The organism is Gramella sp. MT6, assembly GCF_019357415.1.
In the GTDB taxonomy this organism is placed as follows: Bacteria; Bacteroidota; Bacteroidia; order Flavobacteriales; family Flavobacteriaceae; genus Christiangramia.
This window is the reverse complement of the sequence record NZ_CP048410.1, coordinates 3,326,886-3,384,556: the sequence shown is the minus strand read 5'-3', so window position 1 is coordinate 3,384,556 and position 57,671 is coordinate 3,326,886. Positions and strand designations below refer to the sequence as shown.

59 protein-coding genes and 1 riboswitch (2 of these 60 cut by a window edge) are annotated in these 57,671 nt (G+C 37.1%); of the genes, 29 read left to right on the top strand and 30 right to left on the bottom strand.

Features of this window, described 5'->3' with window-relative positions; genetic code table 11:
• The 8 genes from G3I01_RS15305 to G3I01_RS15270 all read right to left on the bottom strand — a co-directional run.
• Positions 1-283, bottom strand: partial view of a bile acid:sodium symporter family protein gene (locus G3I01_RS15305; protein WP_219549271.1) — the 5' portion only. Its footprint begins 668 nt before the window's first position; the window shows 283 of its 951 coding nt (coding positions 1-283); the start codon lies at positions 281-283; its stop codon lies beyond the left edge, outside the window.
• Entirely contained in the window at positions 280-831 is a 552-nt protein-coding gene (locus G3I01_RS15300; RefSeq protein WP_219549269.1) for an acyl-CoA thioesterase, read from the bottom strand. The genes G3I01_RS15305 and G3I01_RS15300 overlap by 4 nt, the downstream gene beginning before the upstream one ends.
• Positions 832-833: 2 nt before the next feature.
• Positions 834-1,199: a 6-phosphogluconate dehydrogenase gene (locus G3I01_RS15295; protein WP_219549268.1), complete on the bottom strand. Its 366-nt coding sequence runs from the start codon at positions 1,197-1,199 to the stop codon at positions 834-836.
• A 1-nt stretch (position 1,200) separates the two neighbouring features.
• Complete coding sequence (locus G3I01_RS15290; protein ID WP_219549266.1) at positions 1,201-2,343, bottom strand: serine hydrolase; 1,143 nt, start codon at positions 2,341-2,343, stop codon at positions 1,201-1,203.
• Positions 2,340-3,767 (bottom strand): DNA recombination protein RmuC, encoded by a 1,428-nt coding sequence (gene rmuC / locus G3I01_RS15285; protein WP_219549264.1) that lies wholly within the window; start codon positions 3,765-3,767, stop codon positions 2,340-2,342. The genes G3I01_RS15290 and rmuC overlap by 4 nt, the downstream gene beginning before the upstream one ends.
• Positions 3,768-3,843: 76 nt before the next feature.
• Entirely contained in the window at positions 3,844-4,635 is a 792-nt protein-coding gene (locus G3I01_RS15280) for an ABC transporter ATP-binding protein (RefSeq protein WP_219549262.1), read from the bottom strand.
• Positions 4,636-5,667 carry an iron ABC transporter permease gene (locus G3I01_RS15275; RefSeq protein ID WP_219549260.1) on the bottom strand — a complete coding sequence of 344 codons (1,032 nt, stop codon included), beginning with the start codon at positions 5,665-5,667 and terminating at the stop codon, positions 4,636-4,638.
• Positions 5,667-6,800: an ABC transporter substrate-binding protein gene (locus G3I01_RS15270; RefSeq protein WP_219549258.1), complete on the bottom strand. Its 1,134-nt coding sequence runs from the start codon at positions 6,798-6,800 to the stop codon at positions 5,667-5,669. Before G3I01_RS15270 ends, G3I01_RS15275 begins: the two co-directional genes overlap by 1 nt.
• A gap of 70 nt (positions 6,801-6,870) precedes the next feature.
• A riboswitch (cobalamin riboswitch) is annotated at positions 6,871-7,096 on the top strand.
• A gap of 31 nt (positions 7,097-7,127) precedes the next feature.
• On the opposite strand from G3I01_RS15270, the gene G3I01_RS15265 reads away from it, so the two are divergent.
• Together G3I01_RS15265 and G3I01_RS15260 are read left to right on the top strand one after the other, a co-directional pair.
• The gene (locus G3I01_RS15265) at positions 7,128-8,957 is read left to right on the top strand and encodes a TonB-dependent receptor (protein WP_219549256.1); all 1,830 of its coding nucleotides are present in this window, start codon (positions 7,128-7,130) and stop codon (positions 8,955-8,957) included.
• 2 nt (positions 8,958-8,959) lie between these two features.
• On the top strand, positions 8,960-10,030 hold the full coding sequence (locus G3I01_RS15260; RefSeq protein WP_219549254.1) for a DUF5074 domain-containing protein: 1,071 nt from the start codon (positions 8,960-8,962) through the stop codon (positions 10,028-10,030).
• Positions 10,031-10,099: 69 nt separating this feature from the next.
• On the opposite strand, the gene G3I01_RS15255 is transcribed toward G3I01_RS15260, so the two are convergent.
• Positions 10,100-11,632, bottom strand: coding sequence for a S41 family peptidase (locus G3I01_RS15255; RefSeq protein WP_219549252.1), 1,533 nt, complete (start codon positions 11,630-11,632; stop codon positions 10,100-10,102).
• A gap of 139 nt (positions 11,633-11,771) precedes the next feature.
• On the opposite strand from G3I01_RS15255, the gene G3I01_RS15250 reads away from it, so the two are divergent.
• The 4 genes from G3I01_RS15250 to G3I01_RS15235 are packed head-to-tail and all read left to right on the top strand — an operon-like array spanning position 11,772 to position 13,889.
• Entirely contained in the window at positions 11,772-12,281 is a 510-nt protein-coding gene (locus G3I01_RS15250; RefSeq protein WP_219549250.1) for an RNA polymerase sigma factor, read from the top strand.
• Positions 12,268-12,720, top strand: a complete 453-nt coding sequence (locus G3I01_RS15245; RefSeq protein WP_219549248.1) for a hypothetical protein — start codon at positions 12,268-12,270, stop codon at positions 12,718-12,720. Before G3I01_RS15250 ends, G3I01_RS15245 begins: the two co-directional genes overlap by 14 nt.
• 11 nt (positions 12,721-12,731) lie before the next feature.
• Positions 12,732-13,259, top strand: a complete 528-nt coding sequence (locus G3I01_RS15240; RefSeq protein ID WP_219549246.1) for a DUF4252 domain-containing protein — start codon at positions 12,732-12,734, stop codon at positions 13,257-13,259.
• A gap of 3 nt (positions 13,260-13,262) precedes the next feature.
• On the top strand, positions 13,263-13,889 hold the full coding sequence (locus tag G3I01_RS15235) for a DUF4252 domain-containing protein (protein ID WP_219549244.1): 627 nt from the start codon (positions 13,263-13,265) through the stop codon (positions 13,887-13,889).
• 67 nt (positions 13,890-13,956) lie between these two features.
• Here G3I01_RS15235 and purB read toward each other — a convergent pair whose 3' ends face one another.
• Genes purB through G3I01_RS15220 form a run of 3 tightly spaced genes read right to left on the bottom strand, consistent with a single transcriptional unit; the run spans position 13,957 to position 16,579 of the window.
• On the bottom strand, positions 13,957-15,294 hold the full coding sequence (gene purB / locus G3I01_RS15230) for an adenylosuccinate lyase (RefSeq protein WP_219549242.1): 1,338 nt from the start codon (positions 15,292-15,294) through the stop codon (positions 13,957-13,959).
• 59 nt (positions 15,295-15,353) lie between these two features.
• A complete protein-coding gene (locus G3I01_RS15225) occupies positions 15,354-15,896 on the bottom strand; it encodes a hypothetical protein (RefSeq protein WP_219549240.1) in 543 nt (180 codons plus the stop codon).
• Complete coding sequence (locus G3I01_RS15220; RefSeq protein ID WP_219549238.1) at positions 15,893-16,579, bottom strand: NAD-dependent deacylase; 687 nt, start codon at positions 16,577-16,579, stop codon at positions 15,893-15,895. The genes G3I01_RS15225 and G3I01_RS15220 overlap by 4 nt, the downstream gene beginning before the upstream one ends.
• 133 nt (positions 16,580-16,712) lie before the next feature.
• Here G3I01_RS15220 and G3I01_RS15215 point away from each other — a divergent pair, with 133 nt between their 5' ends.
• The 3 genes from G3I01_RS15215 to G3I01_RS15205 all read left to right on the top strand — a co-directional run bounded on the left by G3I01_RS15215 (position 16,713) and on the right by G3I01_RS15205 (position 19,945).
• Positions 16,713-18,665 (top strand): superoxide dismutase family protein, encoded by a 1,953-nt coding sequence (locus tag G3I01_RS15215; RefSeq protein ID WP_219549236.1) that lies wholly within the window; start codon positions 16,713-16,715, stop codon positions 18,663-18,665.
• 61 nt (positions 18,666-18,726) lie between these two features.
• The gene (locus G3I01_RS15210) at positions 18,727-19,380 is read left to right on the top strand and encodes an RNA methyltransferase (RefSeq protein WP_219549234.1); all 654 of its coding nucleotides are present in this window, start codon (positions 18,727-18,729) and stop codon (positions 19,378-19,380) included.
• Between the two features lie 34 nt (positions 19,381-19,414).
• Entirely contained in the window at positions 19,415-19,945 is a 531-nt protein-coding gene (locus tag G3I01_RS15205; protein ID WP_219549232.1) for an SRPBCC family protein, read from the top strand.
• Here the strand turns inward: G3I01_RS15205 and G3I01_RS15200 are convergent.
• The 4 genes from G3I01_RS15200 to rlmH form a co-directional block, all read right to left on the bottom strand.
• Positions 19,942-20,694: a carboxypeptidase-like regulatory domain-containing protein gene (locus tag G3I01_RS15200; protein ID WP_219549230.1), complete on the bottom strand. Its 753-nt coding sequence runs from the start codon at positions 20,692-20,694 to the stop codon at positions 19,942-19,944. The two genes, G3I01_RS15205 and G3I01_RS15200, sit on opposite strands and share 4 nt — an antisense overlap.
• 81 nt (positions 20,695-20,775) lie before the next feature.
• Entirely contained in the window at positions 20,776-22,572 is a 1,797-nt protein-coding gene (locus tag G3I01_RS15195) for a DEAD/DEAH box helicase (protein ID WP_219549228.1), read from the bottom strand.
• 215 nt (positions 22,573-22,787) lie between these two features.
• Positions 22,788-23,360 (bottom strand): non-canonical purine NTP diphosphatase, encoded by a 573-nt coding sequence (locus G3I01_RS15190; protein WP_219549226.1) that lies wholly within the window; start codon positions 23,358-23,360, stop codon positions 22,788-22,790.
• A 7-nt stretch (positions 23,361-23,367) separates the two neighbouring features.
• Positions 23,368-23,841 (bottom strand): 23S rRNA (pseudouridine(1915)-N(3))-methyltransferase RlmH, encoded by a 474-nt coding sequence (gene rlmH, locus G3I01_RS15185; protein WP_219549224.1) that lies wholly within the window; start codon positions 23,839-23,841, stop codon positions 23,368-23,370.
• A 51-nt stretch (positions 23,842-23,892) separates the two neighbouring features.
• Between rlmH and nadC the strand changes: the two genes are divergently transcribed.
• The 5 genes from nadC to priA all read left to right on the top strand — a co-directional run bounded on the left by nadC (position 23,893) and on the right by priA (position 29,289).
• Positions 23,893-24,750, top strand: coding sequence for a carboxylating nicotinate-nucleotide diphosphorylase (nadC, locus tag G3I01_RS15180; protein WP_219549222.1), 858 nt, complete (start codon positions 23,893-23,895; stop codon positions 24,748-24,750).
• Position 24,751: 1 nt separating this feature from the next.
• Positions 24,752-25,675, top strand: coding sequence for a YihY/virulence factor BrkB family protein (locus G3I01_RS15175; RefSeq protein ID WP_219549220.1), 924 nt, complete (start codon positions 24,752-24,754; stop codon positions 25,673-25,675).
• A gap of 26 nt (positions 25,676-25,701) precedes the next feature.
• A complete protein-coding gene (locus tag G3I01_RS15170; protein ID WP_219549218.1) occupies positions 25,702-26,262 on the top strand; it encodes a chalcone isomerase family protein in 561 nt (186 codons plus the stop codon).
• Between the two features lies 1 nt (position 26,263).
• A complete protein-coding gene (locus G3I01_RS15165; RefSeq protein ID WP_219549216.1) occupies positions 26,264-26,689 on the top strand; it encodes a DUF2147 domain-containing protein in 426 nt (141 codons plus the stop codon).
• Between the two features lie 146 nt (positions 26,690-26,835).
• Complete coding sequence (priA, locus tag G3I01_RS15160) at positions 26,836-29,289, top strand: primosomal protein N' (protein WP_219549214.1); 2,454 nt, start codon at positions 26,836-26,838, stop codon at positions 29,287-29,289.
• Positions 29,290-29,336: 47 nt separating this feature from the next.
• Here priA and G3I01_RS15155 read toward each other — a convergent pair whose 3' ends face one another.
• Positions 29,337-30,047: a LytTR family DNA-binding domain-containing protein gene (locus tag G3I01_RS15155; protein ID WP_219549212.1), complete on the bottom strand. Its 711-nt coding sequence runs from the start codon at positions 30,045-30,047 to the stop codon at positions 29,337-29,339.
• A 163-nt stretch (positions 30,048-30,210) separates the two neighbouring features.
• On the opposite strand from G3I01_RS15155, the gene rpsF reads away from it, so the two are divergent.
• From rpsF to G3I01_RS15135, 4 genes are all read left to right on the top strand, one after another.
• Positions 30,211-30,549 carry a 30S ribosomal protein S6 gene (gene rpsF, locus G3I01_RS15150; RefSeq protein WP_108171712.1) on the top strand — a complete coding sequence of 113 codons (339 nt, stop codon included), beginning with the start codon at positions 30,211-30,213 and terminating at the stop codon, positions 30,547-30,549.
• Between the two features lie 2 nt (positions 30,550-30,551).
• Positions 30,552-30,851: a 30S ribosomal protein S18 gene (rpsR, locus tag G3I01_RS15145; protein ID WP_026916063.1), complete on the top strand. Its 300-nt coding sequence runs from the start codon at positions 30,552-30,554 to the stop codon at positions 30,849-30,851.
• 12 nt (positions 30,852-30,863) lie between these two features.
• Positions 30,864-31,313, top strand: a complete 450-nt coding sequence (rplI, locus tag G3I01_RS15140; protein WP_108171711.1) for a 50S ribosomal protein L9 — start codon at positions 30,864-30,866, stop codon at positions 31,311-31,313.
• A 64-nt stretch (positions 31,314-31,377) separates the two neighbouring features.
• On the top strand, positions 31,378-31,851 hold the full coding sequence (locus tag G3I01_RS15135) for a DUF6495 family protein (protein WP_219549210.1): 474 nt from the start codon (positions 31,378-31,380) through the stop codon (positions 31,849-31,851).
• Here G3I01_RS15135 and G3I01_RS15130 read toward each other — a convergent pair whose 3' ends face one another.
• The gene (locus G3I01_RS15130) at positions 31,852-33,090 is read right to left on the bottom strand and encodes an ABC transporter permease (protein ID WP_219549208.1); all 1,239 of its coding nucleotides are present in this window, start codon (positions 33,088-33,090) and stop codon (positions 31,852-31,854) included. It abuts the gene before it with no gap.
• A gap of 134 nt (positions 33,091-33,224) precedes the next feature.
• Between G3I01_RS15130 and hisS the strand changes: the two genes are divergently transcribed.
• From hisS to G3I01_RS15105, 5 genes are all read left to right on the top strand, one after another.
• Entirely contained in the window at positions 33,225-34,595 is a 1,371-nt protein-coding gene (gene hisS, locus G3I01_RS15125) for a histidine--tRNA ligase (protein WP_219549206.1), read from the top strand.
• A 137-nt stretch (positions 34,596-34,732) separates the two neighbouring features.
• Positions 34,733-35,329, top strand: a complete 597-nt coding sequence (locus G3I01_RS15120; RefSeq protein WP_219549204.1) for a hypothetical protein — start codon at positions 34,733-34,735, stop codon at positions 35,327-35,329.
• A 105-nt stretch (positions 35,330-35,434) separates the two neighbouring features.
• Entirely contained in the window at positions 35,435-36,088 is a 654-nt protein-coding gene (locus tag G3I01_RS15115; RefSeq protein WP_219549202.1) for a hypothetical protein, read from the top strand.
• 31 nt (positions 36,089-36,119) lie between these two features.
• The gene (locus G3I01_RS15110; protein WP_219549200.1) at positions 36,120-36,848 is read left to right on the top strand and encodes a DUF2092 domain-containing protein; all 729 of its coding nucleotides are present in this window, start codon (positions 36,120-36,122) and stop codon (positions 36,846-36,848) included.
• Positions 36,849-36,874: 26 nt separating this feature from the next.
• Entirely contained in the window at positions 36,875-37,918 is a 1,044-nt protein-coding gene (locus tag G3I01_RS15105; protein WP_257710648.1) for a DUF6515 family protein, read from the top strand.
• Positions 37,919-37,943: 25 nt separating this feature from the next.
• On the opposite strand, the gene G3I01_RS15100 is transcribed toward G3I01_RS15105, so the two are convergent.
• Entirely contained in the window at positions 37,944-38,894 is a 951-nt protein-coding gene (locus G3I01_RS15100) for an aldo/keto reductase (RefSeq protein ID WP_219549198.1), read from the bottom strand.
• Between the two features lie 153 nt (positions 38,895-39,047).
• Here G3I01_RS15100 and G3I01_RS15095 point away from each other — a divergent pair, with 153 nt between their 5' ends.
• Entirely contained in the window at positions 39,048-39,593 is a 546-nt protein-coding gene (locus G3I01_RS15095) for a hypothetical protein (RefSeq protein ID WP_219549196.1), read from the top strand.
• Between the two features lie 422 nt (positions 39,594-40,015).
• Here G3I01_RS15095 and G3I01_RS15090 read toward each other — a convergent pair whose 3' ends face one another.
• Both G3I01_RS15090 and G3I01_RS15085 read right to left on the bottom strand, forming a co-directional pair.
• Positions 40,016-40,687 (bottom strand): peroxiredoxin, encoded by a 672-nt coding sequence (locus G3I01_RS15090; protein ID WP_219549194.1) that lies wholly within the window; start codon positions 40,685-40,687, stop codon positions 40,016-40,018.
• Between the two features lie 67 nt (positions 40,688-40,754).
• Positions 40,755-41,516, bottom strand: coding sequence for an SDR family oxidoreductase (locus G3I01_RS15085; protein WP_219549192.1), 762 nt, complete (start codon positions 41,514-41,516; stop codon positions 40,755-40,757).
• A 321-nt stretch (positions 41,517-41,837) separates the two neighbouring features.
• On the opposite strand from G3I01_RS15085, the gene G3I01_RS15080 reads away from it, so the two are divergent.
• Together G3I01_RS15080 and G3I01_RS15075 are read left to right on the top strand one after the other, a co-directional pair.
• On the top strand, positions 41,838-42,686 hold the full coding sequence (locus G3I01_RS15080) for a universal stress protein (RefSeq protein WP_219549190.1): 849 nt from the start codon (positions 41,838-41,840) through the stop codon (positions 42,684-42,686).
• Positions 42,687-42,817: 131 nt separating this feature from the next.
• Positions 42,818-45,466, top strand: a complete 2,649-nt coding sequence (locus G3I01_RS15075; RefSeq protein WP_219549181.1) for a cation-transporting P-type ATPase — start codon at positions 42,818-42,820, stop codon at positions 45,464-45,466.
• A 28-nt stretch (positions 45,467-45,494) separates the two neighbouring features.
• On the opposite strand, the gene G3I01_RS15070 is transcribed toward G3I01_RS15075, so the two are convergent.
• Complete coding sequence (locus G3I01_RS15070) at positions 45,495-46,718, bottom strand: radical SAM protein (protein WP_219549179.1); 1,224 nt, start codon at positions 46,716-46,718, stop codon at positions 45,495-45,497.
• Positions 46,708-48,420 (bottom strand): hypothetical protein, encoded by a 1,713-nt coding sequence (locus G3I01_RS15065; RefSeq protein WP_219549177.1) that lies wholly within the window; start codon positions 48,418-48,420, stop codon positions 46,708-46,710. The genes G3I01_RS15070 and G3I01_RS15065 overlap by 11 nt, the downstream gene beginning before the upstream one ends.
• A gap of 545 nt (positions 48,421-48,965) precedes the next feature.
• Here G3I01_RS15065 and G3I01_RS15060 point away from each other — a divergent pair.
• Positions 48,966-50,171: a site-specific integrase gene (locus G3I01_RS15060; protein ID WP_219549175.1), complete on the top strand. Its 1,206-nt coding sequence runs from the start codon at positions 48,966-48,968 to the stop codon at positions 50,169-50,171.
• A 51-nt stretch (positions 50,172-50,222) separates the two neighbouring features.
• On the opposite strand, the gene G3I01_RS15055 is transcribed toward G3I01_RS15060, so the two are convergent.
• The gene (locus G3I01_RS15055; RefSeq protein ID WP_219549173.1) at positions 50,223-51,491 is read right to left on the bottom strand and encodes a Y-family DNA polymerase; all 1,269 of its coding nucleotides are present in this window, start codon (positions 51,489-51,491) and stop codon (positions 50,223-50,225) included.
• A complete protein-coding gene (locus G3I01_RS15050; RefSeq protein ID WP_219549171.1) occupies positions 51,491-51,907 on the bottom strand; it encodes a LexA family transcriptional regulator in 417 nt (138 codons plus the stop codon). Before G3I01_RS15050 ends, G3I01_RS15055 begins: the two co-directional genes overlap by 1 nt.
• A 1,403-nt stretch (positions 51,908-53,310) precedes the next feature.
• On the opposite strand from G3I01_RS15050, the gene ric reads away from it, so the two are divergent.
• Complete coding sequence (gene ric, locus G3I01_RS15045; protein ID WP_219549169.1) at positions 53,311-54,033, top strand: iron-sulfur cluster repair di-iron protein; 723 nt, start codon at positions 53,311-53,313, stop codon at positions 54,031-54,033.
• A gap of 67 nt (positions 54,034-54,100) precedes the next feature.
• Here the strand turns inward: ric and G3I01_RS15040 are convergent, their stop codons facing one another.
• Positions 54,101-54,532 (bottom strand): Rrf2 family transcriptional regulator, encoded by a 432-nt coding sequence (locus G3I01_RS15040; protein ID WP_219549167.1) that lies wholly within the window; start codon positions 54,530-54,532, stop codon positions 54,101-54,103.
• 118 nt (positions 54,533-54,650) lie between these two features.
• On the opposite strand from G3I01_RS15040, the gene G3I01_RS15035 reads away from it, so the two are divergent.
• Positions 54,651-55,859 (top strand): hypothetical protein, encoded by a 1,209-nt coding sequence (locus G3I01_RS15035; RefSeq protein WP_219549165.1) that lies wholly within the window; start codon positions 54,651-54,653, stop codon positions 55,857-55,859.
• Here the strand turns inward: G3I01_RS15035 and G3I01_RS17175 are convergent.
• The 4 genes from G3I01_RS17175 to G3I01_RS15020 form a co-directional block, all read right to left on the bottom strand.
• Positions 55,856-56,005, bottom strand: a complete 150-nt coding sequence (locus G3I01_RS17175; RefSeq protein WP_257710647.1) for a hypothetical protein — start codon at positions 56,003-56,005, stop codon at positions 55,856-55,858. The two genes, G3I01_RS15035 and G3I01_RS17175, sit on opposite strands and share 4 nt — an antisense overlap.
• Positions 55,989-56,468: a thioredoxin family protein gene (locus tag G3I01_RS15030; RefSeq protein ID WP_257710646.1), complete on the bottom strand. Its 480-nt coding sequence runs from the start codon at positions 56,466-56,468 to the stop codon at positions 55,989-55,991. Before G3I01_RS15030 ends, G3I01_RS17175 begins: the two co-directional genes overlap by 17 nt.
• Before the next feature lie 81 nt (positions 56,469-56,549).
• The gene (locus G3I01_RS15025) at positions 56,550-57,332 is read right to left on the bottom strand and encodes an ABC transporter permease (protein ID WP_219549163.1); all 783 of its coding nucleotides are present in this window, start codon (positions 57,330-57,332) and stop codon (positions 56,550-56,552) included.
• Positions 57,325-57,671, bottom strand: the 3' end of a protein-coding gene (locus G3I01_RS15020; protein WP_219549161.1) for an ABC transporter ATP-binding protein. 364 nt of this gene lie beyond the right edge of the window; only the last 347 of its 711 coding nucleotides appear in the window; its start codon lies off the right edge, out of view; it ends in the stop codon at positions 57,325-57,327. The genes G3I01_RS15025 and G3I01_RS15020 overlap by 8 nt, the downstream gene beginning before the upstream one ends.

Genomic DNA, 57,671 nt, shown 5'->3' with positions numbered 1-57,671 from the left:
TCCAGAGGTCCGATTTTAGCCCATCTTCAAAAAGTGGAAGACAGAGCAGGCATAGTAAGGGAAAAACAATGAACGTGGTAACGTGTATGACGATGTGAACCTTGTAATTTATCACACCGGCACGGAATTCAGCTGGTGAAAGCTTTAGGCCATAGAAGAAGAATATCAGTCCGATCCCGATATCTGTAATCGTTTTTAAAGGCAGCAGATCTATTCCCTGTGGGAAAAAATAGGCGATCCCTATGGCTAAAAAAATAGCTACTATGAATCCGTGAGACTTCAAGAATCCAGTTCTATTTTAGCTTTATGATCTTCAAGAATATGCAAGTATTTATCTGAAGAAAAATCGGTCTCATGGAATTCCTGGATTCTTCTTTTCTTCATATTTTTTCTTTTAATGCTCTTAGCAAAACGTCTTATCTGATTGTCGGTTCTTAATATCAACCCGGGAACGTCTACAGAATCTCCTTTATCGTCTTTTGCAACCATTGTGAAATATGAGGAATTGCAATGCTTTATTTCTCCTGTTTGTATATTTTCTGCTTCAACACGAATTCCTATCACCATTGAGCTTCTCCCAACATAATTTACAGAAGCTTTCATGGTTACTAGTTCCCCGATCTCAATTGGTTTCAGGAAATCTACTGTGTCAACGCTAGCGGTAACACAATACGCTCTTGAGTGTTTTGAGGCGCAGGCGAAAGCGATCTGGTCCAGTAATGATAGAATATAACCGCCGTGGATCTTCCCATTAAAATTGGAATGGGAGGGAAGCATTAATTCTGAAATTACTACCTGGCTGTCTTGTATGTCTTTAAAAGATTTCTGCATAGTTATTTTCTAAAATGTGGACTTTCAGATTTTTCAACTTCGGAAATGAAATACTTGGTATCTCCCCAGAAGAAAAAGGTAGTATATCGCTCTTCATAGGTAAGTTTCACATAATTGCCTTCATATTCCTGAAGTTTCTGGATCACGTCATCGTGCTTGTCCAGAACCGAAAACTGGAATATCTGAGCTCCACTTATTCCCTGGCTTATTTCGCCTTCCCAGGTCTTTACAATTACACCTTTATGACTGAATTTGATCAATTCTCCACTTCTGGTACCCTCGCTATATGGTACAAAATAGACGAAGGCGTAATATAGTAGCCAAAGAATCAGGATGCCTCCAAGTATGTAGAATAAGGTCTTTTTCATTTTAAATTTCTTTATAAATAAGATTCATAAACTCTTCAAATTTTGAGGGCTCCAGCCAACGAGTAACGATTACTAAGTTCCTCTTCTGATCTATGACGATAAAATTACCACCAAAACCTGCGGCATAAAAGATTTCATTATCAATTTCCGGCATATTTCGATCGCCTTTCGAGTTAAGCCACCACATATATCCGTAATTCGGATTTGGTTTAGAAGGTTGGATTGCCTCTTTTATCAAATTGGGCGAGATCAATTGTATATCTTCCCATTTCCCGTTGTTCATAAATAAGAGTCCGAACCTTGCCATATCTTCTGTATTGATGAACATTCCGCCGCCAGAATGGCCGCCGCCGCTTACAGATTGCATTTTAAGACCGTCTATAACAGTCCAGGAATTATCATAACCAAACCATCTCCAGGATTGAGATGCGTTGATAGGATCCATGATATTTTCTTTTAGCACTTTTGGTAAGGGCTTTCTGAATACATTTAATAGAGAATATGCCAGGACGTTTACCCGAACATCGTTGTACTTGAAATTAGTGCCAGGTTCGTGTAGTTCTCTGGATCTCCATTCGTCTATAGTTTTATCTTGAGGTGGCCTGTCTGCCCAGTCGAAACCGCCCCATAGTTCTCCACTCCAATCTGAATTTTGTTGTAACAGGTTTTTCCAGGTGATCTGGGAATTATGTTTTCCTTCAAAAGTATCGTACCATACGTAATCTATTACCACATCATTAAAATCTGTGATCAAATTTTTATCCATTGCAATAAGAGCAGTGGTAGAAAGAAAGCTTTTCGTTACGCTAAAGGTCATGTCTACCCTTTTGGTATCACCCCACTTTGCAACTATATAGCCATCTTTCAATATGATTCCTGCCGGTCCGCCTCTTCTTTTAACTGGGCCTAACAATTCGTGATAAGGTTCCTGTTGAAAACCTTTTAATATGGCTTGTCGCAGATCCCTAGATTCTGAATATTCATTTGCTTTTGCGAATTCTACGGCTTCAGATAAATTTAAATTGAAATCTGAAGCAGATCGCTCTTCCCATTCTCCGGCATCTGGAAAATAGATCTCTTGTGCCTTTAATTCAGGGAAAAAGAAAAGGAAGCTGAATAAGATTAAGGTGTAAATGGTTTTCATTGTAGATTAAATGTAGGATTTTCTGATTCTTCTTCACTTTCAGAATCTTCATTGGCTTTGTCCAGCCAGACTTTTCCGATCTTTTGTTTTGGTGCTATACCAAGTTCTTCCAGCTTATCGATATCTTTAATGAGGTTTTGCTGGCCGGTTAATTTTTTCATCGCCCCGGAATATGCATTCTTAGTAGAATCTATTCTATCTCCCACGGTATTAAGATCGTCAAGAAGAATTTTGAACTTGTGATATAAACTGGAAGCGTGTTTAGCAATGGCCAAAGCATTCTGTTGCTGTTTTTCATTGCTCCAGATAGTGTCTATAGTTCTTAGAGTGGATAAAAGGGTAGTAGGGCTAACCAGGAGTATATTCTTCTGAAAAGCTGTATAGAAAAATGTGTTATCTGCATTTTGCGCCAAATATAAGGCGGGCTCAATAGGAATAAACATTAAAACAAAATCTGGAGATTTCATCTCATGCAGATCTTCATATTTTTTACTGCTTAGTTGCAGGATATGATTGTTCAGTGATCGGATGTGCTCCTTTAAATAGCGTTCCTGGGTATCCTTATTCTCTTCGCTTACATATTTCTCATAAGCAACCAGGGAGACCTTAGAATCGATAACCATGCGTTTGTCGTTCGGTAAATGTATAACGACATCTGGATAGAGCCTGTTACCATCTTCATCTTTATGGGATTCTTGAATAAAGTATTCGCGATCCTTTACTAATCCCGACTTTTCGAGCACTTTCTCAAGGATCAACTCACCCCAGTTACCCTGGGTTTTGTTTTCGCCTTTTAAAGCTTTAGTTAGGTTATTCGCCTCTTCGCTTATCCTTATATTTTGCTCGTTCAGGTTTCTAAGCTGCTCGCCAAGTTCACTGTGTCTCTTAATGAAATTCTCATTGTTAAGGTTCACCTTGTCCTCGAAGGTCTTTATTTTTTCCTTCAATGGATCGAGAATACTTTCGATGTTTTGTTTGTTGAGAGTGGTGAATTTTTCAGATTTCTGGTCCAGGATCCTGTTCGCAAGGTTTTCAAATTCTTTAGAAAATTTCTCCTGAAGCTTTTCAACCTCGGCTTTCTGTTCTTCATTTCTTTCCTGAAGATTATTGAATTCTGAAATTTTCCGGGTGAGTTGTAAACTTAAATATTCCTTTTTTTGCCTGATCTCTTCACGCTCTAATTCGATCTTTTCAATATCTGCCTGCGCTTCGTTTTTCAGTTGCTGAATATCAGACTTATAATTATCTAAGTTGTTGTTTAATTGAGTTTTAAGTTCTTCTATGTGAAGTGATAGTTGATTATTCTTTTCTTCCAGTCTGCTGGCTTCAGAGCCGGACTTTAAACTGGAAATTAACTTCCCCAGATAGCCTCCTATTCCTAATGCGATCAAAAATATTAAGGTAACAAGAAGGTATTCGTTCATATGGTAGGCGATTTTCTCAAAGATACTTATTTAAGAATTTTAATGAAGGGCGAGGAAAGAAATTTGAATTGCAGGCCTATTTAATTTTAAAACTTGAAGATTCCTGGTCGAAATGAATAAGGTTCCCGGGGAAAAGATCATTGATAGCTCTGGTCTTTACTAGTTCCTCCGGATTTCCGAATAATGCTTTCTTATCTTTAAGAATAATAAGTTTATCGCAAAGCTGTAGAGCAAGGTTGATTTCGTGTGAAGCAAAAAGTATTGCTTTATTGGTTTCTTTACTAAGCTTTTGAAGCAGTTTTAATACATATGCTTTGTGATACAGGTCCAGGTGAGTGGTAGGTTCGTCCAGGATAATTAGTGGAGTGTCCTGTGCCAGTGCCCGGGCTATTAAAACCTTTTGAAACTGACCGTCACTTAATTCGTGACATTTCTTGTTTTTGATGTCTTCGATATTTACCAATTTAATGGCGTGCATGATCTTTTTCAGGTCATTTTTGGTTAGACGGCCTATCCAGTTAGTATAGGGTTGCCTGCCCAGGGCTACCAATTCGATAACACTCAGATTTTTTGATAACAATTGCTCGGTTAAGACCATGCTAATATTTTTAGCAAGGTCAGAAGGGTCTGTTTTAGATAATTTACTGTTAGATATAAAAACCTCTCCATCAACACTTTGTAGTATTCCACTTAAAGTTTTAAGTAAGGTAGATTTTCCAGCTCCATTCACTCCGATAACGGCAACAAGCTCACCGGGATTAATTTCTATATTGATGTCTGATGCTATCAAATTCACCTTATTTTTCTTCCTGTAACCTATGTTTAGGCTTTCAGTTTTAAGGACGCTATTTGAATTTGATGCTGTCATTTAAAAATTGAACTTTCTTTTTCTTACCAGTAACCAGATGACCACCGGTGCTCCAATTAGCGAAGTTATGGCATTAATAGGTAAGCTGTATTCGCTTCCCGGGATTTGCGCAATAATATCGCATAGCAACATTAAAATTGCACCGCCAAATATTACTGCGGGAACAAGGGTTATATGATTGGCGGAAGGAATGATCTGTCTAATTAAATGAGGCACTGCGAGACCAACAAAGGCGATAGGGCCTGCAAAAGCAGTAATGCTACCTGCGAGCAAGCTGGTAGCTATGATTATCGCAAACCTGTTCTTTTTTATGTTAGTACCCAGGCTTCTCGCATACTGCTCCCCAAGCAGCAGTGAATTAAGGTTCTTTATACTTCCTATACTAATTAAGATACCAAGGATCCAGAAAAGGCTAAGAATGCCTACTTCGTCCCAGCTTAGGTCTCCCAGACTACCATAAGACCAGAATACATATTGCTGAAGTTGTGAAGCCGGACTAAAATAGGCTAGAACGCTAACTATAGCTGCGGTAAGGCTGGCAAACATCAACCCAATGATAAGTATAGCCATAGTATCTCTTAATCGAATAGAAGCCAGTATAACGGCAAATAGTACTAATAAACTTCCCAGGCTGGATGCGATAACCAGGCTCCATTTAGAAAGCAGGATCACGGCAAAAGAAGCCCCGAAAACCGAAGCGCCCATAAACACGATCGCAACTCCAAGGCTGGCACCGCTGCTAAGTCCTAGAACATAAGGACCTGCCAAAGGATTTCTAAACAGGGTCTGCATTAAAAGTCCGCTTACAGCCAGACCAGATCCGGTAATGATAGCTGTGATCGCTTTAGGTAGACGGTAATTAACGATGATATATCTCCAGGTGTCTTTTTCTACCTCAAGACCCAGCAGTGAAGAGGTTACTTCAGAAATAGGAATATTTACCGAACCGAGGCTAATATTGAATAATCCTGTAAGGATCACCGCCAGGAATAGCAGGATTATGGAGAAAGTATATTTTCTCTGGTTCAGCATTAATTAAGAGGTTTGTAAAATACCAGTTCGTAATTCTCTAATAATTCAGGGTGAAAGATGGCGATGTGATCTTTTAAAATAAGATCAGGTCTTTGCGGTCCCAATTCATAATATAGAATTCCTCCGGTTTCGCCCTGTGATAAGCTTACACTATATACATTTTTATTCATTACAGCTGTGAATCTTTGGTAGTGTTCAGATTCATTGAATAGTTGTTCATAGGAAGTGAATTGCCCGGAACTCATCCAGAACTCTGCATCTTCCGCTTTTTCCAAAACACTTTCAAATGCGAGGGACAGGCTGCCATCACCTTTTGTATCAGAATACAGGTAATTTGCATTGGCATCCTTAATGAATTGGGCTTGCCAGGAATTGCCATAGGGCATATACCATTTATCATTGTACATAGACCCACTAATGATTGTAGGTTTTGAATTAGCTGTTTTCGCGAGTTCTTTGGCTGCAAGATATTCAGACTTTATTTCCTTGAAGATTTCCTGTGCCTTTTTTTCCTTTCCGTAAAGAGCTCCGAAGAATTTGATCCATTCGGCTTTTCCAAGCGGACTTTGTTCTGTCCAGTCGCCATTATAAATCACCGGGATACCGGTTTTTTGAATGGTTTCAAAACTTTTGTTCGAAGCATCAATGGCAAAGCCTATGACTACATCTGGTGAAAGTTCGATAAGAACTTCAGTATTTATATTTTCATTCTGGCCTAATTCGGAGATCTCTCCATTATCTATTAGTTTCCTTGTTTTTTCTGAAGAAATGTAATTCAGCCCGGGAAAACCTTTTAAGGTATTTTCCTCATTCAATGCTTCTAAGGCAGGGATATGAGTGGTAGAGGTAACTACAATATTTTCTACTGGAACTTCAACGAGCTGGTCAAAATTTAAATTTTTAGGGATCTCGGCATCTTTTTCTTTCAAAAGATATATAAAAGGATCCTGTGCGCCGGGCCAGGGAGTATTTACCTCTATGATACTGTAATTTTTGAATTTGGTGATGCTAAATCCTGTTGCATTTTCTATTTCAACAGTCTTACCTTTTTGATTATCAGGATCATTCTGTTGAGGTCTTTCTTTACAGGAAAGGATGCCAAGGATTAGAAATATGAAAATAATTTTTTTCAAGATCGGTCGATTTGAGTTCAAAAGTAAGATTATTTAAAATTTTGAACCCTTAACCTAACTTAATTGTTTAATTTTGCCACGAAATTTTGGTTCAACGCTGATTTATTTCCGCGTGGATTAAAAGGGAATCAGGGGGAAGTGTAAACTTCATAAACCTGAGCTGTTCCCGCAACTGTAAGCTTAGTTCCGCTATTAAAGGAATGGCTGCAATAATTCTTCAAACCACTGTCTTAAAAGATGGGAAGGTGAATTGCAGTACGTGAGCCAGGAGACCTGCCTGAATTTCAACTAGTATCGAGTGACTTTCGGGATAAAGGTCGGCAGATTATGAACAGAAACTTATATCTTTTATTTACATTATTGCTGTGTTGTTGCTTAAAAGCTACATCGCAAAATGATTCCATTAACTGGCTCGATGAGGTCCTGCTCAGTGATGTGAAGCTGAAAAATAATTCTGAAGGGCAGTTTGTTAAAGAGATCAGTTCCACTGTAATTCAGCGTTCAGAACCATTATTAACTTCCTTACTTAAATTCAATACCCCATTCTTTTTTCGTGAAAATGGATACGGAATGGTCTCTTCAGCCTCTGTGCGTGGAACAGGAGCTTCTCAAACCGCGGTTATATGGAACGGAATTAATATCAATTCCCAATTTACAGGTCAGACAGATTTCAATACCGTAAACACCAAAGTATTTGATAATATCAGTCTCCGGCCGGGTGGAGGAAGCGTTGTATATGGCAGTGGTGCTATTGGAGGAACGATTCATTTAAGCAACGAATTTAGTTTTGACGGAAATTCAGAAAATGAAATTAGGCTGGGTTATGGTAGTTTTGATACTTACCAGACATCCTATAATGGCAATTTCTCTACTGAAAAGACCAGCGTAAATATTGGTTTAGCAGGAGTGAGCTCTGAAAATGATTATAAATACCTGGAGACTCAGGAATACAATGAAAATGGGGATTTTTATAATGTTTCTTTAAATGCCTCTATAGCTCAATGGCTAGGAGATACCAATATTTTAAAGTTCTATTCCAACTATTATGAGGGTGATCGCGGTTTTTCTGGAACCTTGAATTTACCTTCCAACAGCAAATATGAGGATCGGAATTCTAGAAATCTCCTTGAATGGAAGTCTTTTGCTGGAAAATTCACCAGTAGCCTCAAACTAGCCTGGATCGATGAAAGTTTCAAATATTATGAGAACAGGGATTCAGATAATTATAGTTCCGGAGATGCAGAAACTGGAATTATTAAATATGATCTGGAATATGAATTTGCTAAAAATAAGAAGCTTAACCTTATTGCCGATTATACCGATGTTCAGGGAGTAGGCACAGGGATTGAAAATGCCGAAAGAAAGATAGGAGGGATTTCTGCTTTATGGAGTCATCAACTGGAGAAATTTAGTTATGAGTTGAGCTTAAGGCAGGAGATCACCAATAATTACGATTCACCTTTATTATTTTCCATAGGAAGCTCGTATCAATTCTCTGAGAATTACCAGCTAAGATTTAATTCTTCCCGTAATTTTCGGATACCTACATTTAATGATCTGTTCTGGTTACAGGGAGGTAATACTAATCTGGATCCAGAAACGTCAATTCAGGCAGAATTAGGAAATGAATTCAATTTCAACGTATTAAGAATTAACCTCACCGGTTATTTTATAGATATCGATGACCTTATTCGCTGGATTCCTGATGAATCTGGTATGTGGAGACCGGTGAATACAGCTAATGTGCATAATTACGGGTTGGAGTTGTTTGCGGCTTGGAATACGCAATTATCAGAAAATGCCTTTAGTCTCAACACTAGTTATGCTTATACAAGATCTGTAGATCAGGAAACAGGTGACCAGCTTATTTATACACCACAACACAAAGTGACCCTGGCTGCTGGTTATGAAATAAAGAACTTTTCTATTCTGCTGCAGTCACTCTATAATGGGAGTATTTATACTTCTTCAGATAATAATTATGAATTGGAAGGCTATGAAATTGCCGACCTGTATTTGGGCTACACATTTTCAAGGAATCCTGAAATTGGTGTAGATCTTCGATTTAATAACATTTTCAACAAGAAATATCAAAGCCTGCCATCCCGTATTATGCCGGGAAGGTCTATTAATTCTACACTAACTTTTAAATTTTAAACATGAACTACAAACACTTATTACTTTTATTCTTTATCGCGTTATTATTCAATTCCTGCGAAAATGATGATTGCTGCGCCCCTGTTCCGGAAACCGATGCTCAGTTTCAATCAGGGATTTTTGTACTTAATGAAGGCAATTTTGGCTCAGCCAATGCTTCGGTGAATTTTATAAATGAAGAGAATGAAGAAAATTCAGCTCAGATCTTTAATAATATCAATGGTTTTGATCTGGGAGATACGGCTCAAAGCATGGAAATGCATGATGTTCTAGCGATCATAGTGGTAAATGTTTCGAACAAAATCGAAATCGTAAACCGCTTTACTTTTGAAAGTTTAGGGACGATCAACACTAATTTGATGAATCCAAGGTTTGCGGAAGTTATAGGAGATAAACTGTTTGTAACCAATTGGGGAGACGGTGGAAATCCTGATGATGATTTTGTAGCAGTTTTCAACCTTGTAAATTTCTCGTTTATTGAAACTATACCGGTTGCAGAAGGACCTGAAAATTTGATATCAGTTAACAATGCACTTTACGTTGCTCATAAAGGAGGTTTCTCGTTTAATAATATTGTTTCTGTAATAGATAGTGAATCCAATGTGGTTGTTAAAGAAATTGAAGTTGGCGATGTTCCAAATTCCATGGTTGTTCAGGGTAACGATCTTTGGGTTCTGGCCTCGGGTAAACCATCTTATGCAGATGTAGAAACTGCCGGGGAACTATCTAGAATAGAGCTTGCAACAAACGAGGTGGTAGAATTTTCTGAATTTCCTGAGAGTAGTATACATCCTGAAAACCTTCAGCTTAGTGGTAACAGTGCTTATTTTACCATAGGTAAATCTGTCTATCAATATGATTTAGGAGAGGAATTACCAGAATCTGCGGAATATAGCCTGGATGAAGTTGCTGTTCTTTATGGTTTTGAAATTCATGATAACAAGATATATGTGGCTTCCCCACGAGCTGATTTTACAGGGGATGGAGATCTTTATATTTATGATCTTGGCGATGGTAGTTTGCTGGATCAATATTCGGCCGGAATCAATCCTAATGGAATTTATTTTAATTAAGTCATTGTTATTTTGAAATAAAAAACCCCGCCATTGAGCGGGGTTTTTCAATTTATCTATAGAAACTATTTATTTCTTAAAATCTGGAGTTTTGATCTTGCTTAGATCAAATTCCGGAAGATCATCAATATACATATTCCTGTATGCATCTTCACCTTCATAACTCTCAGCAACGTATTCCGGGTTGAATTTACCGGCTTTCATTACTTCCTGGAATTGACGGTTGCTTGATATTTGATTGAGTGCTGTTGCGAGTAATGGCTCTGATGGGTCTCCAAGGACACCAAAATTATCCCACATTTCAGATTTTTCAATATCCGGGATAAGGCCATTTGGATAAGCTTCACCATTCTTATTAACCGAAGTTGAAATTAACGGCTGGATAGCATATTTATGATCTGGATTTAGATTCTCTTTTTCATAATAAGGAACATCTGCATCATAAAGAGTAATCGAAGCCTGAACTTTACCGACTGTTTTTTCTCCAATATGAACCACTTCAATATGTGGTGCAAGACCATTAATTATAAGTTCGCTGGCAGATGCCGAAGAACCTGTGGCAATAACATACAGTTTGGTAAGGTTTAAACTATTAATAGGCATTGGCTGATGGTCTGGATGATCACTTTCATCACCATCAAAGATCTGGTCATCAAATCTGGTGATTTTTGCTGCAGAACTCAAAAGCGTTTCAATATTATCATTGTACCTGGTTCTAATTAGGATCTCATCCTTAAACTGACCGGTGATCATACTGGCCAAGTCTGCTGCAGAAGAAACTCTACCGCCTCCATTATATCTTAGGTCTAGCACTAGTTCAGTCACGTTATCAGATTTGAACTGAGCAAATACATCATTCAACTCATCATCAAAATCATGGGTAAAACTATTATACATTAGATATCCTACTTTGATCCCATCGAGATCAATGGTTTTAGCTACCAGGATAGGATTCTCAGTAAGTTCAACTTTAGTGATCTCTACAGTTTCACCAGTTGAGGAAACACCTTGAGCGGTGAATTCAGCTAAACCAAAAGTGAAATTATCCAAATCAAGAAGATCATTATAGTTTGCTATAGTTAACTGTGAGCCGTTAATTTCAGAAAATAGCATTCCTCTTTCTAAACCGGCATTATCTGCAGGAGAGCCTGGAATAACATATCTAATGATACCAACCAGATCATTGGATCCTGTAGATATTCTACCTAATCTAATATTTGCACCAGAAGTTTTTCTGATTCCGGCAAAGGTATTTTCCAGTTCTTCGTAATCAGCTACGATCCAGCTGAATTCATCTTCAGAATATTTAAGGGCATTATTGAAAAAGTCTTCAGGAGAGCCATATGAATCTAAATAATCTATGTACTCACTGTTAGAACTAAAAGCATCATCCTGTAATTTTGGTTTAAATTCCTTGTAGAGATACCAGAAATTCATGGCTTCCCATTCAAAGTCTTTTATGTCCAATTCTAGTTGTTCTTCAGCTGTTAAGCTGGTACCTGGTTTCTCAACAGGAAAATCTTCGACATCATCACTGTCTGAACAGGAAGTCAATAATCCTCCGGTTAAAAAAAGAAGAACAATAAATTTATAAATTTTCATAATTAATTCTAGGGTTATTAATTTTCAACAATTTTTTCTAAAAATAGTTACATATCTACAATTAAAAAATAATTTGTAACAAAACTATTTCTGATTCGTCGTAAAGTTGAGAAGGCAGTATAAAACTAACCACAACCTAATGAAAGAACACACCTTCCTTAATGTTATTAATCCGGTGAAGGATAAAATGTATCGTTTGGCTCTAAGATTGTTAACCTCGAAGGAGGCAGCCGAGGATGCCACACAAGAGGTGATTCTTAAACTTTGGGATCGTAAGGATAGAATCAAGCATTATGCCAATGTTGAAGCCTTTGCGATGACAGTGACCAAGAACTATTGTCTTGATCAGTTAAAACTGAAGCAAAATAATAACCTTCGAATAGTTCATCAAAATTATGAAAGTGAACATCAGTCGCTACAGTCTGAAATTGAAGTGAACGATGAAATGGAGTGGTTAGGCAGGATTGTTGCCACATTACCTGAACAACAAAAAATGATATTTCAGTTAAGGGATATCGAACAATATGATTACGAAGAGATCGCAGAGATCATGGAAATGAACCAAACGGCAATTAGAGTGTCTCTATCCCGGGCAAGAAAAGCCATTAGAGAAAATTTAATAAAAAAACACAACTATGGAATTAAGTAAAATCGAAAAGCTTTTAGAGCGATATGAGGAAGGTGAGACCTCATTGGCTGAAGAAAAAATGCTTAGGGAGTATTTTCTTAAAGAAGAGGTTCCGGAGCATCTAAGAAGCTATCAGTTGATGTTCACTTTTTCGGCTAACCAGGCCGGAAAAAGGCTGGAAAGTACTCCGGCGGTCAGCTCGCATAATAGAAAAAACTGGTATGCCTGGAGCTCTATAGCAGCGATATTGATTGTAGCCTTGGGGATATTCTTCTTCAATGATTCCTCGCAGAGACTCAATAATAATGACCTGGGAACAATTAGTGAGGAAGAGATCGCTCTAGAAAAAGCTAAAGAAACCCTGGCGATGGTTTCCCAGTTCATGAATGAGGGGAAGTCTGATCTTGTATACCTCAAAGAGTTTAATAACACAAAAAATAAAATAATTCAAATAGATTAAAACCAGAAATCATGAATAGATTAGTAATTACCCTCCTGTTAACCCTGGCACCCATGCTCATTCAGTCTCAGAATTTTGAGAAATATGAGGACATGAAAGAAGTTGATGCCATGGTTATGACCAGTAAAATGTTCAAAATGCTGGCGAAAGTAGATTTAAGTGAAAATGATCCCGAAGCGAGAGAATATATGAAACTAATAGAAAACCTGGATCGTATCCAGATCTATAAGTCTTCAGATTCTAAGGTGATGTCACAAATGGCAACCGATGTGAAGTCTTATCTTCAAAAAGGATCTCTGGAAGAGCTTATGAGAGTGAACGATGACGGGCAGAATATCAAATTCTATTCTCTTCCTGGTAAGAATGACAATTACGTAAGAGAATTGTTCATGTACCTTGAAGGGACAGAGGATGATAAGCCTATGACGGTGATCTTAAGTATTACCGGGGAAATAGACCTGTCTCAATTATCCAAATTAACATCAGACCTTAAAGTTCCTGGTGCAGAAGAATTAAAGAAAGCCAACGAAAAATCATAAACCATGAAAACAATTAAATATTTATTTGCTATAGCATTTATAGCTGTACTTACGTCTTGTAACGATGGTAAGTCCCTTCAAAAATATTATGTAGAGAATCAGGAAGATACAGATTTTCTAGCATTAGATGTACCAACGAGTATGTTTACTAATAGCAGTTCTTTGGAAGCTGAAGAAAAAGCCACATTAGAAAGTATAAAAAAGATCAATGTACTTGCGCTTAAAAAAGACGAAAACCCTGCGAAGTTTGAAGAAGAAAAAGTAAAACTGAACGAGATCTTTAGCGATGAAAAATATCAGTTACTTATGAAATATGGGGGTGGAGATCGTAAAGCCGCTTTATATTTTACAGGTGAAGAAGACGCGATAGATGAACTAATAGTTTATGGCTATGATGATAATCAGGGGCTTGGAATCGCCAGGGTTCTTGGAGAAGATATGGATCCAGAGAAGATCATGAAATTGATGAAATCTCTTGATAAAGAAAATATCAATGTGGAAGGAATTAAAGGTCTTGGCGATATCTTTGGAAGCCAGGAATTAGAAAATGACTCGGTTAAAGTTGAAATGAAAGTTAGTTCTGAAGATGTAGAAACTTCAGAGAAAGATCTTGACGCTATTGAAGAATAGTGAATTTAATTAGTTGAAAAGAAGAAGCCCCGGAAACGGGGCTTTTTTATATTAAGAACTTTTCAATTTATATTCCAGTATAATTCTGCGGAGTTATCTTATGAAGTTCTTTCTTTATTTCATCTGAGACTTCCAGTTGGTCAATAAATTCAGACATGCTCTTTTCAGTAATTCTCTCATTGGTCCTTGTTAATCCTTTCAAAGCCTCATAAGGATTCTTAAAGCCTTCTCTTCTAAGAATGGTCTGAATTGCTTCTGCTACTACCGCCCAGTTGTTCTCAAGGTCTGCATTTAGTTTTTCTTCATTTAGCAGTAACTTGTTAAGTCCTTTTAAAGTTGACTGGAATGCTATAAGAGTATGACCTACAGGCACCCCTATATTTCTTAATACGGTACTATCTGTAAGATCACGCTGTAACCTGCTTACTGGTAATTTGGCCGAAAGATGTTCAAAAAGAGCATTGGCTATCCCAAGATTTCCTTCGCTGTTTTCAAAATCTATAGGGTTTACTTTATGTGGCATTGCAGAAGAACCAATTTCACCTTTCTTGATCCTTTGTTTGAAATAATCCATGGATATATAAGTCCAGATATCCCGATCCAAATCCAGAAGTATATTATTGATCCTTTTTAAGGCATCAAATAAAGCTGCGGAATGATCATAATGTTCGATCTGGGTAGTAGGGAAGGAGTGGTGCAGTCCTAGTTTATTTTCAACAAAATTATTTCCGAATTTCCTCCAGTCAATATCTGGATATGCAACCTTATGAGCATTGTAGTTTCCAGTTGCACCTCCAAATTTGGCTGCGTGAGGGATCTGTTCTAATAATCTTATTTGTTCTTTGATCCTTATCACGAATACTTCGATCTCTTTACCCAATCTGGTAGGCGATGCCGGCTGCCCATGCGTTCTTGCCAACAAAGGAATATCTTTCCAGTCATTTGCCAGTTGCTGAAGTTTCTCCAGGATCTCATTAAGTTCTGGTAAATAAACATCGTTAATGGCATCTTTAAGGCTTAACGGGATCGCGGTGTTATTTATATCCTGGGAAGTAAGGCCAAAATGAATAAATTCTTTCGAGGTTTCCATTCCCAGTTTACCGAATTCTTCCTTTAGAAAATATTCTACTGCCTTTACATCATGGTTAGTGATCTTTTCGATCTTCTTAACTGCCTGTGCATCTAAAGCGGTGAAATTCTCATATAACTCTCTTAATTTTTTAAAGTTTTCTGTATCAACATCTTTAAGCTGGGGTAATCCCTGCTCGTATAAAGCGATGAAATATTCAACTTCAACAAGAATTCGATATTTTATTAAGGCTTCTTCGCTAAAATAAGCTGATAGTTTCTTGGTTTTAGATCTATATCGTCCATCAATTGGAGAAACTGCAGAAAGGGATGTCATTTTTTACTTTTAAAAATTAAAGGCGTAAAGATACCGCTTCAGATTTTACAAAAAAACTACTACCTTAATTTCCTTAAAATCTTTATTGCTCGGGATTTGTATCCGGCGGAAGAGGAGACGATGTCTTTATCTAATATACCCTTTAATTCTTCGGATATCCACTCTCTTTCATTTTTCAGATCATAAATATTTTGCATTGAAAAAACTTTGACGGCTGTTTGTTCTTCGGAAATTAACCAAAGAAAGGAAAGGTCAATAATTGTAGATCTTATGGACGTATTAAATTGAAAATTTGAATTAGGGTCTAAGTGCTTATTTATAGAAAAATTATAGATCTTGGCCAGGCATCTTCTTGAAGAAGAATCGGTATATCCTTTTCCGGAAATAACCAATTCTGATATATAGGGATACAGACAACTGAAATTCTTACGGCCTAAAACCTCAATGACCATTAAAGCTTTAAGAGAAAAGGCTTCATCATGTTTAAAGATATATTGCATGACCTCGTTCAGCAATTCATCAGATCCAGAGATCTTTTCAGCGGCTTCTTCTCTTTTCTTTATAGTCGCATTAACCTGATCAAGAATTGATCGAGCTCTCATTTCTCAGTATTCATTAGTTTTTTCACCAATGTCGGTACACCTTCAACGGCTGTATCGCTTATTATATGAAGATTTCCGCTTTCTGCTATATTAGGTTTTGGGTCTATAAAATAGACAGGAGTTCGCCGTGGTGCAAAATCCACCAGGCTGGCAGCCGGATAAACCTGCATGGAGGTTCCAATTATCATTAAAATATCGGCTGTGGCGGTTATTTCAGCCGATTTCTGGAACATGGGTACTGCTTCTCCAAACCAAACAACATGTGGACGTAACTGGCAATTATGTTCACAAAAGTCACCTGGATTTATATCTTTTCTCCAGTCCATGATGAGGTTTTCATCAAATGTACTTCTGGCTTTAAGCAGTTCTCCGTGTAGATGAGTAACATTTTTACTTCCAGCTCTCTCATGGAGATCGTCTATGTTCTGGGTAATAATCTCAACCTGATATTTTTCCTGTAATTCCGCCAACGCATAATGGGCTGCATTTGGTTCTACCTGCAATAATTGTTTTCTTCTCTGATTGTAAAAATCCAACACCAGCTCCATGTTGTTTTCCCATCCAAAAGGGGAAGCAACCTCCATAACGTCATGTCCTTCCCAGAGTCCGTTTGCGTCTCTGAAGGTTTTTATTCCGCTTTCGGCACTTATTCCGGCACCTGATAAAACTACAATTTTCTTCATTTTAACATTTATTAACGCACTTTTTTGTTTTTGTTAACAACCGTTATTTTATTCCTTACCGTAACTAATATAGTTTTAAGCGCAGAAAGCGCAAAAGCTTTCTGAATACTTTAATAATAACCAAATTCTATTTATGAAAAATTTATTTAAACTTTTAATGTTAGCATTGCCTGTAATGCTATTTACAAGTTGTGACGAGGATGATGACTTCGCTACAGCTGTCGAGGAAACCGATCGAACGGGGACTTCAACAACTTACGATCTTGTGTCCAAATCTGATCCTTCAATTTCGGGAACCGCAACTTTTTATCAAAATAGTGATAATAGTACGTTTGTGAAATTGAATTTACAAGGAACACCAGATGGAGGTATGCATCCAGCTCACATTCATTTTAATTCTGCTGCAGAAGGCGGCGACATTGCTATTAGCCTTGAGCCTGTAGATGGTTCTACCGGGTTTAGCGATACTGAGGTTACTGCACTGGATGATGGCACAGCTATCACTTACGAGGAGCTTATTAATTTTGATGGATATATTAATGTTCATGCAAGCCCTGATGATCTAAGTACTCTTGTTGCCCAGGGGGACATAGGACAAAATGTATTGACTGGAGTTTCAAAAAGTTATGATCTTAACACTAAAGACGTTGACGGGATCTCTGGAAGTATATTATTTGAGCAGAGAGTGAGCGGGGACGCTCTTGCTACTATCATGCTTGATGGTACTCCAGATGGAGGAATGCACCCAGCTCATATACATATGAATTCTGCCGCACAGGGAGGAGATATAGCAGTTACCTTTAATTCTGTTGACGGTACTACAGGAATGAGCCAAACAAACATATCTGAGCTTAATGATGGTACAGCTATCACTTATAGCCAGATTTTAAATTATGATGGATATGTAAATGTTCATTTAAGTGCCGATGACCTTGGGACTCTTGTAGCGCAGGGAGATATAGGCGAAAATGAGTTAACCGGAGAATCTAAAACATATGCACTTGAAGAAAGAGCTGTTGATGGTATTTCTGGATCTGTTGTATTCGAAGAGAGAAAAAGCGGTGACGCTTTAGCTACAATAATGTTAGATGGCACTCCAGAAGGTGGAATGCATCCAGCGCATATTCACATGAACACTGCTGCAGAAGGAGGAGATATTGCATTTACCTTCAATCCTGTGAATGGAACTACAGGAATGAGCATGACAGATGTAGCTATGCTTGATGATGGAACTAACTTTGGTTATTCTAACGTACTTTCTTATGATGGATATGTAAATGTTCATTTAAGTGCAGATGCTCTTGGAACTATCGTTGCACAGGGAGATATTGGACAGAATGAACTTACAGGTGAGTCTAAATCTTATGATTTAGATGAAAGAGCTGTTGAAGGTATTTCTGGTTCTGTATTATTCGAGGAACGAGTGAATGGAGAAGCTCTTGCTACTATTATGTTAGATGGTACTCCAGATGGAGGTATGCATCCTGCACATATTCATATGAATACTGCTGCTGAAGGTGGAGATATAGCCTTTACTTTTAACCCGGTGAATGGAACTACTGGTATGAGTAGAACTAACGTTGCTATGCTTGATGATGATACAGAGTTCGGTTATGAAGATGTTCTTGATTATGACGGATATGTAAATGTTCATTTAAGTGCAGATGCTCTTGGAACTATCGTTGCTCAGGGAGATATAGGTCAAAATGAGTTAACCGGTATGTCTAAAGTATATGATCTTGATACAAAAGATGTAGCTGGTATTTCTGGTTATGTTCAATTTGAAGAAAGAAATAATGGAGAGGCTCTTGCTACAATAGTATTGAATGGTACTCCAGATGGAGGAATGCATCCTGCTCATATTCATATGGGATCTGTTGCTGAAGCTCCTGGAGATATAGCTTTTACTTTTAACCCTGTAAATGGTACAACAGGTAGAAGTAGGACTAATGTTGCTATGCTAGATGATGACACAGAGTTTGGTTATGAAGATGTTCTAACTTATGATGGATATGTAAATGTTCATTTAAGTGCTGAAGACCTGGCCACTCTTGTTGCCCAGGGTAATATTGGAAGCAACGAATAATAAAATTAATCTGATAAATTAAACCCGGCTATATGCCGGGTTTTTTTATTTTTACCCTGAAATGAATGATAAAGAAATCTTAGATCACCTCCAGGAATTCCTTACGCCAAGACGTAAATCTCTATTCGAAAAAGTTCTGGCTGAACGTACAGATCATTTGACTGTGGTTGCTCAGGATGTTTACCAGTTGCACAATACCAGCGCAGTAGTGCGTAGTTGTGATGTATTCGGGATACAGAATATTCACGTGATAGAAGAAAAAATTCCGCGTAGAATAGATAAAGAGATCGCTATGGGTGCTCAGAAATGGGTTGATATTAACCGGTATAATTCTGCAAAAGACTGTGTGAAAAAATTGAGGACTGAAGGTTACAGGATAGTCGCCACCAGTCCGCATGATGATTCTCAATTACTGGAAGATTTCGATATTAGTACTCCTGCAGCTCTTTTCTTTGGAACCGAAAAAGATGGATTGTCTGAAGAAATAATGCGGGAAGCAGATACTACAATCAAAATACCAATGGTTGGTTTTACTGAAAGTTTGAATATTTCTGTTTCGGCAGCAATTATATTACAAAGCCTAACTTCAAAACTCAAAAGATCTAACGTAGAATGGCAATTTAGTGAAGAGGAAAAAGCAAGGATCAGAATGAATTGGACTAAAAAGACCATTAAAAATTCAGAACAAATTATTGAAAGATTTCTGAATCAGTAATTATTTGTAACTTTTACTCGCCTAAACCTACTTAATGACCCTCTTTTTTTATTTAATTATAGCGCTAATTACATTTTTTGCTTTCCTGCACGCGTGGGCGAAGAAGGAATATGATGTAAGTAGAACCGTGGTTATCAATAAACCAAGGGAAGAAGTCTTCAATTTCGTAAGACAGCTAAAAAAGCAACCTTTGTGGAATCCCTGGTTCAAACGGGATCCGGAAGCGATTTTAAAATATAAAGGAGAAGACGGTAAGATTGGAGCAAGTTTTTACTGGAAAGGAAATAACAAGGCAGGTGAGGGGATACAACGAATCGTGAAAGCCAAGCAAGGCAGGGTTTTCGAAACAAAGATCCTTTTTGTGAAACCCGTTAAAGTAAATGCCCTAACCTATATTGGGGTTAAGGAAATTGAAGCGGAAAAAACTAAAATGGTATGGGGAACCCGAGGAAATCTGGCTTTTCCATTAACTATCATCAGTATATTTTATTCTCCTGAAAAAGCTCTTGGAGAAAAATTTGAGGAAGGTCTTAAAGAATTAAAAAGTATCCTGGAAGTCAATTAGTTCTTTTGAAGAACTTTGTACTCTTCGTAACAGCTGTTAATTGCATCCAGTATCTGAAGATCATTTGCTGTTTTCATGAAATCCTGTGAGTAATTGCAATTATTGAGTATCTCGTCAATTTCAGCTCTGTTCACCTGTAGTAAAGCCATCAAAGTTTCACGGTCAAATTTATTACGCAAAAGACTACGGATGTTATCATCCTTCTTCATTTGACGTAATTTCTTCATTTGTCTCGGCCTGGTGCCAAAAATGTTATAGACCATATCTGCAGGATTAGAAAGCGATCTAATCGCTTTAGTCACTGCATTTGGTGATGAATCACCTCCTTCATACCCAGAGTTTAATCCTGAAATGCTATAGCGGTAATTGTCATAAATAGGAATATTCTTCGCGTCAATTTCGAGATAACCAGTTAATTTAACAGAGTTTACCGTTACCTCTTCCAGAGCAAAACCAAGTTCGGTCATTTTTACCTTCACGTTACCGTACTTAAGCCAGTCATTGGTAACTCTTACACGTATGGATCTGAATCCCAGATAAGAAAAGTATAACGTATCATTAACTGTAGCCTGAAGTTCAAATTCTCCGTTTTCATCGGTAACTGCACCTTTAACCTGGTTCAGGTTAACGATATGCACATTTTCGATAGGCTTATCATTGGCGGCATTCATTACCGTCCCGGAAACCATATCCTGAGCAGACATGTATCCCGATATCAGGAGAAAAAATATAAGAAGGGTGTTTTTCATAACAATCGGGGCTAAAAATATAAAATCCTTATAAAAAACAATGCCAAACTTAAAGATTAAGTTTGGCATTTATTGAATTTATTAAGCTTTCGATCTTCTTCTCTTTATTGAATTCTCGATATTCTTATTTCGGCTTCCTTTTCTTGGGCCTTTATCATCTCTTTTTTCAGATCTTCTTCTTCCGCTGAATTTTCCACCTTTATTATCGTCAAAGCTTTTAGAGTTTCTTCTTCCTCCGCCGCCACCGCTGCGTTCTCTCTTTCTTCCTCCGCCACCTCTGCCAGATTGCTGGTCTTTGGTAACTTCAACATTTACGAACCTGCCGTTCTGCTTGTATTCAGTAAAGGTTTTAAGAATAAGGTCTGTGTGCTTTTCATCTGTATTAAAAAATGAGAAACTGGCTTTGCAATCAACTTTAAATACATCGTCTCTATCAAGATTAAGTTCTTCCGTAAGGAAATCCTTAAGACTTTTCCAGTCATATCCGTCTTTAGATCCAACATTGATAAAATATCTGGTATTCCCCTCAGAAACTTCTGGCCTACCGCCTGCAGATTCTGCATTAAGATCTGGAGCTTTCTGATAGTAATTAAAGAAACGGGTGAATTCTACCGAAAAGAATTTTTTGATCAATTCTTCCTTGGTGAAATCTTCCAGAGCTTCGTTTATGGTAGGAAGGTAAGGATCAATATCGTGATTGATCTCTGTCTTCTTGATATCATTAGCTAAATGGAAAAGCTGCGTTTTACAGATCTCTTTCCCATCAGGAATTTGTTTCTCCTCGAATTTCTGCTGAATGATTTTTTCAATAGTTCTGATCTTACGAACTTCACTTTTTGAAATGATCACCATAGAAACACCGTTTTTCCCGGCTCTACCTGTTCTACCACTACGGTGAGTATAGGTTTCAATTTCGTCTGGCAACTGGTAGTTGATTACGTGAGTAATATCATCTACATCAATTCCACGTGCAGCAACATCTGTCGCCACAAGCATCTGGATCTGGCGGCTTCTGAAACTCTTCATTACCAGGTCACGCTGATTCTGACTTAAGTCTCCGTGTAATGCCGCAGCATTATATCCATCCTCAATAAGTTTTTCAGCAACTTTTTGAGTATCTCTTTTAGTTCTACAGAAGATCACTGAGAAAATATCAGGATTAGCATCTGCAAGCCTTTTTAAAGCATCGTAACGATTACGGTGATTTACTAAATACCACTCGTGAGAAACGTTAGAAGTACCCATGTTTTTAGATCCTACAGTGATTTCAACAGGATTTGTCATGAACTTCTTGGCGATCTTTGCTACCTCTTTAGGCATAGTTGCAGAGAATAACCAAGTTTTCTTTTCTTGCGGGGTATGTGAAAGGATACTCTTAATATCTTCATAAAATCCCATGTTCAGCATTTCATCTGCTTCATCAAGCACACAATATCCAATAGAGGAGATGTTTGCCATTCTTCTGCGGATCATATCCTGCATTCTACCTGGAGTAGCTACGATGATCTGAGCTCCTCTTTCGATGGCTCTTGCCTGATCTGTAATACTAGCTCCACCATAAACTGCAACTACGTTCAAAGATTTTTTATACTTAGAGTAGTTCTTAAGTTCATTAGTGATCTGTAAACACAGTTCACGGGTAGGTGAAAGGATTAATGCCTGGGTTTTCTTAGAATTTGAATCAATTTTCTGGATTAGTGGAAAACCAAAGGCAGCTGTTTTACCAGTTCCTGTTTGTGCCAGTGACACAAGGTCGGTTTCCTGTTCTAATAAGATTGGGATTGATTTTTCCTGTACTTCACTTGGAGTTTCAAACCCCATGTCTTCAATGGCCTTAAGCAAGTCTGCGTCAAGTCCAAGTTTTTGGAATGCGTTCATTCGTTTTTATGTAAGTATTCGATTATGATATGTAAGTGTTACATAAGAAGCGAATCGACATACTTAAAACCTAAACTTCTAGCAACACATCCTCACCCTGAGGAATTTCAAGCGGCAAATATAGTCTTTTATTTCTGACTACCTAGAATAAATATTTTTATTTAAATATTTGATTGTCAGCTAGTTTTGAAACTAGGAGTTTCTTGTGCGGCTTTTTATTTTGAAAGATATTCAATAAGTGCTCGAAAAGCGATCCCTCTATGACTGATTTTGGTTTTATCGCGCAGATCCATTTCCGCGAAACTTTTGTCAAATCCATTGGGTAGAAATACAGGATCATAACCAAAACCCTTGTTGCCTATTCTTTCTTTCAGGATAGTGCCTTCGCAAATTCCGGTGAAAAGGTTTTCATGACCTTTCAAATTAAGCGCTATTACGGTCCTGAATCTGGCAGTCCTGTCATCTCTTTTTTCAAGCTGGCTTAGAAGTTTTTCAACGTTCTTTTCATCGTTCTTTTCGTCTCCCGCATATCTCGCCGAATAAACTCCAGGAGCCCCGGCCAGTGAATTTACCTCCAGGCCTGTATCATCTGCGAAACAATCATACCCATAATGATTCTTCACATAATCTGCCTTGATCATTGCATTTTCGTCGATGGTATCTCCGGTTTCAGGGATATCCTCCTTACAATCGATATCTGTAAGCGAAAGAAGTTCGATATGATCTGGTAGAAGTTCTTTGATCTCCTTGAACTTATTAGGGTTATGGGTTGCAAATACTAGCTTCATGTCTTATTTATCTATGATGATATGGTTCATTTTTCAGGATGGTAAAAGCCCTGTATAATTGTTCGGTAAAAAATAATCTTACCATTTGATGGGAAAAGGTCATTTTAGAGAGTGATATTTTCGAATTAGCTCTTTTATACATTTCTTCAGAAAATCCGTAAGGCCCGCCAATAATAAAGATCAGCCTTTTTAGGCCTGTGTTCATTCTTTTCTGAATATACTCTGAAAAGCTTTCTGAACTGAATTGCTTACCGTTCTCATCGAGCAATACCAGGAAATCTGAATTCTGTATCCCGGAAAGTATTAATTCCCCTTCCTTTACTTTTTGCTGATTCTCGTCCAGGTTCTTTACCTTTTTAAGGTCTGGAATAATTTCTAATTCGAATTTGATATAATGCTGAAGTCTATCTTTATAGATCTTTATAAGCGTATCCAGTTCTCTTTTATCTGTCTTTCCTATACAGACTAATTTTATGGTCATCCCGTGATTTTAGTACAGACTTTACTACATTTACAAAAATAAGCAGAGAAAATGATCTCACCGGAACAATTCGAAAAAGAAATTGAATTAATTATTAAAAATGCAATCAGGGAAGACGTTGGTGATGGAGATCACAGCTCACTTGCCTGTATTCCTGAAGATGCTACCGGAAAAGCAAAATTACTGGTCAAGGATCAGGGCATCCTTGCCGGCGTTGAGTTTGCAAAAAGAGTTTTTAATTATGTAGATCCAGAATTAAAGATTGAGGTCCTTTTAAAGGATGGGGACCAGGTAAAGCGCAGAGATATTGCATTTTTTGTGGAAGGCAGCTCCCAGTCAATTTTAAAAGCAGAAAGGCTTGTGCTCAATGCTATGCAGCGTATGAGTGCTATCGCCACCAAAACAGCTGAATTTGTTACGAAGCTGGAGGGAACTAAAACCAGGATACTCGATACCCGAAAAACCACCCCAGGCATCAGGGCATTAGAAAAATGGGGTGTAAAAATAGGAGGAGGGGAGAATCACCGTTTTGCACTTTATGATATGATAATGCTTAAGGATAATCATATAGATTTCGCAGGAGGAATCACCAAAGCTATTGAAAAGACCAAAAAATATTTGGCAGATAACGATCTTGACCTAAAGATCATTGTGGAAGCCAGAAATATGGAAGAAATAAGAGAGATCTTGAAATCTGATGGTGTTTACAGAATCCTGATAGATAATTTCAATTATGAAGATACCCGTAAGGCGGTAGATCTTATTGATGGAAAATGTTTCACCGAATCAAGCGGTGGAATTACACTCGAAACCGCTAGAAGTTATGCTGAATGTGGTGTAGATTTTATTTCCAGCGGTGCCTTAACTCATTCGGTACATAATCTTGACCTGAGCTTAAAAGCCGTATAATATGGCCCCAGAGAAAGCAGTTAAATCCAAACTTGAAGAATTTTCCGATTGGTGGAGACGCAAGACCAAGAAGATCATTTTGCCGGGTTTGGAAGGACTGTCGCTGTATAATCTCTGGATAATTTACTGGGGTGGTATAGTTAAAGGGACTTTTTCAACCAGGGCAAGTTCTATCGCCTTCAGTTTTTTCATGGCGATTTTCCCCTTTCTTCTTTTTATACTTAACCTCATTCCATACATCACCTTTATTGACGATTTCCAGATCCAGTTCTTACTTTTTATGGATACGCTACTGCCGCCGGAAACTTCAGATTTTTTCGGGACTATTTTCGAAGATATTGCCAATACTCCAAGAGGTGGATTATTATCTGTAGCATTTTTCCTTTCTATTTTTTTAATGACCAATGGAGTGAATGCGATCTTTACCGGGTTCGAATTTAGCTATCATACAAAAAATAACAGGTCTATTCCGCGTCAATATGCTGTAGCCGTGGGAGTTTCGCTAATACTGGCATTGTTGTTGCTTATATCAGTAATAGGAGCGGTTTATATGACCTATGCAATAGACGACCTGAGTAATTTAGGGATTGATGTAGCTGGAGGTTTCGGGGAGGATCTAATTAAATATATAGGATTTGTAATACTGATCTATAGTGCAGTTTCAATTTTATATTATTTTGGAACCAGGGAGGCAAGACAGGCCCGTTTCTTTTCGATCGGTGCTTTGTTTACCACGATTTTGATAATGATCACTACATTTTTGTTCAGTTTGTACATTACAAACTTTTCAAATTATAACGAATTATATGGATCTATAGGTGCTCTTTTAATTTTAATGTTTTATATATGGCTGAATTCCAACATGTTGCTATTAGGCTTTGAACTTAATGCATCTTTGATCAAACTGAAGAAAAAATTTAAATAACTTTAAACCAAACTAAACCCTTAATAATGAAAAAAATAATTTTTGTTTTTATCGCACTTATGAGTGCAGGCTTAATCTCGGCTCAAACTGAAGTTGGTGGAGTAAACCTACCTAATTCTGAAACTTTCCAAGGACAAACCCTAAACCTCAATGGTGCAGGCGTTCGTGAAAAACTTTGGATAGACCTTTATGCAGGTGGTTTGTATCTAACCAGTAAATCTTCTGATGCTTCAAAAATTATGGGAGCAAACGAACCTATGAGTATTAAGCTTCATATCGTTTCGAAACTTATTACCAGCGATAAAATGATGGAAGCCGTTAACGAAGGTTTTGAGAATTCTACAAATGGTAATACTAAACCTCTTGCAGCCAAGATCAAGAAATTCCAGGATTTCTTTCTTGAAGAGATCAAGCGTGACGATATTTTTGATATAGTATATATGCCATCTCAGGGTGTTGTCGTTTACAAGAACGATAAAGAGCTTGGAGTTATAGAAGGTATGGATTTTAAAAAGGCTTTATTCGGAATATGGTTGTCTAATAAACCGGCAGACGATGACCTTAAAGAAGCTATGCTAGGAAAATAATATGAAGGTCCTTTCTTTGATAATTGTCTTTTTTGCCTTGATTTGGATTCCTATTCAAGGGCAATCTGTAATTGGAAAATGGAAGAATACCAATGAAGAAGGCAAGGTGAACTCCATTATCGAGATCTATGAAAAAGGAGATAAGATATATGGTAAGGTAGACAAGATAATGAAGGAGGAGGACCGCGATCGTATCTGTACCAAGTGTCCGGGAGAACTTAAAAATGAACCTGTTCAGGGTATGGAATTAATGAAAGGTCTGGAGAAAGATGGTAGTGAATATGTAGGAGGAACTATCGTTGACCCCAAAACCGGAAAAAAATATCGATGCAAGATATGGCTTGAGGAGGATAATCCAGATGTTTTGAAAGTTCGCGGCTATATTGCCTTATTTTATAAAACTAAGGAATGGCATAGAGCTAAATAGATTATACAGAATATAAAAGCTGTTCTTAAATTTTCAGTTTTACTTTCGAAAAACTAATGATTCTTAATATTTTTGAATTCAATAGTTAGAGGGTAAGCTAAGATTAAGAACAGCTTTTTCTCTTTTTATAAACCAACCCGTTATAAATGTCCTATTTCGCTGATCTTATCCTGCCACTTCCGCTGGATAACCGCTTTACATATAGTCTTACAGATGAAGAAGCCCGGTTTATTCAGCCCGGGATGCGACTGGCAGTGCAGTTTGGTAAAAACAGGATCTATACCGGGATCGTAGCAGAGATTCATCAAAATCCGCCTGAGGTTTATGAAGCGAAACCAATTCACCAGATCCTGGATGAAAAACCATTGCTCACCTATGAGCAATTAAAGTTCTGGAATTGGCTGGCTACCTATTACTTGTGTACAGAAGGGGAAGTGATGCGTGCTGCTTTACCGGGGGCGTTTTTACTCGAGAGCGAAAGTATCGTTAAGCTTTCGAAGGATGTTGAGATCGAGACCGCTGTTTTAAATGACGATGAATATTTGGTGGTTGAGGCCCTGCAAAGGCAGTCTTCCATGAAGATACAGGAGATCGAACAGTTGCTGGACAGGAAAAAGGTGTTACCGGTTATCAATAAACTGGTATCTAAAAATATAGTTGATCTAAACCAGGAGATCTACGAGCAATTCAAGCCGAAAGAGGTTCGATATGTGAGACTGAATCCTGCATTTGAAGCCGAAAGTGAAATGCATGCGCTGCTGGATGAACTTTCGCGGGCTCCAAAACAGCGAGAGATCGTTCTTTCTTATTTCTCAATTACCGCAAGGTCGAAAAAGTCATTAAAGGTCAAGGAACTATTAAAAGAATCGGGAGCCAGCGCCTCTATTTTGAAAAGCCTTATCGATAAAAATATATTTGAAGAATATTACCAGGAAACAGACCGGATAGTTTTTTCAGGCGAAATTAATTCTCACGAGATCCATCTTAATAAAATTCAGCAACAGGCTTTTGGAGAGATCAAAGATAATTTTGAAGAGAACAGGGTTTGTTTGCTGCACGGTGTGACTTCTTCCGGTAAGACGGAGATCTATATAAAACTTATCGAGGAAGCTATCAATAATGGGAAGCAGGCATTATATCTTTTGCCTGAAATTGCGCTAACTACGCAACTCATAAAAAGACTTCAGAATTATTTTGGAGATAAGGTTCTGGTATATCACAGTAAATATTCTTTAAACGAGAGGGTTGAGATCTATAATAAGGTTCTGGAATATTCAGAAAATGGTAAAATAGTTATTGGAGCCAGGTCTTGCGTCTTCCTGCCGTTTCAGGATCTGGGTCTAGTTGTGGTTGATGAAGAGCATGAGTCTACTTTTAAGCAATTTGATCCCGCACCGCGCTATCATGCCCGGGATGCGGCCGTGGTCCTGGCTAATATGTTTAAAGCCAATATTGTTCTGGGTTCAGCGACGCCTTCTATAGAATCTTATTTTAATGCCGAGCATAATAAATATGCTTTGGTAGAATTGAATCGAAGGTTTGGGAATGTCTTGATGCCCGAAGTTGAGATCGTGGATATTAAAACAGCCCATCGAAAGAAGAAAATGACCGGACATTTTTCTGAAAGACTTATCGAGGAGATCAAAGAAAGTCTTAAGGAAGAGGAGCAGGTGATCCTTTTTCAGAATCGAAGGGGATTTTCGCCGATTATGGAATGTAATACCTGCGGGCATTCTCCGCAGTGTCCTAATTGTGATGTGAGTCTTACTTATCATAGCAATAACAATCAGCTGCGTTGCCATTATTGTGGTTATCATATTGCCATGCAACATCAGTGCATGGCTTGTGGAAGTAATGAGATCTCTACGAAGGGATTTGGAACTGAACAGGTGGAAACCGAGTTAAAAGCATTGTTTCCAAAGAATAAGATTGGGAGAATGGACCAGGATACCACCCGGGGAAAATATGCTTATGAAAAGATCATTTCAGCCTTTGAAAATCATGAAACTGATATTCTTATTGGTACTCAAATGCTTACAAAAGGTCTTGATTTTAGAAAAGTAAGTCTCGTAGGGATCATGAATGCCGATAATCTCCTGAATTTTCCTGATTTTCGGGCCCATGAAAGAAGTTTTCAGTTAATGTTGCAGGTAGCAGGGAGATCTGGCAGGACCAAGAAAAGAGGGAAGGTTCTAATTCAAACCTATAATCCGCATCACCAGATCATCCAGCAGGTCTCAACAGGCGATTATGAAGCCATGTATAAGGAGCAACTGGAAGACAGGTATCAATATCAATATCCACCATATTTTCGGTTAATACGGTTAACTCTAAAATGCAGGGATTATTCCAAAACTAATGAAGCTGCCGAATGGCTGGCGAGAGCTCTGGAAAATGTTTTTGATCGGTATGTATTGGGTCCGGAATTTCCTCCGGTCGCCAGGATTAGGAATGAGTACTACAAGAATATTCTTATAAAGATCCCAAAAAAGCAGTCATTAGGGAAAACAAAGAAAGTGGTGCATAGAATTCTAACTACCTTCAGGGCTATTGGTGCTTACAGGTCGGTTAGGGTAGTGGTGAACGTAGATCCGCAATAAAAAAAAGCCACTTTTTAGTGGCTCTATATATTAAGGTAATTTGATTTTTACTGTATCGCGCTCAGAGCTTCAACCAGGTTCGCTTTCTTATGACGGCTTAAAGGTAATTTCTCTTTATCGATCTCTATATTTTTACTGTTATAACGTTCTATCTTGTCGAGATTTACAATATAAGATTTGTGCGTTCTTAAAAACCGGTCGCTAGGTAGTTGCTTTTCAAAGGATTTCATAGTTGCTAGAACTACAAAATTATCTTTTTCGGTCACAAACTTCACATAATCACCAAGTGCCTGAATGTACTTTAGTTTACCAAGAAAAACCTTTCTATTCTTAAGATTACTCTTAACGAAAATGAAATCATCATCTTCTGGTACAGCAGTTTGATGTTTCAGTTTGTAAAGATTTACCGCTTTATTTACCGCGTTATTGAATCTGTCTTTAGTTACCGGTTTGTGAATATAATCCACGGCATCATAATCGAAAGCCTTGAAGGCATATTTAGTTTTTCCGGTTACAAAGATGATCTGAGGTTTATTTGGAAGGTTGTCCAAAAGCTCGAATCCCGAAAGTATAGGCATTTCGATATCCAGGAATATAAGATCTGTTTCAGTATCTAATAAACCATTTTTGGTTTCGATCGCATTATTATATTCGGCAACGAGTTTAAGATTGGGATGATCTTTTATCAACTTAACAATTGATAGCCTTTGCAGGCTGGAATCATCAACGACGGCACATTTGAGTAGTACTTCTTCCACGGTTAATAGGTTAGTCACTAACAATATTACTCATTAAATATAAGAAATACAAGGTAAAATATTTTTACATCGATAAAATTTGTGTTTTATCCTCATTATTAAGCTTTGAAATAAGGAATATAAATCATATTTTTGCAGCCGATTTAATTTAAAGATTAATTATATGAACAATTATGAAACTGTTTTCATCTTGAATCCCGTTTTATCTGATGAGCAGATAAAGGAGACAGTTAAGAAATACGAAGATTTTCTTGTTTCGAAAGGGGCTGAGATGGTAGCTAAAGAAGATTGGGGCCTAAGAAAACTGGCTTATGCAATCCAACACAAGAAAAGTGGTTTTTATCACTTATTTGAATTTCAAGCTCCTGGTGAAGTTATTGAGCCATTAGAATTAGAATTCAGAAGAGACGAGCGTATGATGCGTTACCTAACTGTAAAGTTAGATAAGCATGCTGTAGCTTGGGCTGAAAAAAGAAGAAAACGTAACAAGGAAAAAGCGTAATCATGGCAACATCTATTGAACAACAAGCAAAAGGAAAAAAAGACGGAGAGATCAGGTATCTTACTCCTCTTAATATAGAAACAACCAAAGCTAAAAAATACTGTAGATTCAAAAGATCTGGTATTAAGTACGTTGATTACAAAGACCCTGATTTCTTAATGGGCTTTGTAAACGAACAGGGGAAATTATTACCTCGTCGTTTAACAGGTACTTCTTTGAAGTTTCAGAGAAAAGTGGCTACAGCCGTTAAGCGTGCTCGTCACTTAGCATTAATGCCTTACGTAGGTGATTTATTAAAATAAAAAGAGGCAGTTATGGAAGTGATACTTAAAAAAGACGTAGATAATTTAGGTTTTAAAGATGATGTAGTAGCTGTTAAGAACGGTTACGGTAGAAATTATCTTATTCCACAAGGATATGCTGAATTGGCAACTCCTTCTGCAAGAAAAGTTTTGCAAGAAACTTTGAAGCAGCGCGCCTATAAAGAACAAAAGCATATTGACGAAGCTAAGAAACAAGCTGAAAAACTTAACAACCTTGAAATTAAGATGACTGCGAAAGCAGGAGCAGGTGATAAGTTATTCGGTTCTATCACCAATGGTGATCTAGCTGATGCTCTTGCTAAAGAAGGTGTAGAGATCGAAAAGAAATACATTAACATCGCCGGTGGTAACATCAAGCGTTTAGGACAGTACGAAGCAACTTTGCGTTTTCACCGTGAGGTAGTTTCTAACTTTACCTTTGACGTGGTAGGTGAAGCTTAATTTATTTTACTTATAGAAAAAAGCCTGCTCATTTATGAGTGGGCTTTTCTTTTTAATATTGATTATGAAATACGCAAGATTAACTAAAGAGCAGTTTGAAGAGATGCATCAGGAATTCATCAATTTCCTGGCTACACAATCTATCACTGCAGATGAATGGGAGCAGATCAAGAAGGACAAACCCGAAGCTGCCGAAGAAGAACTGGATATTTTCAGTGATCTTATCTGGGAAGGAGTTTTAAATAAGGTAGAATATCTGGAACATTTCTCACCCAACCAGATCTTCTTGTTTCATATAACTACAGCGACCATAGAACTTATTGCTGTTAAAATAGAGAATGAAGCGATAGATATCACTACTCGTGAAGGTTATCAATGGCTTCAAACGAATCTTATGGATGATACTGTAACTATTTATACCTCTACCAGGGCAATAAGTGACGACAGAAATAAGGATATTTTTGCACTTATCAAGCAGGGAGCAAATATCACCCAGGGTGATCTTTATGGTTATTTCAAGAATATAGTAGAAGGCTAATTACTCATATCTCAGGGATTCAATAGGATCCTGCTTCGCTGCTTTTGCAGCCGGATAACTTCCTGCGAGAATTGCTACGAGTATGGTGATACCAGTCGCCCATAACATCGCTTTCCACGGTGTGGTAAATGCAAAATCAAGCGAAGTGGCCACTGCGTAACCTATTCCTATTCCCAGGAGAATTCCAAGTAATCCGCCAATCTGGCCTATAACCAGGGTTTCCAGGAAGAATTGAGTTGCGATCGTATTTTTCTTTGCTCCTAATGCCTTTCTTACTCCGATTTCACGTGTTCTTTCGGTAACGGTTACCAGCATAATATTCATTAAAGCTATTGAAGATCCAAAAATGGTGATAATAGAAATGATCCAGGCTGCAATATTCAGCGCGCCGGTAATGGATAAAATTCGGTTGATGAGATCATCACTACGTTCCAGGCCAAAATTGTTTTCTTCTCTCGGGCTAAGCCCACGAATATTTCTGAAAGTGATGATAGCCTCATCCATCGCGGCATCAAGCAATTCTTTATCTTCTACTTTAACGCTAAGGCTATAATTAATGTTTGGCTGAGAAAATAATGACCGAGCATGCTGGATAGGGATAAAAACGCGCAGGTCCTGGTTATTTCCAAAAGTACTTCCTTTAGATTCCAGCACTCCTATAACCTTAAATTTGGCTCCCCGAATACTGATCGTTCTATTTACAGGATCAAATCCTTTAAATATTCCGTCTTTAAAATCTGATCCAATTACCGCAACGTTATTATTATTATCTATATCAAAAACGTTGAATTCACGGCCGTCTTCTACTTTTAGTCCAGTATTTTCCAGGTAATATTCATTTACTCCTAATACAGATATTTCGGGATCTGTCTTTTCATTTTCATATTTTATCTCTGCAGAAGAGGTCCCGGTAAATGAAATAGCAGTTTCAGTAAAAGGATACTCAAAATTCTCTTCAAATTCTTTAACCTCGCGATAACTTATAATAGGATTTACTTTTCTTTCCTCGTTTCCAAAACTCTGTGTTCTGAATTCGTATCGTTGTAAGTTGAAAGTATTAGATCCCATGGAAGCAAAATCCTTACTTATAGTGTTTTCAAGAGCTGCTACTGCACTTAAGATGCCCACAAGCGCAGTTATTCCAATGGCAATGATAAGCACCGTTAGAATGGTCCTGAGAGATTGATTTTTAATGGAATTAAGGGCTATCCTTATATTTTCCCGAAAAAGTGAAAACATGGGTTGAATTTTCTGGCTTACCGGTTAGACTATAAAATTAGAACTTTGTTACTTAAAATTTCAATTTTGTTTGGGTTCCCTTAAAAATTAAGATATTTGCAATCCTTAATAGCAAATTCAGCTTAAACAAGATCATGGCACAAAAACCATCAATACCAAAAGGTACCAGGGATTTTTCACCGGAAGAAGTCGCGAAGAGAAATTATATTTTTGGAACTATTCAGTCTGAATTCAAGAGATTTGGATTTCAGCCAATTGAAACCCCAAGTTTCGAGAATTCCTCGACCCTGATGGGTAAATATGGTGACGAAGGTGACCGCCTTATATTTAAGATCCTTAATTCAGGGGATTTTCTGAAAAAGGCAGATGAAAATGCCCTTGCTGAAAAGGATAGTTTGAAACTAACTTCTTCTATTAGTGAGAAGGCTTTGCGCTACGATCTAACCGTTCCTTTCGCACGTTACGTGGTTCAGCATCAAAATGAGATAGAATTCCCATTTAAAAGATATCAGATACAACCAGTGTGGAGAGCAGATCGTCCACAAAAAGGAAGGTTTAGAGAATTCTATCAGTGTGATGCCGATGTTGTTGGAAGTAACAGTCTATGGCAGGAAGTTGAATTTGTACAGTTATACGATTCGGTTTTTAATAAACTTGGCCTGGAGGGAGTAACCATCAAGATCAATAACCGTAAGATCCTATCAGGTTTTGCCGAAGTGATAGGGGAGCAGGATAAACTTATCGATTTCACGGTAGCCCTGGATAAGCTCGATAAAATAGGCGAAGAAGGAGTAAAAAAGGAGATGCGTGAGAAAGGTATTTCTGAAGAAGCGCTGAAGAAGATCCAACCTATATTTAGTCTGTCAGGAAGTTTTGCTGATAAGATAGAAGGTCTTAGATCTATTTTAGAAGGTTCAGATAACGGCCAGAATGGTATTGAAGAATTACAATTCATTCAGAATGCCATCCAGGAAATGCCATTGAAAACCGCGAAATTAGACCTTGACGTAACCCTCGCTCGTGGATTGAACTATTATACAGGAGCGATCTTTGAAGTTGCTGCGCCAGATAAAGTCAAGATGGGATCTATTGGTGGAGGAGGTCGTTATGACGATCTTACAGGAATCTTTGGATTGAAAAATATGAGTGGTATTGGTATTTCCTTTGGCTTAGACAGGATCTATCTGGTTTTGGAAGAATTAGGTTTATTTCCAGATACCGTAATCCAGAATACAAAAGTTCTTTTTATCAATTTTGGAGAAAAGGAAGCGCTTTACGCCATGAAAGCGGTAAGGAATCTAAGGGCAGCAAATGTGACTGCCGAGCTTTATCCTGACGCAGGGAAAATGGGTAAACAAATGAAACATGCCGATAAAAGAAATATACCATTTACGGTGCTGGCCGGAGAAGAAGAAATGAAAGAGGCGAAATTTACACTGAAACACATGAAGTCTGGTGAACAAAGTAGTCTTGATATCGATGGTCTGATAGACGCCCTTTCTTAAAAAGATTTTTAATCACAATTTTTAACCCTCATTTAATCTTTAGATGAGGGTTTTTGTTTTAAACTACTGAAATTCAATATTTTGAACTATATTGAATAGGATTTTATTTCTTTCAAATTTTCAGTTTTTTAGTAAAGATGGCAGTTTTCGGAAAAACTTTTAGAGCCTTAACGATAGGAGGTATACTTTTTATTTTTCCTCTTATTATCCTCATATTATTGATCCTGAAAGCGGTCCATTTAATTCGTCCTATTGTCCATAAATTCGCAAATGCTTTCGGGATCGAAACGATCTTTGGTACGGCTACTATTACCTTGCTAAGTATTGTCCTGATAGTTTTTATATGCTTTATTAGTGGAGCTCTCATTCAAATGGGATTTTTAAAAAAGTGGAACTCATCTTTTGAAGAAACCTTATATCTTCTTTTTCCTCCCTTACAACGTCTTAGGTTTCGATTTTTTAGTGAAGAACAGGATTCAGATAATACGTGGGAATCAATTTTAATCAAGCGCGATGATGGCTTTAAAATCGCATTTATAACCTTCAAAAGCGATAATGGCTTCCTAAGTATTTTTATTCCTGACGCTCCAGATATTAGTACCGGAGAGGTAATCCTTATTGAAAAATCTAAATGCATTTATCATCATATCCCGCGAAAGGAGGCCATGAAGATGCTGCAAACATTCGGAAAAGGATTGAGTATGGAAAAGTATGAAGAAATTAAAAAACCGTAACTAATTAGCAATTAGTTATTTATATTTATAATGACTATCCGGTGTATATTAAAGTTGAATTATAAAGAATCGGATAATTTCAGAATTCCATCATAAATCTTCGGTATGAAAAAGATCTATATTTTAGGACTTGTCTCACTACTTTCTGCGCTTAATCTAAATGCTCAGGATATTAACTTAACTCTTCAGGGCGGCTATTTCTTTGATGATAGTTTTGATTCATATTTTGATTTTGATGAATTCTATGAGGGTAAAATAGAAGGTGGGTTTCAATGGGGTGTAGGCGTGGAATACATGGTAATGCCAGAAAACGGGTTTGAGTTAAGCTACTTAAGACAGGATACTAATAGTCCAACAACTTACTATAGGAGGAATGACGCCTACATACAGTTCACGAATTTTGACCTGGGGATCAATTATATAATGCTGGGAGGTAATAGATATTTTAGAATTCCCGAAAGCCAGGTCGACGGTTTTATTGGTCTAATGGCCGGAGTTGTTACGGCAAGCGTAGATAATCCAGAAAACGGTAATAAGAATAATGCAACCAAGTTCGCCTGGGGAGCAAAATTTGGAGGGGTATACTGGTTTTTAAATTATTTAGGTTTTAAAGCTCAGGCAAATATCATTTCTTCAGTTCAAGCCATGGGCGGAGGTCTGTATTTTGGTACTGGCGGAACAGGAGCAGGTTTAAGCAGTTATTCAACGATATACCAATTTGGTTTTGCTGGTGGTCTTGTTTTTAAGTTTAACCGTTGATTTTTAGAATATTGATCAAAATTTAATTCATATGAAAAAGTGTTTGATTTTTTTCTCATTCCTTTTAGGATTCAACGTGAATTCTCAGAATAAGAGTCTGGATACGGTAGCAGTTCGGGTATTAGATCGTATGGCGGAATTCATAGGTGGATTGGGAGCAGTAAGCTTTACGGCAGATATTTCCACAGATGTTGAAAAAGGAAAATATGGATCAATTAAAGAATATTCCACTGCACAGGTTTTTATGGTTGGCCCTGATAAAATGCACGTTCAATCTAACGGTTCAGACGGGCATAAAGGATACTGGTATAATGGGGAAACACTTGTTTACTATTCATTTAATGAAAATAATTATTCTGTAGTAGAAGCTCCGTCAGATATTATTACCATGATGGACAGTATTAACCGAGCTTATAACATTGAATTTCCAGCCGCTGATATTTTCTTTCCTGATATAGTAGATGTTGTAATTGAAAATTTTGATCATATAGTTTACCTGGGGGAGAAGGAAATTGAAGGTGAGAACTGTCTTCATATCCAGGCAGTAAATAAGGACATGAATCTTCAATTATGGATAAGCAATGACGCGTTTTATTTGCCGCTGAAGTACCTCATAATCCATAAGGATAATAACACTCAATTTGAAGTTACTTTCCTTAATTGGGACATTAATCCTGATTTGCCATCTGAAATGTTTTCTTTTGATCCACCTCCAAATGCGCGAAACATAGCTATTATGGCTAATGAGCTTCCTGAATAATTACAGTTCTTTAAAATTTTCTGATTATGAAATCTTCTTCCTCTTATAAAATCAAATATCTAACCCTGATAATTTCCATGATTCTGTTCAGCTTTCCAACACTTACTATGGAAGCTCAAAGGATCAATCGAGGAGGTGGCAGGGCTCAAATGTCAAGGCCGGCAGCAAGACCTGCTCCTTCTAGACCTACCAGGAATGTAAATAACAGAAGCAATGTTTCCAGGCAATCTCCAAATAGATCTATCAATGGTGGTGCAGTAAGAAGTAAAAATACCCGAATGCCATCACGTGATTTAAGCACCAATAAAAAATTAGACAGATCAGAGATCAAAAGACCACCCTCCACCAGACCTGCAACCGGAAGAGAACAGGTAACTGATAAAAGGCCAGGCGATCGTAATCCAGGTGACAGAAACCCAGGTGACAGAAACCCAGGTGATAGAAACCCCGGAAATCGAAATCCGGGAGACAGGAATAATATTAATATCAATATAGATAATAGCCGGGATATAAATATCCGGAACACCCAGGTTCGTTCTAGTGGTAGAGTATATATTAGACCACCTTATATTTTCGGGGGTTTTGGATTTTATGCCTTCAGACCTTATTATTACCATCCTTACCGTCCCTTCTACTGGGGCCCTTACTGGCATCCATGGGGATTCTTTGTAGCAACTATGGCTACTACAGCAATTATAATAAGTATTGAGAATCAGCAATATCACTATGATCAGGGAGTTTATTATATCGAAGAGGATGACGGATACCGGGTAGTTCAGGCACCTGTGGGAGCAGAAATAAAGGAGTTACCCAGCGGTGCGCAAACGGTAGAAGTCAGTGAAACCACTAATAATTATTATTATGGAGGGACCTATTATGAAAAAGATGGAGAAATGTATAAGGTGGTGCCTCCAACAGCAGGAACCATAGTTCCTAACTTACCTGAGGGAGGTGAAGAGGTGAGGGTAGGAGAGCAGACTTATGTGAAATATGGTGATACATATTACCAGCCTGTACAGGTTGATGGAAAAAACATGTACGAAGTGGTGGAAGTAAAAGAAGAGTCATAGTTCTATCTATAACTCTTCAATATAATCAGGAACTGGCCTGGTCGAGTTTATCCATCTCTTCTGAAGATAATTCAATATCTATCGCCTCCTGAAAAGACTTTAAGTGTTCGGTTTTTGAAGCACTTGCAATAGGTGCTGTAATGCCTGGTTTTTGCATGATCCACCTTAAAGCAATCCCTGCTTGAGAAATATTATGATGATCTGAAATGTCCTTTAAGGCTTTGAGAATATTTTCGCCATTATCATCAAAATAATTTTTTAGAAATTTTTCGCGATCGGTTCCTTTAATGTCTTCGTTAGAGCTATACTTTCCGGTTAGAAATCCGCTTGCCAGCGAGAAATAACTTATAACTCCAAGGTCATTCTCTATACAAATATCCTGAATCTCACCTTCAAATTTATTTCTCTCAGCCAGACTATATTCGGGTTGAAAAACTTCATATTTAGGTAAATTTTCTTTTTTGGATGCATCCAGGGAAGCTTGCAATCTTTCAGGTGATAGATTTGATGCTCCAATATACCTCACTTTTCCCTGCTCGATCAACCGTTTATATGCTTCAAGGGTTTCTTCAACCGGAGTTTTATCGTCATCCCAGTGCGTGAAGTAAAGGTCAACATAATCTGTTTTCAATCTTTGCAGGGAATCTTCGATAGCTTTCATAATATGTGTTCTGGAGATGTCTTTATCACCTCCTTCCTGCATACTAGAACCAACTTTGGTGGCAAGAATTATCTTATCTCTGTTGCCTCTCTTTTTCATATAATCTCCAATGATCCTTTCAGATTCTCCGCCGGAATTTCCTTTGGCCCACCTGGAATAAACATCGGCAGTATCTATCATATTAAATCCCATATCGAGAAACTGGTCCATCAATTTAAAAGATTCCTTTTCATCAGCGGTCCAGCCAAATACATTTCCACCAAAAACTATAGGAGTAGTATATAGCTCTGTTTTTCCTAATTGTTTCTTCTTCATTTTTTTCGGTTTTGTGATAATATAAGATTAAACTTCAAAATCGACCTTTAATAGCCTTCATCTTAGAAATAGTTTAACAGGTCTTGCCTTTATCTTAACTATTTCTGGAAATACATTTTCCTACCTTTTGAATAACCATTAAAATTAAAAATTATGAGACTTACTATTATATGTTTATTATTTCCAGTACTGTTAAATGCCCAGAAAGTAGCAGATAAATTTACTTTATCACCCGCAGGTTTTGAAGATTCCGTAGTTCGGGAATATCCTGGCAAATCTGATTCTGAATTGTTCCTCGCAACAAAACGGTGGGCAGATAATATAATTTCCAATCCCAATGAAGCGATAAGCCGTGAAATAGAAGACCAATATCTGGAATATAAGGTTTTTGTTCCACAGGCTTTTTCAATAGAGAATAAAGGACAGACTTTTACCTGGGATGCCATGTTCGATCTGGCATTCAGATATAAAGATGGATTCATTCGCTATGATGTAGAGATGGTGGAGGTGTCAAGTCCAGATGCGCCCGCGTTTCAAATTGTAGGCGGCATGAATGACTGGGCTTTTTATGCTGAAAATAATCAGCCATATCCTTTAACTTCAGATGCCCGCGCTATCTTGGAGGAGACCGTGAACGATTTTATTCGCGGAGTTTCAGCCTATGTGAACAGAGATGCTGAGATTCCTCCAAAAGATTAGAACCGATTAATTTCAATGAAAAAGAAATGGATATGATATAAATCATATTTTAAAAGACTTCACGGTTGTATCTTGGTATAACAATTAAAAGCAGGTCTTTGAAAATCATATAAAGAAATTTTAAGTCGGGTAAACCGACTTAAGATGATAGAAGTGTAACGGGATATATTTAAGTAAAGAAGTTATATAGTATTAATCTATAAAATTTTGATCTGATCTTAGTATATCGTAGAACTGTTACCTTCAGGAAACAGGGGCATTTATCATGTCCCTGTTTCTTATTATAAAACAGAGGAAAATAATTTATTTCAAAATTTCTTTTTTTGTTAATTGAATTATCCCCCTCGAAACGAAACGGCTGGGTTTAAACCCAGCCGTTTTTTATTAACTAACTTTTCAATAATTGGATAATGATCAAAAAATTATTTTTCCTGGACTAAATCTTTTTTGATAAGGTAGAAATCTAGTTTATCACCAGATTTGTCATTAATCCTGCTTTCCATTTCCTTAAGGGTTTTTGGAGGAGAAACGATCACTTTATCACCATTTTCCCAGTTTAGAGGCATAGCTACTTTATGTTTATCTGAAATTTGTAATGCTTCCAACACTCTCAGGATCTCATCTATATTTCTCCCAATATTGAGTGGATAGTACATGATAAGTCGAATATTAAGGAAGGGATCAATAAAAAAAACTGCCCTAACAGCTTCAGTTTTACTTTCGTTAGGTTGCAGCATACCATATAATTTAGCCACTTTCATATCGATATCTGCAATTATTGGAAAGTCTAAATAAACTCCGGTTTTTTCCTTGATATTATTGATCCATGCGAGATGAGAATGGATACTGTCTATGCTTAAACCTAAAAGTTTGGTGTTCAAAGCTTCGAAAGCACTTTTTCTTTTAGCAAAACCTATGAGTTCGGTGGTACATACCGGAGTGAAATCTGCCGGATGAGAAAATAATATAACCCATTTACCATTTGCGAAATCTGAAAAGTAAATTTTTCCATGAGTGGTAATAGCATCAAAATCTGGCACATTGTCTCCTATGCGAGGCATGATATTCAAATCTTTTTCTTCTAAATTTTCCATGACTTTAAATATTAAACCCGGCAATCTTGTTGGTTTAATAGTCCTATGATTACCGGTATATTGATTTTTAATTAAGTAGCATTCCACCGTCTACAATCTGCATGGTTCCGGTAATGTAACTGCTATCTTCTGAAGCAAGGAACAGAGCCATACTGGCGATCTCTGCAGATTCAGCATATCTTTCGAAAGGAATGGTCACCTCGAACCCTTTCTGAGCTTCACCTGGGTTATCGGGTGAAATCTGTTCTTCAATAGATCGCATCATCCTGTTGTTAACGGGACCAGGGTGAATGGTATTTACTCTTATCTTTTTGTCTGCAAATTCCAGGGCAGCCACCCTCATAATGCCTATAACGGCATGCTTTGTAGCTACGTATGCGCCCAGACCTTTAAATCCTTTCAAGCCCGCGACAGATGAAGTGATCATTACACTTCCACCTTTTTCCATTTTGGGAAGTACATGTTGGCAACCTAGCCATACTCCTTTTAAATTTACCGAAATGACTTTATCGAAGGTGTCCTCAGGATATTCAGAGATCGGTTTAAAATCACCTTCAATTCCTGCATTATTGAAGAAAATATCTATTTTCCCGAATCTCTCGATCGTTTCTGCCACATATTTACCATGATCCCGGGACTGGCTTACATCTGCAACACAGTAAGCGACTTTTTCCGAATCTAAGGATTGAACTGTTTCCTTCAATTCATTTTCATTTATATCAACCAGCATAACTTTAGCTCCTTCATTGAGGAATAGTTGTGCTGTGGCTAAACCAATTCCACCTGCTCCGCCGGTGATGATTGCTACCTTATTTTTTAACTTTTCCATTTTTATGAATTTTAATTTTATTGATTCAGGAAACTTGAACGATAAGAGAATCGCCTTTCTTCTTCTTTTCAGAATTTGAAATCACTGATTAAAATTATCGCTTGTTAGGAATGATTACTATGAGAATTATCATATTTCATTAAAAGGTATCTTTTTGATTTTCAGACCTTTTTTGTTTTGATCACGGGAATTCTTCAATTATAAAAATGCATGCAAATAAGTTTTTAAATGAGTGGGTTTTCATTATCCAGAAGTGATTAAAATCATACTTTCTCAAATACTTCTTCCGTATTTTTAATCTCCAAGCTAAAAATGAAAAATATGTATAAGCTACTGATACCCACAGATTTTTCTGAAAATGCGCTGAATGCGATTAAATATGGAATGGAACTATTTAAATACGAGATCTGCGAATTTTATATTATGCATGCTTATGCTGATGAAGTTTTTCAGTTAGATCCATTTATGGAGCCACCAGAATTGAAAGAGGTTAAAAACCGTATTCTTGAACAGGTAAATTTAAAATTAGCCTCCCTCGAAAAACAGATAATCTCTATTTCCCCTAATCCTAACCATAAAATATCTACAATTGCCAAATTTGGTTCTCTGATTGAAGAGGCCAATGACTTTGCTGAATTTGAAAATATCGATTTAATTATTATGGGAACCCGGGGTAAAACGGGTGATAAGAAATTGACTTTTGGTAGTAATACCCTTCAGGTAATGAAATATGTTAAATGTCCCGTCCTGGCGATACCTGAGAATTATAAAGAGATACATCCGGTTGATATTTTATTTCCTTCAGATTTTCTACTTCCGTATAAAAGGAGAGAATTAAAACTGATTAGTGATCTGGCTAAAAGACTGAAGGTTAAAATTCACCTTATGTATGTTTCATGCAACAACGGACTTTCTCTAAGGCAAAAAAATAATAAAGCATTTTTTGATTCAGTTTTTTCCGGAGTAGAAGTTGATTTTACCCAAATACATGGGAGCGATATTACCGGCGCTATCAATGATTATATCGAGAAAAATAAGCCAGATATGCTTATCATGGTAAATTCCAGGCATTCCTATCTGGAAAGTATTCTGTATGATTCAAAAATTGAAAAGATTGGTCTGGAAGTTCAGATTCCATTTTTTGTATTACAAAATCTACCGAGGCATTAATTATTGATCATGAAAAAAAGCTTTTTAAATATTGGGTTTTCTTTCAGGCTTGATAAAATATCATTAAGGATATTTATTGATCCCGTACTATATTTTGCAGAAACAGAACGTCTATCTAATTGACTTTTCTCATGATAACAGATGCCCATTCTATTCCTGTAGAAAAAGTTTTAGAGCTTTTGAATTCCAGTTCAGAAAAAGGTCTGGGAGATAATGTAGCGGCAAATAGAATTAAATCTACTGGTGAAAACATACTTACCAGGAAAAAGCCAAAATCTATCCTAAAAATCTTCGTAGACCAGCTTCTGAGTCCTATAATTTATATCCTTTTCGCAGCCATGATCCTAGCTTTTCTTTTTAGTGAAGTTTTAGAAGGGATCGCTATTTTATTTGTGATACTTATCACGGCTTTGATAGGATTTTTTATGGAGTGGCAGGCCATTCGATCTATAGAATCCCTACAGAAAATGGTTCAGACATTATCTGTCGTCATCAGGGACGGTAAGGAAAAAACTATGCCTTCCAGGTTACTGGTGCCAGGTGATATTATTTTGATTAAAGCCGGTGATGTTGTACCTGCCGATGCCCGTTTAATAGAACAAACAAGACTTTCCTTAAAAGAATCTATGCTTACCGGTGAAAGTGAACCTGTACAAAAAGGCCTTGATGAACTTCCTGTGAATACGCGAATAACCGACCGGAAGAATATGGTATTTAACGGAACTATTATAGCTAGAGGAAATGCAAAAGCGGTAGTCATCGCGACCGGGGATAAGACTGCAATAGGACAAATTAGTTCCCTGGCAAGGGAAACAGAGCATAAACGAACACCACTTGAAAAAAAGCTAAATTCCTTAACTCACTGGCTTATCCTGTTCACCTTAGTTCTAGCAGTTTTAATAGGACTTTCAGGGTTTCTTAGTTCCAATGATCCTGTTTTAATGATAAAGACAGGGATCGCTCTTGCCGTAGCGGCAATTCCTGAAGGTCTTCCGGTGGTTGCTACTATTACCCTGGCCAGGGGCATGCTGAAATTGTCTAAGAAGAAAGTAGTGATTAAAAAACTGGAAGCTGTGCAAACCCTTGGAGAGACTAACATTATTTGCACAGACAAAACCGGAACTCTTACTGAAGATAAAATGACCGTTAAAAAGATCATTTTTAAAGGTTCAGAAGTTGATGCTACTGAAATAATCGACAGTAAAAAATGTAAGGATCTAAACGAAGATTTCGGTCTCGATCGATTTATAAATGTGGCAGTCCTGTGTAATAGTGCAAATACTAAACACTCCAATGGAAGTGCAGATGCCATTGATCTCGCCTTAGTGGAATTCGCAAAGAATGCAGGCTGTAATTTTAGTGCTATTATTAAAAAATATCCCGAGGTTCATGAGCTTCCTTTTGATTCAAATCTTAAACTAATGGCCACGGTGAATAGGGAAGGTGACAGTTTTATTAGCTGCGTTAAAGGAGCTCCTGAAAGTATTCTGAAATATTGCGATAAGGTTCTGAAAAATGGACAGGAGGAAATGATTGAAGATAAAAATGAATGGTATTCTCATGCAGATAAAATGGCAGAGGATGGGTTAAGGGTGTTAGCTTTTGCAGATAAAAGAACTAACCAAATTCCTGAAGAAGACACTTTATTAAAGGATCTCATTTTAATAGGAATTGCCGGCTTCATTGATCCTCCCAGAAATGATATTGCCCAGGCAATTAAAACTTACCATGATGCCGGAATTCAGGTAAAGATGATTACCGGAGATCACCCTGGAACTTCAAGAAAAATAGCCCAGGAAATAGGTTTGGTAAGTAGGGAGGAATCAAATTCACAAACGATTCTGGGATCTGATTATTCCAAATTTGAAAATATAGAGCCAAATGAGGAGGAGCTCTTACTGAAAGCTTCTGTTTTTGCCAGAATGCTTCCGGAGCAAAAATTACACCTGGTGAGGTTCTATCAGCAACATCGTGGAGTAGTGGGTATGCTAGGAGATGGCATCAATGATGCCCCTGCATTACAAACCGCTGACATTGGTATTTCAATGGGTATTCGCGGTACCGAAGCCGCCAGGGAGGTAGCTGATGTTATTTTAATGGATGATAAATTCACCGCTCTTAAACAGGCTATTCATCAGGGCAGGGCAATTTTTGAGAATATCAGGTATTTCGTTATTTTTTTAATCTCATGTAATCTGGCTGAGGTAATTTCAGTAGCAGCAGCATCTGTAATTAATGTACCATTGCCGTTACTTCCTCTGCAAATTCTTTATTTAAACCTTATCACAGATATCTTTCCAGCGCTTGCACTTGGAATGGGTAAGGGGAGTAAAAACATTATGAGAATGCGGCCAAGGGATGCAGATGAACCAATATTAACCAAAAAGCATTGGAAGGCCACTGTGCTTTATGGTTTATCCATAACCCTTGTAGTAATTGGTGTTGTAATCTACGCTCATTACCGCTTAAATTTATCTGATATCAAAGTGAATAATATGGCTTTCTACACCTTGGTTATGGCGCAATTGTTTAATGTCTTCAATTTACCACCGGCCAGGGAATCATTTTTCATTAACGAGGTAACTGCTAATCCCTGGGTCTGGCTTTCTTTATTAGTTTCGATTTTTATTACCTCCCTGGGATATTTTATACCCTTTCTTAGAGAAACCCTGTCTTTAACAAGTATGACCTTAGACCAATTAATTATAATCGTGGTTTTTGCATTTGCGTCGCTGGTTATCTCACAGATCTTTAAGCGTCTGGGATTCGTGAAAGTTTAGGGAGTACTTGAGGATAATTATCAGTTAATCAGAATTGCTGACACCCATTCTGTCTGAGGGTTTTTAATGATTCTTCAAAATCATCATTCAAGATATTTCCTGAAACTTTATGACAAAAAGGGCAGGGGTTTATTCCACCATCAGGATCTATATAAAGCCCACGATTATTCGTATTCAGGCAGCCAGATCTCCGTTGATAATATTCATGATAGCAAATTAGTGGAAAAGTAGTATATGCTTCATCAAAGTTGTAGGTTTCAAAAAATGATTCCAATTTTTCAACTTGCTCTTTTTTTAAAGAAATATCTGTGTTTTTATAATGGCCCACGGCTTTAGGTTCTATAAACTGAACAAAGGATACACCAAGTTTTCTGGCAAGATCCATATAATTTGCAAGGTTCTTATCCTTTAAAAATTCTTTTCTAACGCATAAGGAGAGTGTTACTACTAATCCATTCCTAAGGGAATTTTGGGTTCCCTGCATCACCCAGTAGAAGGATCTGCTGTTTTTTCTGAAGTTATTGTGTTCTTCCTCAAGGTAATGATCAAGGCTTATGAATACACCCGTTAATCCCGAACTTTTTAATTTTCGGGCTCTTTCATTGGTTAGCTGGTATCCTGAAGTATTTATCCAGAGTTCCGTTTTAGGATCGGCATTTTTTAAAAGGTTGAGGATTGTATTAAATTTTATGAGTGGTTCACCACCTGTAAGATATATTTGTGAAACACCTTCTTTCTCCAACTTTTTAAGAGTGAAATTTAATTTATCTTCATTAAATTTTTCATTTTTATTTAAACGATCCCATTCGTAGCAATGTTCGCATTGCAATGGACATTTTTTGGTAATGGCAAGAAATACGTGATTAAATCGATTGGAACTAGCTTTTAATTCTTTATACCGGTTCAGCTCAGACTTTATGAAGGTTTTAAATTTGAGATCATTAATCGCCGGAGCATAAAGGCTCGAATAATATTTGTCTCTAACTTTGCATATTTTCTTTACCTCAGAATTACCAAAAAACTTTTCCCTTAAGCTATATAGGTAGCGAAAACCTTTGAACCACATTACAGGATTTCGGTAAGACTCGATCAAGGCTTGTAATACAAGAAATTTTGAATACAAGAGGACTAGGCTTTTTTTCCAGCCTGTAACGTTTACAGATTCAGGCAGGACGAATTCCTCCAATTCTAAAACGTCTAGATTGTTGACTTCTGGAATATAACTGGTACAATTTGGAGCATTAGAGCGCATAATCACTTGTTTTCTCCAATTCCCAGGTCTTTAAGATCTGGTCATATGAAGTTTTTGAGAATTTCGTGAAATACCCTTCTTGCTTAAACTTCACCAATTCTCGAAGGTCTGGAGTCCCATCGTAATTACGAGTATAGTTATAATAGCCTTTGCTTTTAATGAATATACTTCTCTCATTTCCTTTTGAAATTTCAGGAGCTTCGTAGAAAACATCAACAAACTCACCGGGTTCTTCCTGGGTAAGATATTGGTCATCACTTTTCTGTAATAATCGCGAAACCTCGGAACCTTTTTCTGTTATGGCTCTATATGCTGAAATGGATCGTGATTTTATTTCGGAATTAATACCTTCACTTATTGAAGCATAGTCGATCTCCCAAAACATAAATCCCGTTTCCAGTTTTATTTCAATATGATCTGTTTTTATATCAGAAATATGTATTTTCAAACCGATGTCACGAAAGGCTAGTGGTCCGGTTGAATAGATCTTTTCTTCCAGGATCCAATTGCCGTTTCTCTTTACATAAATAAATAAGGGGATGTGTTGGGAATCTTGCCAGGAGATTGACTTTTCTACTGTGAAATTCTGTTGTTGTTTTTGAAAAGTAGGGTAGTAGCTGCCAAATTTTTCATTGAATTTACCAAAGATGTAATCTAACCACATAGAATTCTTAACAGTCAGTTTTAGGTTGATGCTTTCAGTCTGATCTGGTTTTTGAAATATTAATTTCATGCTACTTAAATCATTCTCTTTACCTGAAACAGAGTTGAAAGTAAATTCACTCTCATCATCATATAATTTTATTTGTTGCAATACAGAACGACCATTACTAATAGCTTTGATTGGCGATTTTGGGTGTTGGATCACTAATGGATTGCCAGCAGGATCAACTAAAACTTCACTACCCTGAGGAAGATCGATCAAAATCAATTCTACAAGATCTGTATGCTGAACCTCAAGGAGTTCATTGCTGATCCTTATTTTATAGAATCCATCATTTTCGCATAGATCATTTAATTTTAGGTAGTCATTTATTTGAGCATCTCTAATTATATTCCCGGGATATAACTCGCCGTTAAAAACATAATTTTCACCATCATAAGAATAAATAAATGGACAGGAACTTTTAGTAAGAGCAACAATAATAGTGGCAAGTGCCAGGACTCCCAGGGTACTTCCTACTATATTTATGATTGTTCTACCTACATTTTTATCTATTACAGCGATCCTTTCTACCTCAGAAATAGGAATAGAGATTTCTTTTCCCTGTTCCAGGTCATAATTACCATTTAGATAGATATGGACTTCGTTAAGTGGTTCAGTTTTGTTTTTATTATATCGATAGGTTTTCCCGATCTTTATATTGGGATCCTTGGGATGCATGTGATTAGCGTTTAAGGGAACCAGGGTCCCAGATAATAATTGGTCGTCCTGATTTACATCTATCTTTTCAAGGTGGTACTTGACTTCTTGGGAGTGGATAACTATATACTTCTGCTCCTGTTCAAAATTATTTATTTGCGCCTGCTTTTCAGCTTCAGTAGCGGCTTCAATCTGCTGAACCTTGAAGTATGAACAGGCAAATAACATATGTAAGAGCACAACAGAGAAAAACCAACTTATGAATCTAGTGATTGTTCTTTTTTGCTTTATGAGGCTGATTATATTTTCTGAATTTTCTGAATTTTCTGAATTTTTCATACTGCCTGATTTTAAATTGAACAGAATTTAAAGGCAGGTTTAGGGAGAGGTATTAAAAAAATTTAGCCTTTAAAATTAAAGGCAGCATAAATAATAAGAAGTTTGGTTTATGGAGAGGAAGGGGAATAGATTCTATTTGTAGCTGAAAAATGAACTCAATTCAACTTTTTTCAAAAAAGTTATTTAAAGATAATGAAAAACTACGAATGTGAATATGAAAAATTAATGCCATTGAAATTAAGGAATGCTAATTCAAAATTCTTCAATTATAAAGATCACTATCCGTTGAGATATATCCATAAAAAAATCCCTTCTATTTTGAAGGGATTTTTTCTAGTAGCGAGACCGAGATTTGAACTCGGGACCTCCGGGTTATGAAAAATCATCTATTTCAATTAAATGGATGTTATTCCGCTCAAAATCAATTAAAAGCATAGGTTTTCATTTTGCTTACATTCAAAAAGAATCATTTGATATGGATAAAAGTTGTACCTATGTTGTACCTGAATTTGATTAAATTTATAGAAGACAAATAAGTTAAAATTATGGCTTCTATTTATCCTGTACTAAGAAAAAAAGCGAACAAAATTGGTCAATTTCCAATAGCTATTCGTATCACTATAGATCGACGAACTACTTACCTATACACAGGCCAATACATTGAAGATAAATTTTGGGATGATCAGAAGGGAAGGGTAAAAAAAAATCATCCTAATGCCTCTCGATTAAACCACCTAATTCTGGCTAAATTGGTCGAAGCTAATGAGAAACTCCTTGAAAGCGAAGCCAAGGGAAGAAGTTTATCTATAGGTAAGTTAAAGGAATCAATTAAAAGAGATTCCAATAATGACTTTAAAAGTGTGGCGGAAATATATTTGAATAATATTTGGGAAAGAAAAAAAACGAATCAATATAAAACTGAAAAAAATAGGGTAGAGCAATTCTTAAATTTTGCCGGTAATGATATCAAGTTTCATGAAATTGATGTAACCCTTTTAAATAATTTTTCCACTTTTCTTCAGTTTAAAAAAAATAGAGCTAAACGTACAGTCGTAAATTTCATGATATGCATTAGGGCTATTTACAATTTGGCTTTAGCCGCAAACCGGGCAGATAAAAATGATTATCCTTTCGGAAAGGGTAGATACCAAATCAAAATTCCGGAAGCAAAGAAAATAGGTTTAACAATAGGTGAATTGAAAAAGCTGGAAAATGCCAAGGATCTAAATCCAGCTAATCAACATACCCTTAATGTATGGTTGCTTAGTTTCTACTTTGCAGGTGTACGCATTACCGATATTATTCAATTAAAATGGAGTGATCTAAAAGATGATAGGTTATACTATCGCATGAACAAAAATTATAAGTTAGTATCCTTAAAAATCCCTGTTAAAGCTCAGGATATATTGAGTAAATATCGAAAGGTCAGAAATGAAGCCTGTGATTTAGTTTTTCCAGAACTTCGAGGTATTGATTTGTCAGACGAAATTATGGTGAGAACAAGAATTAAGACTGTTACCCGAAATTTTAACCGACAATTAGGAAGAATTGCTAGGAAACTGGAAATAGAAAAAAAACTTACTATGCATATCGCACGGCATAGTTTCGGTAATATATCTGGAGATAGAATTCCTATTCAGCTTTTACAAAAATTGTATCGACACTCTTCGGTAACCACTACAATGATGTATCAGTCTAATTTTATGACTAATCAAACGGATAAAGCATTGAATACAGTTTTAGATTTTTAAATAAGTGTACTCTTAATAATTGAAGCTTTTTTATTTAATAATTATTTGGCTCTATGCCTGGTTAACTTTAACCGTGATTAATTCGTCCAATCTAGTACTATATCTATTTGATAACCTTTCTTGTCTTATTTTCCAGGTACGTCCTAGATCCTGACCTCCGAATTTCACCTTGCCGTTTTCCCGGAAGTTTAATTGGTCTACTACCTTCATCAATTGTTCGTGCTTAGGATTTTCTTCTGTGAAAAGTTTAAACTGCTTTTGCTTAGCAGGCGTAAGTTTCATGGCGATGATTCCAGCCTTCTTATATTGAAAACCTTCCTTATAGATCAACTCTAGGCCAGTTAAAGCTATTTTGACTAACGTAATGCTGGAATTAGTTGGATGGGGAGTATATACTGATATACTTGCCCGATACTGCTTAAGATCATTTCTAAATGGATTAGTAAGTAAGAAAACTTGGAGCAAAGAACAGTTACTATCCTGTCTTCTGAGTTTTTCACCAATCTTTACGGCATAGGTAGATACGCTTTCTTTCAATTCGGCATAATCACTGTACATATTTTCGAACGCCCTAGTTACTGAAATATTCTTTTTTAGCGGAGTAACTTCTAACGACAAAGTGGTTAGTCCAGATAGATCTCTTTTCAGTCGCAGGCCGACTACAGAAAATTCTTTACGTACATACTCATCATGTAATTCTACGAACTGTTGTGCATTTTTAATATTCATTGCAAGTAGTCTCTTTTCGTATTGTCGGCCGATACCCCAAACATCTCCAATCTTAGTCCATAAAAGAGCTTTCCTGATTTTCTCGGGATCATCTATGATATGAACGCCTCCTGTGTGATTTGCAAATTTCTTGGCGATCTTATTTGCAACTTTTGCCAAGGCCTTGGTGGGGGCAATTCCAATACTAATTGGGATACCTGTTCTGCTTCGAACAGCTTTAATCATATCCTGACCATAGGTCGTTAAATCAAAATGTTCTTTAAAGCCTGCTAGCAGCAAAAATGCCTCGTCTATAGAATAGATCTCAATATCCGGGGTGAACGTGGAAAGTATATTCATTACTCTTCTGCTCATATCTCCATATAAAGCGTAATTAGAACTGAATACAAAAACACCATTCCTTTTAAATACTGCCTCATATTGAAATGCGGGAGCCCCCATTGGGATATTTAATGCCTTTGCTTCGTTACTTCGTGCAATAACGCAACCATCATTATTAGAAAGAACTACAACTGGTTTATTTTCCAGGGATGGATTGAAAACTCGTTCACAGGAAGCATAGAAGTTATTACAGTCTACCAGGGCGTACATTATACATACTTGATTACGTTGGTCACTATTCCCCAGATAAGGAAATCATTTTCTGCTGTAACCTTTATAGGTTTATATTTCTGATTTTCTGCAACCAACCAGATGACATCCTTTTCGATTTTAATCCTCTTTACCGTAAACTCCCCATCAATAAAACAAACGGCAATTTTTCCATTACAAGGTTCCAATCCTTTATTGATCACTAAAAGATCTCCATGTTCTATCCCTGCTCCGGTCATGGAATCACCTTCAACTCTGCCGAAAAAGGTGGCATCCCGGTCTTTAATTATTTCAGAATTTAGGTCAATAGATTTATCCAGGTGATCATCGGCCGGGGAGGGGAATCCCGCGGTAATATGTCCCACGAACGGAAAATTATAAATACCATGAATGGCTAAATGAAGCAATACTTTCATGCTTCAAAGTTAATAAATGGAAATATTCCATTAAATAGGAAATAATCCTTTTTATTAACCAATTTGAATAATTATCAATCAGTGCTAAATTGGATCTAGAATCATCGTAATAGGAAATCTAGTTGAAATTAAAATTTTAAAAATTAAAACTTTATGAAATTCTAAACACATATTGAAAATTTAAATCATCATATTGAAGATATAAATAAATCATTCCCAACATTTTAGTGTAATCCTTTAAATTCTAAATAATGATTAATGTAGGTTCCAGTGTAATCGAAAGAGAATGCAGAAATTGTGGAGCAAGTATTAATTTTACTTTATCCATGTTATTAAAAAAGGCAAAATTTAATTGTTCAAATTGTAATAGTGTAATTTCCTTAAACAAGGATTCCTATGATTTTGGGTTAGAAATTCCAGAAGAGGTTAGGAAAAAAATTAAATTCAAGGATTTTAGTAATCGTTTAAATTAGATCATAAAAAAAGGGCCATGACTGTCTTAACAGAATTAACCCTTCTTTTGATCTCTACATTTCTTCGAATCTAATTGAAAATATCCAATCAAATTACCAATAAAAAGTTAATCCTTTTGTAATTAGGTAAAATCTTAAAAAGGTTCTGTAAAATTGTTGTGATCTCCAATCTTATTATACTACCAAAAAAGTCTTCATAAGATTTAAACCTATTTGATTAAATTACTATTCAGATTCCAAAAAACTTTTGCGCTCAGCACATTCCCGCTTTATACCGCTAAAGAGCTGCATTCCGGGCAAAGAGCTTCGCTTTAAAAGTCTTGGACACCATCCCCGATCTTAGGCTTACATTCCGTAAATCCAATTCCATTAAAGGATAGGATTACTCCATTCCAACCACGATTGAGAATGGAGTCCGCTTAAGCGGAATTCCATTTATTATTTGAGGTGGCTCCCCATATTATCATATTTCACATCGTCCTTTAGAAAAACTTCCACGCCTTCACTGTTTCACTCTTTTTTTGACAGCAAAATACCAACATTTGGAAATTGACCGGATTGCATAAGCCAGTCGCAAGCTCCTTTTTATAAGTCCTTTTCAATTCCAAATATTGAAAACTGTATAAGCAACAAAAAAAGGTAACAGCGAAGGCGCTACGGGAAGTAAATCTAAAATGAACATCATGAAATCATACAATAACATATCAATGGAAGCCGCCTCAAAAACAACAAAAAAGGAAAACGCTCCAGATAAAATTTTTAATTTTTTGATAGCTTTTATTTCACGTTCCTGAACGAATAAAAAGATAGTTATCTGACGGTATAATAAACTAGATAAGAATTGGGATAATTGATGATCTTCATCATATTTAATCCTGTCAGATTCGAGTAGTTTTGAAAATATTGAAGTCTAATATTAAATTTTTAATTATGATTATAAAACCTGAAAAAACAGTAGCAGATTATGTTACGCAGAATATAAAAGCCTCCCATGTTTTCAAAAATTATGGAATTGATTTTTGCTGTGGAGGTGGAATCAGTGTGGAAAAGGCTTGCCAGGAAAGGGGAGTGGACTATTTTGCGCTTGTAAAGGATCTTGAACTGATAGGTGCTGTAGAAGAAAATGAAACTGATTTCAATAAGATACCTCTTGATGAACTGATAGATCATATAATTGAGAAACATCATACTTATATTGAGGCAAATATTGGGTTATTGATCCAGTATTCTGCAAAAGTGGCCAAAGTACATGGAGGTAATAATCCTGAACTGGTAAGAGTATATGAATTGTTCGATAAAGTAGCGGGTGAGCTGGCTGCACATCTTAAGAAAGAAGAGTTGATCCTTTTTCCTTTCATCAAGAAGATGCTAAAAGCTGAAAAAGAGGGAATCCCGTTAAATGTTCCAAATTTCAGCACGGTGGAGAACCCAATCAAAATGATGGAAGAAGAGCACGAATTTGCCGGTAATATCTTTAAGGAAATTGCACACTTAACGAATAATTATACACCTCCTGCACATGCCTGTAATACTTATAAAGCGCTTTTCGATAAGCTCGATGAATTCGAACAAGATCTTCATGAACATATACATCTTGAGAATAATATACTTCACCCGAAAGCATTAAAACTTGAGAGGGAATTGAGATTATAAAAAACTGTTTGTCAGGAATGAGAAGGTGCCTTAGAGATTCTTTTAGATCTCTAGTTCCTTCTCATCCTTATAATTTTAGGAAACTCGTACCTGAAACAAGTTTTGAGGATAGCTCAAATATGCTGGTAGTTTCAAGCATATGCTTCAAGCCGCTGCGAATATTGACAAAATCAAAATGTAATGGACATGGATGATCTTCAGAACATTTTTCCAGACCAAGAGCACAACCATTCATGATCGAATCACCATCTATAGCCCGAACTATCTCAGCGAGTTTGGTGGTGTTTTTTTCTTTATCTATAAAAAATCCACCGCGTGGCCCTTTAATCGAATTGACTATATTCTGCTGAACTAATTTTTGAAGAATTTTAGCGGTAAAAGCTTCCGGTGAATTGATCGCTCTGGCAATTTCTTTAAGACTGGTGCGCCTTTCTTTTTGCGATTCACCTGCTATGTACAAAGTCGATCTTATTGCGTATTCACAAGCTTTAGAAAACATATAAATTCAGTTTGCATAAAATTAAATGATATAAGATAATAAATAAGATAAAAATGTCCTTTTTTATTATTAATATCTAAATTATTTATCCTTCAAGGATTCTTAAAATGAGATTTGGATGATTAGAATGCTTAAAAAACATAGCTTTATAGCGGTGGTTTACTTTTGCCTTATAGCCTTGTTAGGACTTGGGCTTAGACTTTTTGCGGTGATGGATATTCCGGGAACCTATAAGTACATTGTTCATACTCATTCACATATCGCCCTGCTTGGCTGGGTTTATACGGCATTGACCACTTTGCTCTATTTTACCTATCTGAGTTCTCAGGCTATCGATAAAAAATACCGCATCCTTTTTTGGTTTACCCAGGCGACCATAGTAGGCATGCTGTTCACTTTTCCTTTTACCGGCTATACCTTATTTTCGATTATTTTTTCCACTCTTTTCCTGATAGCTTCTTACTGGTTTGTCTATTTCTTCTTTAAACACTGTCCTGAAGATCTTAAGAAGAAAGCTTCGTATAAACTGGTGAGGATTTCGCTCTGGTATATGGTGATTTCCAGTATTGGTCCCTGGGCCCTGGGTATTATCATGAGTAATGCGGGAAGCGGCTCTGCCTGGTACAGGAATGCGATCTATTTTTACCTTCATTTCCAGTATAATGGTTGGTTTATAGTCGCTCTTTTTGGCATTTTTATTTACATACTCGAAAAGATTGGCTTTTCTCTTCCTGAACATACTTTTAAGAAGTTTTATTCTCTGCTGAATGCAGGAGTCATTCTTACTTTCTTTCTCTCTGTTTTATGGATGAAGCCAGATTGGCCTTTTTACCTTTTAGCCCTGATAGGAGGTGTATTACAATTTATCGCTTTCGGAATTTTCTTTAGGGCGATATACTCAAAAGCTCTTGAGATTTTCCGAAGCCTGTCCGATTTATTCAGGTTTTCGATAAGGATGGTGGTATTCCTGTTTTCGGTAAAACTTATCGCGCAGATCCTGGGTGCATTCCCTGTGATCTCTGAAGTCATCTTCACCAATATGGATATGATCATCAGTTATATCCACTGGGTTTTCCTAGGAGTAGTAAGCACTCTCTTGCTGATATTTCTTAATTACTTTGAGATGCTGAAATTATCCAGATTTCAGCTGAATTTCTACCTGGTGGGATTTTTTCTAACCGAATTGTTCATTTTCGCTCGTGGACTGGTAAATTTAGAGGTAGTGCCAGCCATAGCCGCCGTGCACTGGCTAATAAGCCTGGCCAGCCTGGTTCTTTGCGTGGGGATCGCTACGATCCTGGCCGGCCAGTTCTTAGCAAAAGATTAAACCAGGGAGCCTTTTTCAAGATTCTGAACAATATCTGCCAGTTCGTTGATAATGCTCATCCCACGATCCTTATTGTACCAGACCTGAAGTTTGGCCTTGAAATTAGTGTCTATTCTTCCGAATTCTTTTTTATGGTCTATGACCATTTGAGTAGCGGTTGACGACCTTGGCCCCCCAGGTGGTCATGACATCAAGCTCTTCATCTAGGATGATCAGTTTGGGGATGGAACGGGTGCCTTCAGTAAGAAAATGATCCATCAGTTCAGGATTTTCATCCCTTAGAACTATCCTAAGATTGATATTTTCTGAAGCCTCAGCTATTTGATTCAGTACAGGAATGCTTTGAGCACCGTCGGCGCACCAGGGCTCAAGAAGTACGAGCCAGGTTTGCCTGTTTTCGATATACTTGAATTGTTCTTCCTGCTTCGGGTTTAAACTTATCGTCTTGTTAAGCCTTTGAACGCGCTTGAAGTTGAGTGCTGTAAAATTCACCCTGTCTTTAGTAAGATTTCCTGTAGTGCTTTTATTTTCTACAAGTTCTTCCAGAAGCTCCATATATTCAGGGTAGCTTAAGGAGTTTTTCAGGCTGTGTAATAGTAGTTCACGCATGACAAAATTTTTTAGATAGTCACTAATTTATATAGTATTCAGCCCAAATTATATGAGCATTCTCATCATTCTCCACTTTATCTAGAAGTCTTTTCTTGTTGAGATCCTTCTGATATGATACAGCGGAATACTCACCCATAATATGAGCATCAAAGAAGACAAAATGATCCCCTGGTTTGTCCCGAAGAACTTCTGAAAAACAGCTCCCGTATAACCCAATAGGGCAGAAATGTCCATTTTCAAAAGGATCAAAACCCTCGAAAGATCTATAGGATTCAGCATGGTGGCTGCCAGCGAAAATCTGTCCAGTGGATAATCCTCAAAGAAGACCAGCGACATCAAAAATATTCCGTCATAGATCACCGCCAGGAAAAGCCAGAGCAGGATGGCATAACCAAAGCCTTTTATCTTGTTATCATTTACCAGTGCGATCACAAAAGCCAGCGCGGTAAAGATCATGGTTAGGAAGGCCCCGGTTATCAACAGCAAGGCGAAATTGCCAATAGCATCACTGTTGAATATTCCGTAGAAGATAAAAGGCATGCCAAGGCCAATCACCAGGCTCATTGCCAGTGATAATGATACACCGAAATACTGACCTAGAAAGATGGAACTCCGTTTTACTGGTTGCGCCAGCAGCAGTTCCGTAAATTCCTTGGAATTGTAATAATACATGACCCCGAAAATGGTCCCGATTAGGGGTACCAGGATGATGATCACATTCATTAGAGTTATTACCGCCTTGGACAGGTCATTGTTCAGGAACAATAAAACGAGCCCTAGCAACAGGTAAAATAGAAAATACACGTAGCTCCAGCGGCTTCGCATTAGGTCGTAGAAACTGTATTTTAATATCTTAAACATAACTGGTAGTTAAAATTGATGCGATCGCGTGTTCGAAGTCGGGCTGTTCGGTCTTGGTCTTCAATGCCGGGATACCTCCTTTAAAATAGATCTTGCCCTCAAGCAGGAAGACGATCTCGTCTGCAATTTCTTCCACGAAACTCATGATATGAGAAGTGATAAGAATGGTCTTTCCTTTTTGCTTTTCAGAAGTGATAAGCTCTTTAAGCCTTATATGTGAAATGGGATCCAGACCAGTGGTGGGTTCGTCGAGGATGATAAGCGAACTATCGAACATGAAGGTAAGAACCAGGTTCACCTTTTGTTTGGTTCCCCCGGAAAGGTTACTCAGTTTTTTAT

Coding starts and splice junctions, on each gene's coding strand:
- G3I01_RS15300 (WP_219549269.1), bottom strand. CDS start 831: ATGCAGAAATCTTTTAAAGACATACAAGACAGCCAGGTAGTAATTTCA.
- G3I01_RS15295 (WP_219549268.1), bottom strand. CDS start 1,199: ATGAAAAAGACCTTATTCTACATACTTGGAGGCATCCTGATTCTTTGG.
- G3I01_RS15290 (WP_219549266.1), bottom strand. CDS start 2,343: ATGAAAACCATTTACACCTTAATCTTATTCAGCTTCCTTTTCTTTTTC.
- rmuC (WP_219549264.1), bottom strand. CDS start 3,767: ATGAACGAATACCTTCTTGTTACCTTAATATTTTTGATCGCATTAGGA.
- G3I01_RS15280 (WP_219549262.1), bottom strand. CDS start 4,635: ATGACAGCATCAAATTCAAATAGCGTCCTTAAAACTGAAAGCCTAAAC.
- G3I01_RS15275 (WP_219549260.1), bottom strand. CDS start 5,667: ATGCTGAACCAGAGAAAATATACTTTCTCCATAATCCTGCTATTCCTG.
- G3I01_RS15265 (WP_219549256.1), top strand. CDS start 7,128: ATGAACAGAAACTTATATCTTTTATTTACATTATTGCTGTGTTGTTGC.
- G3I01_RS15260 (WP_219549254.1), top strand. CDS start 8,960: ATGAACTACAAACACTTATTACTTTTATTCTTTATCGCGTTATTATTC.
- G3I01_RS15255 (WP_219549252.1), bottom strand. CDS start 11,632: ATGAAAATTTATAAATTTATTGTTCTTCTTTTTTTAACCGGAGGATTA.
- G3I01_RS15250 (WP_219549250.1), top strand. CDS start 11,772: ATGAAAGAACACACCTTCCTTAATGTTATTAATCCGGTGAAGGATAAA.
- G3I01_RS15245 (WP_219549248.1), top strand. CDS start 12,268: ATGGAATTAAGTAAAATCGAAAAGCTTTTAGAGCGATATGAGGAAGGT.
- G3I01_RS15240 (WP_219549246.1), top strand. CDS start 12,732: ATGAATAGATTAGTAATTACCCTCCTGTTAACCCTGGCACCCATGCTC.
- G3I01_RS15235 (WP_219549244.1), top strand. CDS start 13,263: ATGAAAACAATTAAATATTTATTTGCTATAGCATTTATAGCTGTACTT.
- purB (WP_219549242.1), bottom strand. CDS start 15,294: ATGACATCCCTTTCTGCAGTTTCTCCAATTGATGGACGATATAGATCT.
- G3I01_RS15225 (WP_219549240.1), bottom strand. CDS start 15,896: ATGAGAGCTCGATCAATTCTTGATCAGGTTAATGCGACTATAAAGAAA.
- G3I01_RS15220 (WP_219549238.1), bottom strand. CDS start 16,579: ATGAAGAAAATTGTAGTTTTATCAGGTGCCGGAATAAGTGCCGAAAGC.
- G3I01_RS15215 (WP_219549236.1), top strand. CDS start 16,713: ATGAAAAATTTATTTAAACTTTTAATGTTAGCATTGCCTGTAATGCTA.
- G3I01_RS15210 (WP_219549234.1), top strand. CDS start 18,727: ATGAATGATAAAGAAATCTTAGATCACCTCCAGGAATTCCTTACGCCA.
- G3I01_RS15205 (WP_219549232.1), top strand. CDS start 19,415: ATGACCCTCTTTTTTTATTTAATTATAGCGCTAATTACATTTTTTGCT.
- G3I01_RS15200 (WP_219549230.1), bottom strand. CDS start 20,694: ATGAAAAACACCCTTCTTATATTTTTTCTCCTGATATCGGGATACATG.
- G3I01_RS15195 (WP_219549228.1), bottom strand. CDS start 22,572: ATGAACGCATTCCAAAAACTTGGACTTGACGCAGACTTGCTTAAGGCC.
- G3I01_RS15190 (WP_219549226.1), bottom strand. CDS start 23,360: ATGAAGCTAGTATTTGCAACCCATAACCCTAATAAGTTCAAGGAGATC.
- rlmH (WP_219549224.1), bottom strand. CDS start 23,841: ATGACCATAAAATTAGTCTGTATAGGAAAGACAGATAAAAGAGAACTG.
- nadC (WP_219549222.1), top strand. CDS start 23,893: ATGATCTCACCGGAACAATTCGAAAAAGAAATTGAATTAATTATTAAA.
- G3I01_RS15175 (WP_219549220.1), top strand. CDS start 24,752: ATGGCCCCAGAGAAAGCAGTTAAATCCAAACTTGAAGAATTTTCCGAT.
- G3I01_RS15170 (WP_219549218.1), top strand. CDS start 25,702: ATGAAAAAAATAATTTTTGTTTTTATCGCACTTATGAGTGCAGGCTTA.
- G3I01_RS15165 (WP_219549216.1), top strand. CDS start 26,264: ATGAAGGTCCTTTCTTTGATAATTGTCTTTTTTGCCTTGATTTGGATT.
- priA (WP_219549214.1), top strand. CDS start 26,836: ATGTCCTATTTCGCTGATCTTATCCTGCCACTTCCGCTGGATAACCGC.
- rpsF (WP_108171712.1), top strand. CDS start 30,211: ATGAACAATTATGAAACTGTTTTCATCTTGAATCCCGTTTTATCTGAT.
- rpsR (WP_026916063.1), top strand. CDS start 30,552: ATGGCAACATCTATTGAACAACAAGCAAAAGGAAAAAAAGACGGAGAG.
- rplI (WP_108171711.1), top strand. CDS start 30,864: ATGGAAGTGATACTTAAAAAAGACGTAGATAATTTAGGTTTTAAAGAT.
- G3I01_RS15135 (WP_219549210.1), top strand. CDS start 31,378: ATGAAATACGCAAGATTAACTAAAGAGCAGTTTGAAGAGATGCATCAG.
- G3I01_RS15130 (WP_219549208.1), bottom strand. CDS start 33,090: ATGTTTTCACTTTTTCGGGAAAATATAAGGATAGCCCTTAATTCCATT.
- hisS (WP_219549206.1), top strand. CDS start 33,225: ATGGCACAAAAACCATCAATACCAAAAGGTACCAGGGATTTTTCACCG.
- G3I01_RS15120 (WP_219549204.1), top strand. CDS start 34,733: ATGGCAGTTTTCGGAAAAACTTTTAGAGCCTTAACGATAGGAGGTATA.
- G3I01_RS15115 (WP_219549202.1), top strand. CDS start 35,435: ATGAAAAAGATCTATATTTTAGGACTTGTCTCACTACTTTCTGCGCTT.
- G3I01_RS15110 (WP_219549200.1), top strand. CDS start 36,120: ATGAAAAAGTGTTTGATTTTTTTCTCATTCCTTTTAGGATTCAACGTG.
- G3I01_RS15105 (WP_257710648.1), top strand. CDS start 36,875: ATGAAATCTTCTTCCTCTTATAAAATCAAATATCTAACCCTGATAATT.
- G3I01_RS15100 (WP_219549198.1), bottom strand. CDS start 38,894: ATGAAGAAGAAACAATTAGGAAAAACAGAGCTATATACTACTCCTATA.
- G3I01_RS15095 (WP_219549196.1), top strand. CDS start 39,048: ATGAGACTTACTATTATATGTTTATTATTTCCAGTACTGTTAAATGCC.
- G3I01_RS15090 (WP_219549194.1), bottom strand. CDS start 40,687: ATGGAAAATTTAGAAGAAAAAGATTTGAATATCATGCCTCGCATAGGA.
- G3I01_RS15085 (WP_219549192.1), bottom strand. CDS start 41,516: ATGGAAAAGTTAAAAAATAAGGTAGCAATCATCACCGGCGGAGCAGGT.
- G3I01_RS15080 (WP_219549190.1), top strand. CDS start 41,838: ATGTATAAGCTACTGATACCCACAGATTTTTCTGAAAATGCGCTGAAT.
- G3I01_RS15075 (WP_219549181.1), top strand. CDS start 42,818: ATGATAACAGATGCCCATTCTATTCCTGTAGAAAAAGTTTTAGAGCTT.
- G3I01_RS15070 (WP_219549179.1), bottom strand. CDS start 46,718: ATGCGCTCTAATGCTCCAAATTGTACCAGTTATATTCCAGAAGTCAAC.
- G3I01_RS15065 (WP_219549177.1), bottom strand. CDS start 48,420: ATGAAAAATTCAGAAAATTCAGAAAATTCAGAAAATATAATCAGCCTC.
- G3I01_RS15060 (WP_219549175.1), top strand. CDS start 48,966: ATGGCTTCTATTTATCCTGTACTAAGAAAAAAAGCGAACAAAATTGGT.
- G3I01_RS15055 (WP_219549173.1), bottom strand. CDS start 51,491: ATGTACGCCCTGGTAGACTGTAATAACTTCTATGCTTCCTGTGAACGA.
- G3I01_RS15050 (WP_219549171.1), bottom strand. CDS start 51,907: ATGAAAGTATTGCTTCATTTAGCCATTCATGGTATTTATAATTTTCCG.
- ric (WP_219549169.1), top strand. CDS start 53,311: ATGATTATAAAACCTGAAAAAACAGTAGCAGATTATGTTACGCAGAAT.
- G3I01_RS15040 (WP_219549167.1), bottom strand. CDS start 54,532: ATGTTTTCTAAAGCTTGTGAATACGCAATAAGATCGACTTTGTACATA.
- G3I01_RS15035 (WP_219549165.1), top strand. CDS start 54,651: ATGATTAGAATGCTTAAAAAACATAGCTTTATAGCGGTGGTTTACTTT.
- G3I01_RS17175 (WP_257710647.1), bottom strand. CDS start 56,005: ATGGTCATAGACCATAAAAAAGAATTCGGAAGAATAGACACTAATTTC.
- G3I01_RS15030 (WP_257710646.1), bottom strand. CDS start 56,468: ATGCGTGAACTACTATTACACAGCCTGAAAAACTCCTTAAGCTACCCT.
- G3I01_RS15025 (WP_219549163.1), bottom strand. CDS start 57,332: ATGTTTAAGATATTAAAATACAGTTTCTACGACCTAATGCGAAGCCGC.